Source organism: Leptospira interrogans, assembly GCF_900156205.1.
Lineage (GTDB): Bacteria > Spirochaetota > Leptospiria > Leptospirales > Leptospiraceae > Leptospira > Leptospira interrogans.
This window is the reverse complement of record NZ_FTNA01000007.1, coordinates 1-47,708: the sequence shown is the minus strand read 5'-3', so window position 1 is coordinate 47,708 and position 47,708 is coordinate 1. Positions and strand designations below refer to the sequence as shown.

39 protein-coding genes are annotated in these 47,708 nt (G+C 35.2%); 25 read left to right on the top strand and 14 right to left on the bottom strand.

Annotated features, from left to right (window positions below; all coding sequences use genetic code 11):
• Nucleotides 1-567 precede the first annotated feature (567 nt).
• Genes BW942_RS07875 through BW942_RS07865 form a run of 3 tightly spaced genes read left to right on the top strand, consistent with a single transcriptional unit; the run spans nucleotide 568 to nucleotide 4,143 of the window.
• Nucleotides 568-1,695, top strand: a complete 1,128-nt coding sequence (locus BW942_RS07875) for a tetratricopeptide repeat protein (RefSeq protein ID WP_000816419.1) — start codon at nucleotides 568-570, stop codon at nucleotides 1,693-1,695.
• A complete protein-coding gene (dprA, locus tag BW942_RS07870; RefSeq protein WP_001081159.1) occupies nucleotides 1,692-2,675 on the top strand; it encodes a DNA-processing protein DprA in 984 nt (327 codons plus the stop codon). The genes BW942_RS07875 and dprA overlap by 4 nt, the downstream gene beginning before the upstream one ends.
• A complete protein-coding gene (locus BW942_RS07865) occupies nucleotides 2,632-4,143 on the top strand; it encodes an HTTM domain-containing protein (protein ID WP_001208364.1) in 1,512 nt (503 codons plus the stop codon). Before dprA ends, BW942_RS07865 begins: the two co-directional genes overlap by 44 nt.
• A gap of 318 nt (nucleotides 4,144-4,461) precedes the next feature.
• On the opposite strand, the gene ygiD is transcribed toward BW942_RS07865, so the two are convergent.
• A complete protein-coding gene (ygiD, locus tag BW942_RS07855; RefSeq protein ID WP_000184345.1) occupies nucleotides 4,462-5,235 on the bottom strand; it encodes a 4,5-DOPA-extradiol-dioxygenase in 774 nt (257 codons plus the stop codon).
• Nucleotides 5,236-5,875: 640 nt separating this feature from the next.
• Between ygiD and BW942_RS07850 the strand changes: the two genes are divergently transcribed.
• The 7 genes from BW942_RS07850 (at nucleotide 5,876) to kdsB (ending at nucleotide 10,827) form a co-directional block, all read left to right on the top strand.
• Entirely contained in the window at nucleotides 5,876-6,394 is a 519-nt protein-coding gene (locus BW942_RS07850) for a hypothetical protein (protein WP_000832757.1), read from the top strand.
• A 164-nt stretch (nucleotides 6,395-6,558) separates the two neighbouring features.
• On the top strand, nucleotides 6,559-7,659 hold the full coding sequence (locus BW942_RS07845; protein ID WP_000861276.1) for a glycosyltransferase: 1,101 nt from the start codon (nucleotides 6,559-6,561) through the stop codon (nucleotides 7,657-7,659).
• A gap of 4 nt (nucleotides 7,660-7,663) precedes the next feature.
• A complete protein-coding gene (locus BW942_RS07840; protein ID WP_000601827.1) occupies nucleotides 7,664-7,888 on the top strand; it encodes a flagellar FlbD family protein in 225 nt (74 codons plus the stop codon).
• A gap of 5 nt (nucleotides 7,889-7,893) precedes the next feature.
• Nucleotides 7,894-8,676 (top strand): motility protein A, encoded by a 783-nt coding sequence (locus tag BW942_RS07835; RefSeq protein WP_002970641.1) that lies wholly within the window; start codon nucleotides 7,894-7,896, stop codon nucleotides 8,674-8,676.
• A gap of 15 nt (nucleotides 8,677-8,691) precedes the next feature.
• Nucleotides 8,692-9,519 carry a flagellar motor protein MotB gene (gene motB, locus BW942_RS07830; RefSeq protein WP_001129912.1) on the top strand — a complete coding sequence of 276 codons (828 nt, stop codon included), beginning with the start codon at nucleotides 8,692-8,694 and terminating at the stop codon, nucleotides 9,517-9,519.
• 40 nt (nucleotides 9,520-9,559) lie between these two features.
• Nucleotides 9,560-10,084 (top strand): flagellar basal body-associated FliL family protein, encoded by a 525-nt coding sequence (locus BW942_RS07825; RefSeq protein ID WP_000501992.1) that lies wholly within the window; start codon nucleotides 9,560-9,562, stop codon nucleotides 10,082-10,084.
• Nucleotides 10,084-10,827 carry a 3-deoxy-manno-octulosonate cytidylyltransferase gene (kdsB, locus tag BW942_RS07820; RefSeq protein WP_000721859.1) on the top strand — a complete coding sequence of 248 codons (744 nt, stop codon included), beginning with the start codon at nucleotides 10,084-10,086 and terminating at the stop codon, nucleotides 10,825-10,827. Before BW942_RS07825 ends, kdsB begins: the two co-directional genes overlap by 1 nt.
• 942 nt (nucleotides 10,828-11,769) lie before the next feature.
• Here the strand turns inward: kdsB and BW942_RS07815 are convergent.
• From BW942_RS07815 to BW942_RS07790, 5 genes are all read right to left on the bottom strand, one after another.
• Nucleotides 11,770-12,108 carry an STAS domain-containing protein gene (locus BW942_RS07815; RefSeq protein ID WP_001287684.1) on the bottom strand — a complete coding sequence of 113 codons (339 nt, stop codon included), beginning with the start codon at nucleotides 12,106-12,108 and terminating at the stop codon, nucleotides 11,770-11,772.
• Nucleotides 12,109-12,156: 48 nt separating this feature from the next.
• A complete protein-coding gene (locus BW942_RS07810; protein ID WP_001087666.1) occupies nucleotides 12,157-12,372 on the bottom strand; it encodes a hypothetical protein in 216 nt (71 codons plus the stop codon).
• A gap of 90 nt (nucleotides 12,373-12,462) precedes the next feature.
• Nucleotides 12,463-12,882 (bottom strand): c-type cytochrome, encoded by a 420-nt coding sequence (locus BW942_RS07805; protein WP_001086272.1) that lies wholly within the window; start codon nucleotides 12,880-12,882, stop codon nucleotides 12,463-12,465.
• 1,537 nt (nucleotides 12,883-14,419) lie between these two features.
• Nucleotides 14,420-15,967, bottom strand: coding sequence for a glycerol kinase 5 (locus tag BW942_RS07795; protein ID WP_000013893.1), 1,548 nt, complete (start codon nucleotides 15,965-15,967; stop codon nucleotides 14,420-14,422).
• Nucleotides 15,968-16,931: 964 nt separating this feature from the next.
• Nucleotides 16,932-17,372 (bottom strand): host attachment protein, encoded by a 441-nt coding sequence (locus BW942_RS07790; protein WP_000792515.1) that lies wholly within the window; start codon nucleotides 17,370-17,372, stop codon nucleotides 16,932-16,934.
• 684 nt (nucleotides 17,373-18,056) lie between these two features.
• Here BW942_RS07790 and sufC point away from each other — a divergent pair.
• The 7 genes from sufC to BW942_RS07750 all read left to right on the top strand — a co-directional run bounded on the left by sufC (nucleotide 18,057) and on the right by BW942_RS07750 (nucleotide 23,921).
• Nucleotides 18,057-18,824 carry a Fe-S cluster assembly ATPase SufC gene (sufC, locus tag BW942_RS07780; protein WP_000136057.1) on the top strand — a complete coding sequence of 256 codons (768 nt, stop codon included), beginning with the start codon at nucleotides 18,057-18,059 and terminating at the stop codon, nucleotides 18,822-18,824.
• A complete protein-coding gene (sufD, locus tag BW942_RS07775; protein ID WP_000147970.1) occupies nucleotides 18,793-20,028 on the top strand; it encodes a Fe-S cluster assembly protein SufD in 1,236 nt (411 codons plus the stop codon). The genes sufC and sufD overlap by 32 nt, the downstream gene beginning before the upstream one ends.
• Nucleotides 20,025-20,336 carry a non-heme iron oxygenase ferredoxin subunit gene (locus BW942_RS07770; protein ID WP_000010051.1) on the top strand — a complete coding sequence of 104 codons (312 nt, stop codon included), beginning with the start codon at nucleotides 20,025-20,027 and terminating at the stop codon, nucleotides 20,334-20,336. The genes sufD and BW942_RS07770 overlap by 4 nt, the downstream gene beginning before the upstream one ends.
• Nucleotides 20,337-20,341: 5 nt before the next feature.
• Nucleotides 20,342-21,583: a cysteine desulfurase gene (locus BW942_RS07765; RefSeq protein WP_000010076.1), complete on the top strand. Its 1,242-nt coding sequence runs from the start codon at nucleotides 20,342-20,344 to the stop codon at nucleotides 21,581-21,583.
• Nucleotides 21,567-22,001 carry a Fe-S cluster assembly sulfur transfer protein SufU gene (gene sufU / locus BW942_RS07760; RefSeq protein ID WP_000058820.1) on the top strand — a complete coding sequence of 145 codons (435 nt, stop codon included), beginning with the start codon at nucleotides 21,567-21,569 and terminating at the stop codon, nucleotides 21,999-22,001. Before BW942_RS07765 ends, sufU begins: the two co-directional genes overlap by 17 nt.
• A gap of 327 nt (nucleotides 22,002-22,328) precedes the next feature.
• Nucleotides 22,329-22,652, top strand: a complete 324-nt coding sequence (locus BW942_RS07755; protein WP_000888483.1) for a metal-sulfur cluster assembly factor — start codon at nucleotides 22,329-22,331, stop codon at nucleotides 22,650-22,652.
• Between the two features lie 477 nt (nucleotides 22,653-23,129).
• Nucleotides 23,130-23,921 carry a GNAT family N-acetyltransferase gene (locus tag BW942_RS07750; protein WP_000908611.1) on the top strand — a complete coding sequence of 264 codons (792 nt, stop codon included), beginning with the start codon at nucleotides 23,130-23,132 and terminating at the stop codon, nucleotides 23,919-23,921.
• Nucleotides 23,922-24,477: 556 nt separating this feature from the next.
• Here BW942_RS07750 and BW942_RS07745 read toward each other — a convergent pair.
• From BW942_RS07745 to BW942_RS07735, 3 genes are all read right to left on the bottom strand, one after another.
• A complete protein-coding gene (locus BW942_RS07745) occupies nucleotides 24,478-25,005 on the bottom strand; it encodes a DUF1697 domain-containing protein (RefSeq protein WP_000860667.1) in 528 nt (175 codons plus the stop codon).
• A 1,233-nt stretch (nucleotides 25,006-26,238) separates the two neighbouring features.
• Nucleotides 26,239-28,086 (bottom strand): DUF1561 domain-containing protein, encoded by a 1,848-nt coding sequence (locus BW942_RS07740; RefSeq protein WP_002097344.1) that lies wholly within the window; start codon nucleotides 28,084-28,086, stop codon nucleotides 26,239-26,241.
• Between the two features lie 1,000 nt (nucleotides 28,087-29,086).
• Nucleotides 29,087-30,049: a hypothetical protein gene (locus BW942_RS07735; protein WP_000656510.1), complete on the bottom strand. Its 963-nt coding sequence runs from the start codon at nucleotides 30,047-30,049 to the stop codon at nucleotides 29,087-29,089.
• Between the two features lie 156 nt (nucleotides 30,050-30,205).
• On the opposite strand from BW942_RS07735, the gene BW942_RS07730 reads away from it, so the two are divergent.
• The gene (locus tag BW942_RS07730; protein WP_000967288.1) at nucleotides 30,206-31,483 is read left to right on the top strand and encodes an EAL domain-containing protein; all 1,278 of its coding nucleotides are present in this window, start codon (nucleotides 30,206-30,208) and stop codon (nucleotides 31,481-31,483) included.
• A gap of 687 nt (nucleotides 31,484-32,170) precedes the next feature.
• On the opposite strand, the gene BW942_RS07725 is transcribed toward BW942_RS07730, so the two are convergent.
• The 5 genes from BW942_RS07725 to dusA form a co-directional block, all read right to left on the bottom strand.
• Nucleotides 32,171-33,130, bottom strand: a complete 960-nt coding sequence (locus BW942_RS07725; protein WP_001146925.1) for an LA_0442/LA_0875 N-terminal domain-containing protein — start codon at nucleotides 33,128-33,130, stop codon at nucleotides 32,171-32,173.
• A 17-nt stretch (nucleotides 33,131-33,147) separates the two neighbouring features.
• Nucleotides 33,148-34,449 carry a hypothetical protein gene (locus BW942_RS07720; RefSeq protein WP_000412073.1) on the bottom strand — a complete coding sequence of 434 codons (1,302 nt, stop codon included), beginning with the start codon at nucleotides 34,447-34,449 and terminating at the stop codon, nucleotides 33,148-33,150.
• 2 nt (nucleotides 34,450-34,451) lie between these two features.
• A complete protein-coding gene (locus BW942_RS07715; protein WP_000777857.1) occupies nucleotides 34,452-34,976 on the bottom strand; it encodes an RNA polymerase sigma factor in 525 nt (174 codons plus the stop codon).
• 288 nt (nucleotides 34,977-35,264) lie between these two features.
• Complete coding sequence (gene srpA, locus BW942_RS07710) at nucleotides 35,265-36,539, bottom strand: sigma factor sigX-regulated lipoprotein SrpA (protein ID WP_000812418.1); 1,275 nt, start codon at nucleotides 36,537-36,539, stop codon at nucleotides 35,265-35,267.
• A gap of 1,092 nt (nucleotides 36,540-37,631) precedes the next feature.
• Nucleotides 37,632-38,675 carry a tRNA dihydrouridine(20/20a) synthase DusA gene (gene dusA, locus BW942_RS07700; RefSeq protein WP_000891135.1) on the bottom strand — a complete coding sequence of 348 codons (1,044 nt, stop codon included), beginning with the start codon at nucleotides 38,673-38,675 and terminating at the stop codon, nucleotides 37,632-37,634.
• A gap of 161 nt (nucleotides 38,676-38,836) precedes the next feature.
• Here dusA and BW942_RS07690 point away from each other — a divergent pair, with 161 nt between their 5' ends.
• From BW942_RS07690 to BW942_RS07650, 7 genes are all read left to right on the top strand, one after another.
• Nucleotides 38,837-39,853, top strand: coding sequence for an LIC10647 family lipoprotein (locus tag BW942_RS07690; protein WP_001047901.1), 1,017 nt, complete (start codon nucleotides 38,837-38,839; stop codon nucleotides 39,851-39,853).
• A complete protein-coding gene (mnmC, locus tag BW942_RS07685) occupies nucleotides 39,853-41,796 on the top strand; it encodes a bifunctional tRNA (5-methylaminomethyl-2-thiouridine)(34)-methyltransferase MnmC2/FAD-dependent 5-carboxymethylaminomethyl-2-thiouridine(34) oxidoreductase MnmC1 (RefSeq protein WP_000958883.1) in 1,944 nt (647 codons plus the stop codon). Before BW942_RS07690 ends, mnmC begins: the two co-directional genes overlap by 1 nt.
• A 954-nt stretch (nucleotides 41,797-42,750) precedes the next feature.
• Nucleotides 42,751-43,728, top strand: a complete 978-nt coding sequence (locus BW942_RS07675; protein WP_000433106.1) for a hypothetical protein — start codon at nucleotides 42,751-42,753, stop codon at nucleotides 43,726-43,728.
• Between the two features lie 183 nt (nucleotides 43,729-43,911).
• Nucleotides 43,912-44,604, top strand: coding sequence for a class I SAM-dependent methyltransferase (locus BW942_RS07670; RefSeq protein ID WP_000602007.1), 693 nt, complete (start codon nucleotides 43,912-43,914; stop codon nucleotides 44,602-44,604).
• A gap of 484 nt (nucleotides 44,605-45,088) precedes the next feature.
• Nucleotides 45,089-45,277 carry a hypothetical protein gene (locus tag BW942_RS07660; RefSeq protein WP_000121146.1) on the top strand — a complete coding sequence of 63 codons (189 nt, stop codon included), beginning with the start codon at nucleotides 45,089-45,091 and terminating at the stop codon, nucleotides 45,275-45,277.
• A gap of 6 nt (nucleotides 45,278-45,283) precedes the next feature.
• Nucleotides 45,284-45,670 (top strand): phage holin family protein, encoded by a 387-nt coding sequence (locus tag BW942_RS07655; protein WP_000581113.1) that lies wholly within the window; start codon nucleotides 45,284-45,286, stop codon nucleotides 45,668-45,670.
• A gap of 348 nt (nucleotides 45,671-46,018) precedes the next feature.
• Nucleotides 46,019-46,468 (top strand): hypothetical protein, encoded by a 450-nt coding sequence (locus tag BW942_RS07650; RefSeq protein WP_001075122.1) that lies wholly within the window; start codon nucleotides 46,019-46,021, stop codon nucleotides 46,466-46,468.
• Nucleotides 46,469-47,708 lie beyond the last annotated feature (1,240 nt).

The window sequence follows — 47,708 nt, the reverse complement described above, 5'->3', positions numbered from 1 at the left end:
ACATACTTTTTGCAAGTAAAAAGACTCATTCTTGTCGGAACACTTGAAAAATGTGCCTTTTTGAGCCCAGAACGGCGATCCATAGAAAGCCCGTTTTGTTGAATTCATTTTGATTCTAAAATCCTATTCAACTTGTGGGGTTGGTGATGGCTTTTTATGGGTCGTTCTGTAGAACTCAGCGTCTCGCTTCTATAGACGCTCGGAAAACTCAGCAAACACCTTCCTAAGAGTCGGTGTTTAGGATTTTGGACAAATTCTTACTATTCGGACGCATGAAAATAGTACCAAGTTATTAACGGCCTAATTTACGAAAAAACTAGTGGTACTTAAAAAATACCGCAAATTCGGGATTTACGGCATTTTAAAGCAAGACCAAAATATTCAAATTTTTGAAACGATCTAACACAGGTATTCTATTCATGCACCCGAGTAGTAATTACTTACACACCGAATCATTTTAAAAAACGGAAGAAATGTTCTATTTTTTTCGAAAAATTCAATCTGTGGCGGACGGACCAAAAACCGTATCCATTAGGGTAGAAGGGATTTTTTTTATAAGCCGATATTATGAAAAGGGCAGATTCTTCCCGAGGAAATATTATGATTCAAAAAAGTGTGATTCTAATTTTAGAACCTTTGTCAAAACTTCTAAAAAACAAAACGATCCATTCAGCAGTAAAAATATTCGATAAATCTTTGGGCAGAATCTTACTGAAAACTCAAAGGTTCCGGTATGAAAATTTTAAAGAGTCAAATTCTAACTTTGTTTTTCGTAAAACGGCTCGCCGTCAAAAATTGAAAAAGTCGTGCACCCATTGTTGGAAACGAATCCTAATTTTATCTTTTTGTTTATTTGTTTTTATCTCTTGCGAAAGATCTAAAAATTTTGGATTTCAAAATCGAGTAGATAGGCCACCTACTGTGGAAGATTTAGAAGATTGGAAAGAAAGACTTGCGATGGAAGAAGCAGAGATCATCGAATTAGAAAAGAAAATTTCTTCAATGGCGCAAAAGACAAGATCTGCGGGGGTACTCAGTTGGAAAATCGCACAGGGTTATATGAAAATAGGAGACTACGATATGGGTGTCAAATTCTATAACCGTGCTTTGAAAGAAAACAACGAAGGAAAAAAAATAGAAATCGTGGGAGCAGAACTTCATTTTTTTGAACCAGCAATTCCTTATTTTGAAAAGGCACTTCTACTAAAACCGGTTGATCAACAACTTCTATTTGAAACCGCTCTTGCCTATGCAAACGCTTCCAAAGATAGGGGTTGGGAAACTACAAGAAGACAAATAGCAATCGATCTTTTTACTCATCTATCTATTCAAGATCCTAGGGATTCTAGATTTCCGTTTCAACTTGCTCTTATCTATTTCGATTCTTCTATGGCGGATTCTTCTTGGGAAGGTGTGTCCGCAGGTTTTCATGATCAAGATAAAGCATTTAAAATTCTGGATGATATTATAAAAAAAGAATCTAGAAACGTTCCCGCTCGTTTTGCAAAAGCGAATTTTTTATATAGGCTCGGTAAAGTTGACGATTCCAAAGAAGAATATTTGAAAGTAAAGAAAACAATCGAAGACTTAAACGATGCGGGTCTGGTTCGAGGTGGACTTGAAAAAAACGATTCGTATCAAAATGTACTTCAAAATTTGAAAAAAATAGAAGAAACTTACTCAAGATCGGAATGAATCGACTTGTTCTAGTCGATTCCCAGGTTTCTAAATTCTGTTTTAAAAATCAAATATTCAGAAAATTGAATTCTTGGGAAAGTTTAAACGAATATTTAAAAAACCATCTTCCCGCCTCTGTTCTGGGAAAATCCTTGTTTCACTCGGATAAAATTTCTAAAGATTTGGACTTAACCGGATTTAAAGTCTTGTCTTTTTATGATCCGCAATATCCGTCTCTTTTAAAGGAAATTTATGATCCACCTTTGGTTTTATTTTATAAAGGAAATTTGAATATTCTAAATTTATTATATGGGGCGGTAGTAGGCACCAGGGATCCTTCCCCAATTTCGGTTTTTGCCGCGGAGTTATTTCCTTCTTACTTAAAAAATAAAGGTTTTTCTGGAATTGTTTCGGGTTTTGCCAAAGGAATAGACGCTGTGAGTATGAACTCTGCTCTTGACGAAGATTTGGCGGTCATAGGAGTGATGGGAACCGGTCCGGAAAAAGAATATCCTTTCGAAAATAAAATGTTATACCAAAGGATAAATTCTTCCCAACGGACTTTAATTTTAACCGAATATCCTCCCGGTCAAAAAATTTTAAAATACACGTTTCCAAAACGAAATCGAATTATCACTGGGCTTTGTAGTTCCGTTTTTATCGTAGAAGCTCCTGAAAAATCGGGGGCAATTTCATCCGCTTATAATGCTATAGAACAAAATAGAAATGTTTTTATCTTTTCGGATCCTCGTCAGACCAAAAATTTTGGCGGGGAAATTTTAATTCGAGAAGGGGCGGAAATCCTAAATCTAAAAGACATCTCTTTGGGAATGAAAGAAGTGTTTCACATGAATGATCTTTTGCCGGATTCGCAATCGAAAATTCCGGGAATGCTTGCAGAACTTTCCAAGAAACGCTTTTCTGGCGAATGGAAACCGATCGGCGCTGGTTACTATGCGAGAAAAACTTATTTCCAACCTATTCTTCCGGGTTTCTAATCCTCTTCCCGCTTGGTCTTTGGGATTTTATCGGATTGTATTCGGTATTCTTCTTTTTATATTAGCATTTCGTTATTTTTCAAATGGATGGATTTCCAAATACTTTTTAGATCCGAGTTTTCATTTTAAATTTTACGGTCTTTCTTGGATTGCAGTTTTTCCCGCTTGGATTTTATATTCTCTTTTTGTTTCTCTTCTTTTTTTAGCGGTGTTTATTTCTTTGGGAATTTTTTACAGGATTTCCGTTCTTTGTTTTTTTCTGATTTTTAGTTATATCAATCTTCTAGAAGTTGCGGTTTATCTAAATCATTATTATCTAGTTTGTTTGCTTCTTTTTCTTTTGATTTGGATTCCTGCTGATAGGGCTTTAAACATATTTCATGTTTTTAGAATATTCAAAAATAAATCAATTTTAGAGACGGATCCAGTTCCTGCTTGGAATCTTTATATTCTTAGATTTCAGATTGGTGTTGTTTATTTTTTTGGTGGAATTGGTAAATTGGTTCCAGACTGGCTTTTTGACGCGCAGCCGGTTCGAATCTGGCTTCTTCGTAATTCGGATATTCCTATTTTTGGTCCGATACTTTCCATGCCAGTTACTGGGTATTTTTTCAGTTATGCGGGTTTGATTTTTGACCTTACGATTCCTTTCTTATTATTAAATCGAAAGATGAGAGTATTTGGATATTCTTTAATTATAATATTTCATTTTTTGACTTGGAAGTTATTTCCGATCGGTATGTTTCCTTGGATTATGATTTTGAATTCTACTTTATTTTTTTCTCCTACTTGGCCGGTGGATTTATTTCGATTTCTAAAATCTAAAAGGATGTTTCCGGATCAGGAGAATATTTTTCATTTTCTATGGACTCGATTTCCGATTCATTTTAAGAGATCAGTTTTTTCCTTTATTGAATCCTTTTTGAAACTTTTAGAATTGAAATCTCAAACATCCGAGAACTTTCTTTTCTCCAAAGTAAAAATATTTAGAAATAAATTCGGTTTACTTTTTTCTGATCGTGCTCTTCGTTACTTCTGTTTTTTTTACGTTCTTTTTCAGTCTTTGTTCCCTCTCAGACATTTTTTATATCCTGGAAATCATCTTTGGACGGAACAAGGTTTTAGATTTTCCTGGCAGATTATGTTAGTTCAAAAAAATGGGATCGCTTCTTTTAGAGTAGTAAATCAGCAAACCGGAGAAACGAACGTAGTGCTTCCAGAATCTCATCTCAATGAAATCCAAAGAATTATGATGAGTTATCAGCCGGATTTAATCCTTCAATTTGCACATTGGATCGGTAAAAACGAAAAGGAAAAAACTGGTCAAGAAGTTTCGGTTTATGCAGACGTTATGGTTTCTTTAAACGGTAGGAAAAGTCAGATTTTGATCGATCCGGAAAGAGACCTTATGAAGGTTTCCAATTCTCTTACCAATAAGGAATGGGTTCTTTCCGGGGATGAAGAATGATTTTGAACGTGAGTTCGATGTAACTCATGCGAAAGGGATCGACGTATTATGTTACACCGTAGGAGTAACATTGAGTTCAATACCGCCATACAACATGCAATCAATGGAATGTTTATATTTACGATATTATTCCTGTTGTTTTACAGATTAAAGCATTGTATTTCGACTTAGAACGGCGATCTATAGAGAGTCTTTCTGCCGAGTTCGGGAAATGATCAATTGAAATACGTGCCTTATTCTCTATAGATCATTCGACAGGGAGAAATACTGAGTTAGAGTCCGTGGCAGCCGGGTTGTCTTACGTCGAACCGCGTTTTTTTAAACCGAAGTGAAAGATCGCATCGATACGGTCCGATTTTGAAAACTATGATGAATGAATTTCACTTTTTCTTCCGGTTTCATCGCTCCTAAAACGTAAAAGATAGGTTCTAAATGTTCCGTGCTGGGTGCTGCAAGTTTTGCGATTTCTCCTTTGTTTTGAAAGTCTAAAATTATTTTGTCGTTTCTGGACTCCAACGCTTGTCTCATATATTCGTCAAATTCGATTGCCCAATCCGTGGGAGTTGCGTTTAGGTTGTAAAAGTCGGCTTTATGAAGATTGTGTACAATATTACCACTTCCTAATATTAAAGTTCCTTCTTCGCGAAGAGGTCGTAATTCTTTTCCGATTTCGTATTGTTTTTCTGGATTACAGTTTGCGTCTATACTCAATTGGATGACTGGAAAGTTCGCTTTCCGAAATAAAAAATACAATACTCCCCAGCTTCCGTGGTCCAATCCCCAATCTTTTGTTGCCCAAACGTCTACGGTTTTTACTAGTTTTTGAATTTGTTGTGCAAGTTCTGTAGATCCAGATGGTCTATATTTTACTTCGTATAATTCTTGTGGAAATCCGTAAAAATCATAGATCTGTTCTGGTGGATCAGCGACCGTTACATAAGTTCCTCTCGTTTTCCAATGTGCAGAAATTACGAGTATATTTTTAATTTCTGAAAGTGTAGAGCCGAATGTTTCTAAATTTTGAGTGAAGTCGGAAGTAGTAATGAGGTTCATTGGAGAACCGTGTCCTAAAAATAAAACAGGATTTGTCATAAGGGAAAATTTCCTCGTTGTATTTCATATTTCTATTTTAGACCTTTCTTATCTATAGAAAATATCTTTACAAGTTGGAATTATGATTGTAAGACTGATCTCTGTCAAATTGAGTACTACAAATTTTTATTATAAGAACCTGTCCCAAAAGAAACTCAATGGCACTGCTCACTATGGATCGCAGCGGAAACTCAACATCCCGCTCTTTATCATAACCTTACCCACAAGTTGAATAGGATTTTAGAATCAGAAGGCTCAAAAACGCACATTTTTCAAGTGTTCCGACAAGAATGAGTCTTTTTACTTGCAAAAAGTATGTTTTTCTGATAAAGAAAACCTTTCCACCTCCTCCCCCTCCCAAAAATAAGGGCGGGAACTAAGTTTTACAGAAGATTTTGTCGTAATTCCGACGATAGATCTTGAGATCCAATTATTTGTGGGTAAGGTTATGGCTCTTTATGAATCGCTCGATGGGAACAGAACCCAGAACGCGTTCTGTTGAGTTACTGCAGCGTAGTCTTTCCGATAAAGTATAATAAGGTTTTGGGATACGCTGTAAAGTTTTGTTTTAGCGCAAAATACTGGGGACTCTATTTTGTAGTTCTGCATGATTAAGGGATTTCTAGGTTTTTAATTTATAATGAAACGAGTTGTCTGGAAAGAAGGAGATCTTGTTAGTCTCAAATTAAAAGACGATCTTTATACTTTTGCACAAATGCTTTGTAGTCCTTACATGCGTTTTTTTGATTTAAGTTGTGTAGATGGTGATTGGAAAGAAATAGATTTTGCTCAATCTAAAGAAATTTTTTGTGTCCTCGTTGGACAAATCGTTTTGCAAAAACTAGTCGTTGAAAAGATTCGAGGTAAATCAACCCAACCCTATTTCCAAAAGTATTGGATTCGTCCTAGATTGAATTTTGAAGGTGGATTTCCATTGAAAGGAGGGGATTTAGTGGAAGTCGATCCCAATGTAGGATATGTTCATGCTCCGATTGTTCAGGAAGATTTATCTGTCATTCGAGATTTAGAGATCATTCAAAAATATGAACTTGTGAATATGTGGGGCGCTAAGGATCTTTCAGAAAGATTAGTGAACTATTTTGAAACGGGTCGAAATTCCGATCCTTTCAAAGAAAAAGTTTTTGGGATTGTTGTTTGATGTTAGGGCGATTTGAAGAATCTTCTATAAAATTCAAAGTGAATGTTTTAAGTTTCAAATTTCTTTATAAAACCTCTGTTATTGTATAAACGCTGGCTCAAGAAACTTGTCACGCTCCTACAATCATTCGGAGGAAAATTCTCAAATCTGCCGATGATAACGGTATGAAAGTCGCCATCATTCACGACTGGTTAAATGGAATGAGAGGTGGAGAATTGGTTTTAGATTCTCTACTCAAAGTCTATCCTTCCGCTGATCTTTTTACGCTATTCTATAGTCCTGGTAAATTGAACCCTCGGATCGAACAAAGAAAGATTACTACTGCGTTTACTGATCATCTTCCGTTTAAGGAATCCAAATATAGATGGTATCTTCCATTGTTTCCAACTGCAATCGAATCTCTGGATCTAAAAGGATACGATCTTGTCATCTCTTCTTCTCATTGTGTGGCCAAAGGTGTCATAACGGATCCGGACTCGATTCATTTTAGTTATATACATTCTCCTATGCGTTATGTTTGGGATTTGTATTACGATTATTTTCCTTCTCGAAAAGGTTTTAAGTTTTTTGCCTTTGAAGCGATTTCAAATTATCTCAGAACCTGGGACGTAGCTTCCTCTTCAAGAGTGGATTGGTTTTGGTCTAATTCAGAATTTGTAGCTCGTAGAATCCGAAAATTCTATCGTAGAGAGGCCAAAGTAATTTTTCCTCCTTGTTTACCCGAAAAATGGAAAGTGATCTCTACAACAAAGGACGATTTCTATCTTATCGTCTCTGCATTTGCTCCTTATAAAAGAATCGATCTTGCGATTGAAACGTTTCGTAAAAATGGTAAACGGCTTGTACTCATTGGGGGAGGACAAGAATTTAAAAAACTCACTTCTAAACTTCCGCAAAATATTGAAGTACTTCCTCAGCTCAAACGGGAAGAAGTTTTGGAATATTATAAGAAAGCAAAAGCTTTTCTCTTTCCAGGGATGGAAGATTTTGGAATCGCTCCCGTAGAAGCACAGGCTCATTGTACTCCTGTAATCGCTTTTGGTAAAGGTGGAGCTTTAGAAACGGTGGTTTCAGATAAAACTGGAGTTTTTTTTCCAGAACAAACCGTGGAATCCTTACAAGCTGCGATTGATCGATCTGACCGGATTTCCTGGAAAACTTCCGAGTTTCAGAAGAATGTAAATCGGTTTACCGAGGAAAAATTCATTATCGAAATCAAAAAGCAGGTCGAGAATAGAATCGGAACTCCAAGGAAAAAGGGATAGTCGTTTGATTCTACTTCACAGGTTGAAAGGGAATGAGTTTGTTCTCAACGCATCTCATATAGAATGTCTTGAGGCGAATCCAGATACGACGATTACACTTTCCAATGACAGAAAGTACGTGGTAAAAGAGTCGGTCTCTGAAGTAATTGAAAAAATTTTAGAATATAAAAAACGTATTCTCGTGTTTCCTCTAGGATCTTCTCCGGATCAGTTCAAAAGGTTGGAATAAATATCATGGATTTTGGAACAGTAGTCGGTTTTGGTGGAGCGTGTGTCCTGATGATTTTCGGGATTATTTCAGCGGGTTTAAGTCCATTAGATATTTTTGATATTCCTTCGGTTATCATTACCTTTGGAGGTGCAACTGCTGGTACAATTATGGCCGTTCCTTGGGAATCCACTCTTGCAGTTGGTAAGATAACTCAAAAGGTTTTTAAAACGGAAAAACACGATCTCATCGAATTGATTAAAACGTTAGTCTCCTTTTCGGAGAAGGCGAGGCGAGAAGGACTTCTCGCGCTTGAAGACGACGTAAACGAATTACCAGACGAATTTTTACGTAAAGGAATTACTCTCGTAGTAGACGGAACGGATCCTGAGCTCGTTAGAAATATTATGGAAACCGAAATGGGTAATATCGCCTCACGTCACAATAACGGAAAGGCTTGGTGGGAAAACTGGGGCGCCTTGGCTCCCGCATTCGGAATGATTGGAACCCTAATCGGACTTGTACAGATGTTAAAGAACTTAGGTTCTGGTGACCCTTCAGCGATTGGAACGGGGGTGGCAGCGGCTTTGATTACAACTTTGTACGGATCTATGGGTGCGAACATGTTTGCGATTCCTGTCATGAAAAAACTTATACGTAAGTCTGAAGATGAACTTACAATTAAACAGATCATGATTGAAGGAACTTTATCTATACAATCCGGAGACAATCCTAGAATCGTAAAAGATAAATTGTCTTCGTTTCTTCCTCCTTCGGAAAGAGATGTACTCAAGGACGAAGGCGAATAGAGTTCAGGTTTTACAATGGCAAAATCGAAATGTCCGGAATGTATTCAGAATATTCCAGAGTATATGCTTACTTATGGAGACATGGTAACTTTGTTACTCTGTTTTTTCATTATGCTTTATACTACTGGAAAAACAAACGCGATCGAAATGCAGATCATCCTTTCCGCGTTTAAAACAACAACTGGATTTTTTGACGGAGGTCAGACTCTTTCCAAAGGAAGATTGGAAGAGATGGGAATGAATATAGAAAGTCTTCCTTCACAAACGACTGGGAAAGCGCTTTCTAAATCAAAACAACTTGCAACTGAACTTTTTAAGCCAGAAGTGGAAGCAGGAAAAGTAAAGATTACAGAAGATGAAAGAGGTCTTATCATTTCACTTGTAAGTGCGGATTATTTTAATCCTGGTTCTGCAATTTTAACGGATTCAATTAAAATTGCTCTTAGAAAAGCGAGCTCGTTGATCAAAGATTTAAATCGTTTTGTAAGAGTGGAAGGACATTGTGATGCGAACGCCGTCAATCCTGGAGTTGCGCCTGGAAAAGAGGAAAGGGCCTATATCAACAATTGGGATTTAGCGGGAGCAAGAGCAATCAATTCCACGGACTATATCATTAACGTGGAAAAACTGGACCCATCTTGGTTTCAAGCGGTGAGTTTCGGAGCCTTTCGACCTTTAGTGGTAGAGTATGCTGGAACACCCGAAGCTAAAGCCTATAATCGAAGAATTGATATAGTAATTATGACGGAGAAATCCACAAAAAGAAGTCCATACGAAACTAATTACGGACTTCCAAATACTAAAATTCCCGGCTCGGAATCGAGTGTACCCGGCAAAGAGTGATCGGAAGAACGACTAACGTTAAAATTCAGGAGGCAAACCTATGGGTGACGCGGAAATAGATGAGGAAGAAGGCGGGCTCCCCGCCGCCGAGGGTGGTGGTGGAACGTCTCCCATTATCAAATGGCTTTTATATGTGGCGGGAGCCATTTTTGGAATTATCATTGTAGCAGTTATTGCGATGATCGTAGCAAAAGAAACTGCCACAAAGACATTTACACAAATGAAGAATGTGGCTTTGGTAAAACCCCCTCCACCTTTAGCGAACTATAACTTTACGGAAGAATTTCGTATCAACACTTCCGACAAAGGAGAGGCTCATTTCGTAAAGATGAAACTGGCGTTTGGGATTGCCAAGGAAGATCAAACCTTATCGGCGGAGCTTGCGGAGAGAAACGCACAAATGAGGGATTTGATCAACTTGATTGTGGGAAGAAAGTCCAAAGACGAACTTATCAATATTGAAGATCAATTGGATCTCAGAGAAGAAATTAAAGCGCAAGTAAATCATATTCTTACTGAAGGAAAGATCCAGGAAGTTTATTTTACTGAATTTATAGTCAATTGATGAAAAAAATTTTAGGAGTCATTCCTGCGCGTTATGCAAGTTCTCGTTTTCCGGGAAAACCTCTCGCAAAAATAGGGGATAAGACCATGATAGAATGGACTTATCGGAATGCTTCTAGGTCCTCTGTCTTATCTGAGTTAGTTGTTGCGACTGATGATGTTAGGATTCATGAAGTTGTTCAAAAATTTGGTGGTAGAAGTGTGATGACTAGTTCGGATCATCCTTCCGGAACTGATCGAATTATTGAAGTTGCTAATCAATTTTCTGAATATTCGATAATTGTAAATATACAAGGAGACGAACCAGGAATTGAACCGGAATTAATTGACGGAGTTGCAAGTTTAAAAGCCTCTCATCCGGAATGGGCGATGAGTACAGCTGCAGTTCCTTTATTAGATTTTTCTCATGCAATCGATTTCAACCGGGTCAAGGTAATTATAGATCGAAACGGAAAGGCAATCTATTTTTCCAGATCTTTGATTCCGAGTCAATTTAAGACTACGGTTCCTTTGTATCGTCATTTGGGAATTTATGGATACGATCGGGATTTCCTTTTGCAATACAATTCTCTTCCCAAAAGTAATTTAGAAGAATCGGAATCTTTGGAACAACTCAGAGCGATCGAAGCGGGTTATGGAATTGGAATTTATTTGTCCAAGGAAGCTGGATTGTCCGTAGATACACCCGCCGATTTGGAGATCGTGATTGAAGATTTTAAAAAACGAAAATGGATTTCTGAATAAAAAGAGAATCAAGAGAACTCATTAACTCATCTAATCGAAACTATAACGGAGTTTCTCATTTTATTTTTACAAAAAAATCAGGCTTTATAAAATGAATCTCTTAATCGAATTTATGTTTCAGTATTCTAGAATATAACCGTAATTAGCTGTGAATTCGGTGTAAGAAAAAACTTTCTAAAAATAAGAGTTACTACAATTTTAGAATTTGTTCTTAAAATTGTGATAGTAGTTCCCGCACTTGAATACGATAGATTCAATTATTATAAACTTCTATTTTATAAATTGTGGTAGTTCCTACATTTTAGGAATCAATCTGTAAAGTTCAGATTCGAACTTTTTTTAGAATCATAGGTTATTTACGCCGAATTCACGTTAACTAACTATGATAAGTAATTTGTGGAAACTATTACAAATAGGTTTTGAACTACTACTTTAACGTGAGTTTGATGTAAGGTAACCCAATCTGGGTGAATCCGGCTTGTCGCAGGCAGCCGGATGGCTCTCAAGCTTCAATCTGCAAAACAATATGTAAATATAAATATTCTATTTATTGCATGTTGCATGGCAGTATTGAACTTAATGTTGTTTCTACGGTCGCAACATAATGCATTGATCTCTTTCGCGTTACTTTAAGTTCTTTTTAATTTGAGTCATGTGTATTCGTTTTAAATGAAGATTTCATATAAATGTGAGAGTTCCTACAAATTTAGTCACATTACGGATTTTTAAACATTTATTTTTCGTGATTAAAGTTTCTACATTTTCTGAATTTGTTCGTAAACATAAATCTGTGGTAGTTCTCACATTTTAGATTTTGAGATAGATTTTTTATATCTTATATTGAATTTTTTCGAATCTAAATGTAAAAAATGCGTGTTTGATTTAACGGTGTGAAAGGTAGAGCCGGACTCTATAAGAAATGCCTTAAGTAAAGTTTTTGTTTTATTTAAGTGCTTCTTGGAGAGAGTTGTGAATCAGAACGAAGTCAGCCAATCCTACTATATCCATCACTTTTCTGAAATGTTCGTTCAGACCTGCAAATTCGATTTTTCTTTTTGCTTCGGAAGCTTTTGTAATTAAACTGATAAGAGTTGCAATACCCGCTGAATTGATGTAGGAGGTACCTTGGAAATTTAGAATGACACGATCCCGTTTTCCTTCAGGAATGGATTCGTATTTTTCTAGGATTGTTTCGTCTGCTTCCGAAGTAATTTCTCCTTCGATATGGATGATCGGAACAGAAACGGCTAAATCTACGAAAATTCTAAAGTCTTCGGACATAAAAATCTTAAAACAAAAAACCTTTCAATTCTATGAAAGTCAATCGAATTACGCGTAATTTCCAAGCTCAGTAGGAGACAATTGATCAAATTGTCTTCCGCATTTTTTGCAATAGAATTTAACCGCTTTAGGTTTAGATGAGATTCCAAATAGAATTAAAAAGATACCTAGCTTTGTATACGTTTTCTCTTCTCGGGTATTCGGAGAAGTTCTACTGATTCCGCAATTTTCACCACAAGGAGGAAGTGAATTATTTGAATTCATCAAGAATAAGATACGCTTCGGGGTTCAAAAAGGCCAGTCGAAAAAATAAAAATGGATCGGAAAACACAAGTTCTCCGATCCAAAAAAATCTTAGTTTTGAGAAAGATGAACTACGTATTTTGCAAGTAGTTTCAGATTTTCATCACCTAAGAATTTGTAAGCAACCATCGGGCTGTTTGGAATTCCGTTGTTGAGGGTTTTCAAAATTCCCACCTCTGTGTTTCCGTTTTTCCACTGTGAGGCAGGTGCCTTATAGTTACGAGGTTTCGGATTGAGGCTTGCAGCGGCGGCTCCGTCTCCCGCTCCTTTTTCACCATGGCAGGAAGAACAGTTTTGCAAAAAGATTTCCTGTCCTTTTTGAAGTTCGGGGCTGAGAGTCGAAGCAGTTTCCGTTGCAATAGGAGCGGAAGTCGTTTCAACCGGTTTTTCGGACTTATCTCCGCAGTTCATAAAAAGAACCAAAGAGACCAGAGCGATCAAGATGGAAAGGATCGTATTTTTGGAGTTCATCGAAAATCACCTCTATTTGTGCAAGTCAGATTATCTTAGTAGGAAATTTCACGATAGAATTTTTTGTCAGATATTTGTCATGGGTTCAGTTTTTCTTGGGAGTTAGAATTGTATAGTTTACTGATTAAACTTTGGATTTGTCTGATACTTTAGAATTTCTAGAAATCATTCTTACTCAAAAGCTATATGATAAAATACCTAAATCAATAGTTTACATTTCAATCAGAGTCGTTGAAAAATGAATTCTCCATCCGTTTCTTTTTATGAAAACGGTCGATTGAAGCAGTTTTGTTAATACCCATTTTCAATAATTCTAATGTAAATTGCGTGCAAGAAGATCTGGGCGAATCCGGTATTGCCGAACTGCGTTTTCCGTTAGAGTCAATAAATTGCATGAAAGAAACGTTATACGATATTTAGTTTCAATTTATTACAGAGCACGATCTGTTGAGCGACTTAAAACGCGACCTATCTCGCGCCCGGAAAATTCAACGTCTCGCTTCTATTGGTGCTCGACGGGAGTGAGATTTGAGTTTAGGAAAGCGTTTTGCTGAGTTCAAACGCGACCCGAAAAACTCAAGCGAATGCCTCTCTAAGGATTGGCATTCAAGAAGTGATGCATTGAGTTTAGCGAGTGATACGCTGAATTTGAGAGAGCATTCTGCTGAATTTCCCTATCTTCTTCAATCGCTTTTGCGTCGGATTCTATCAAATTTACGTGAAACGGTACTTTGGGATAACATTTAGGTATTTGATAGGGATTAGTAGTTTAAAGTGAATTTGGTGTAAAAAATCAGTTTTATCTTAGGTTAATTTTTTCGTAAAAAAATAAATGTGGGAACTCTTACAAATCAGAGATTTACAGTTAAACTTTAAAAATTGTGGGAACTACTATAAAATACAAAAAGAATCATTGTACAATCAGATTTTTGCACAAAACCGCTGTTTTGCGGCCATTATCGAAATTTAAATCCTATTTTACTATTCGGACGTATGAAAATAGGATCCGAAATTAACCGTCGATTTACAAAAATATGGAAGTTCTCAAAAGATTGTAGCCCGGAATTGTTTGTAAAATCATAGTTTTGCAGTAGTTCCCACAAATTTTACGGATAAACTTAAGTTTGATGGTAGTTCTTCCCACTTTGAATACGGCAGGTTCAATTGTTATAAACTTATTCTTTTTAAATTGTGATAGTTCCTACAATTTTAGGAATTGTTTGTAAAATCGTGATTTGTAAGAGTTCCCACATTTAAAAAATCGATCTGTAAAGTTCGGATTTCAACTTTTTCGGAATCATGGATTCCTTTACGCCAAACTCGCGTTAGTTTATTATTCCGATGCATAAAAATGACACCAGAAATCAATGATCAATTTTGCAAAACTGTAGAAGTTCTCAAAAAATTGCATCCAATCCCGGATGTTGGTTTTTTTGAAGTATTCTAAGTTTTGAAAAGCACATGGTAGTATACCCGAGTAAGTTCATAAAAGCAGACAAAGTTTTTGAGATAACTTCTATAAATATTAAAACCGTAATCATTCGATGGAAAGAGTTGCGGTAACTGCTTTTTTCCAACGTTGAATTTTTTGAACCCTTTTTGTTGGGTTCATCTTCGGTTCGAAAGATTTATAACCTTTTTGTAAATTCTTCAATTCATCTAAATTTTTCCAAAAGCCAACTGCCAAACCAGCAAGATACGCCGTTCCTGTTGCAGTCATATCTGGTTCGGGAGAACGATTTACTCTTACATTCGAAAAATCTGAAAGACATTGAAGAAGAATATCAGACTGAGATACACCGCCGTCCACTTTAATGTCTTTGATTTCAACTTTTGTATCTCGTTGAATTCCTTCTAAAATTTCATAGAGACTGAGAGAAATTCCTTCTAGGACGGCTCTTGCAACGTGTCTTCTATGAGATGCTAGAGAAAGCCCGATCACGGATGCCTTGGCACGAGGATTGAAATAAGGAAAACGGGCTCCCGTAGGAGTTGGAATAAAAACGACTCCTTCTGTATCTTCCGATTGGGCCGCAAGTTCGTTCAAAACTTTAGGAGTGTCGGAAAGTCCGATTCCTTGTCCTAACCAATCTATGAGGGTTCCAGCGGTTGCAACATAACCTTCTAACATATATGTGGTATTGCCGTCTATTCTCCAAGCGATCATTGGAAAAAGACCGCGTTTGGAAAGTTTTGCTTTGGGCCCTATGTTAATATCCACAAATGCCCCGGAACCTTGAGAAATTTTTACTTCGCCCCTTTCAAAACAACAATGCCCAAATAGAGCCGCCATTTGATCTCCAATCGAAGCTCTGATTGGAATCGAATGTCCTCCTAAATATTCTGGCAAAGTATGACCGAAGTCTCCGTTGCTATCTTTTACTTCCGGAAATAAATTAGAAGGAATTCCGAATATTGAAAGAATCGGTTGGTTCCAGATCAATTGAAAAGGATTAAACATTCCCGTAGCAACTGCATTTGACGAATCGGTGAGATGTTGTTTTTGACCGGTAAGTTTATAAATGAACCAAGTATCTAACGTACCAAAAAGAACTTCACCTTTTTTGCATCTCTGTTTTAGATCTGGATTTTTGTCTAAAATCCATTTTAATCTACAAGTTGCGTGATCTGTCGTAAATCGGAGCATGGAAGTGGCGATCATCATTGGATGGTTTGTCAATCTTCCTACAAACGTAGATACAACACGGATGATTGTCCAGATTAGATTTCGATTCATCGCTTCTGCAATTTTATGAGAACGAACGTCCGCCCAACTGATCAAAGGAGTTAATGGCTTTCCTGTGGATTTTTCCCAGAGAAGAAAGGAGCCGCGTTGATTACAAATTCCTAATGCGATAATTTCTTTTACAATTTGCTGATTTTTTTGGATCTTTTTTAAAAGAGAAAGAAGGGCCTTCCATAGGATTTCTGGATCGTGTTCTAAAGCACCTGCTTCGGGAATATTAGGAGGAGTTTTTTCATATTGCCTTTCGACTATATTACCTTTTCGATCTAATAAAAACGCACGAATTCCGCTTCCCCCACTGTCGATGGAAAGGACGTATTTGCCCTGTGAATTAGCCATTGAATCTCCGAAGTTTTTTCAATAATGGAATGAGAAATTAAAAGGTTAAGTAATAGAAGTGGTGGGTTTCTGTCTATTTCTTTCCGAATGAGGTTTTAAACTTAATTGTAGGATACATTTTTTTTCTAATTTAACGCGAGTTCTGCTTAGGGGAAACTAGGAAAATTTTTTTTTTAAAAGTAAGAGTTCCTAGATCCATTGATAGAAATGATCGATCTTATTTTTTAGTTTCTAAAGACTTAAAACATTGGAGTTCCCACATTTTAAAGTTTTACCGTAAAATATAGATTTGTGATAGTTCCCACGGATTAAGTCCCATTATAAATTTTCAAACATTTATTTTTACAGAAAAATCAGATTTTTATAAAACGAGTCTTTTACATTGAACCACGTTAATTTTATGTTTTGAGTTGATTATTGGGTTTCGCAAAAATGTAGGAACTCATGCAGATTGAGTCAGTAAAAAACAGTTAAAAACTATAAATTTGAAATGAGACTGAATCTGTGAGAACTGTTACAATTGTCGAACGACTCAGAACCTCTTCTTAGATTTTGAAAAGTTTCAGAATGTAGAATTCTCAATCGCAAAGAAAAATAGTTTTCGTAATTGATAAAAAATGTAGGAACTCCGCTTCAACGAAAATTCTTATAACAAACAAATTATCAATTGGTAATGAGATTTAGAACCTGCCCCAAATTTTAAACACCAACCTGCAGAGCAACCATAGAAGAGATGCATTGAGTTCAAGAAGTGAGAAGTTGAGTTTTTCGAACGGCCCCGTGAGATCTAAGTTTTACATGTAGGACCTACTACGAAAATTGAACTGCTCTAAAGTTCACGAATTATCAAATGTGACCTAATTTGTGGGAACTACTGCATGTTATTAAAAATTTCTAAAGAATTATCACGTAAAATTTTTTGAGTTTTTGGAACAAACTCTTAACTTGTGGGAACTACCATAAGTTAAAAAAGAATTTCTCGAAGATGAGAAAGAATCTCTTGATTGTTTGTCGTTATAATATCTTTTCCCATTTTATGAAAGATCATAGATTGAGATCTTCGATCCATCTTATCTAAGAGCATTCCGAGAAATCTAGGTTCTGAAACTAGAACGAGGCTTAAAAAACGATTTGATTTTCTTCCTTGGGAAATTACGTCCGAAATTTGGCTGGCAAATGATTCTGCAACTTTGCGTTTTGGTTCTTGAACGGAATCGAAATCAAAGGCGATTCTTTGCGCTTTTGCTCGTTTCCCGCCCGAAGAATTTGGGATCAATTCAGAATTTTTCATTCTTCCTTTTGGGTTTTCAATACTTTCTAAAAGTTCTAAACCTTTTCTAGATCCTTTGTATTCAAAAATTTTCGCCTCGGACCTATTTGCTACTACTACCCATTTATTTTTCATATTTCTTTTCCTCGCTAGTAATCTACCGAAAAATTTTATCTGAGTTGATGTTTGAAGTCTTCGTTTTCTAACAATGGCTTAAAAACATCATTCAGAACGAAAATGAACGCACTCACGATAAGAATAGTGAAGATAGATTTACGTGGGGAACTATCAATTCATGTAAATTATCGATTTATTCAATTAGGCTTCCTTCTCAAATTTGAATCAGCATATTTTGGCCTATTCACACAAAATAGTGTTTTAGGTTTTGAGAACGTTCTTTTCGTTCGATCAATATTGTAGGAGAAAAGGAAAAGCGAGTCAAGATTCAAACAAAGAATATTAACTAAAATCTGAATCTAAATGTAGGAACTGCATTTGTTAGAAAATTTTGGATCTACGTAATAATTCCTAAATTTTGGGTTTTTTAGAATTCAGTTTTATGAATGATTGAATTGAAGATTGTAATAGTTCCTACATTTTTAGGATGATTTTGGATAACGGCCTTATGAACGGATGTAGTATCTAAATTCTTTCCTATTGATCTATCCTAACGAGAAAAAACATTGGTAGAATCGGGATTAAGAAAGAATCTGGGATGGTTTTCTTGTCGAAAACTTTAAAAACTACAAATAGAAAACAAAACTTGTGTAGTTTGGAAAAGGATCGCAGTCTCGAATATTCGCAAAGAAAGGTGTTTCTGTGACCGAGATTTTAAAAATCCAGAACCTCAAAGCGGGAATTCAAACCGGAGATTCCGGGGAAATCAAAGAAATCGTAAAAGGAGTCGATCTGACAATCCGACCCGGAGAAGTCCATGCTATTATGGGACCGAATGGTTCCGGAAAAAGTACACTTTCCAACGTAATCATGGGACATCCTAAATACCAAGTTTTGTCGGGGGATATTCTATTTGAAGGGAAATCCATTTTAAATCTTCCGACAGACGAAAGGGCCAGACTTGGAATTTTTCTTTGTTTTCAGTATCCGACTAGTATTCCGGGAGTTACGATTGGTAATTTTTTAAAAACCATTGTAAAATCGGTAAGAGGAAAGGAACTACCCGTTAAAGAATTTAGAAAAGAGCTCAAAGAATCTATGGCGGCCCTTGATATGCCAGAGTCGTTTATTGCGCGTTATGTGAACGATGGGTTTTCCGGAGGAGAAAAAAAAAGAAACGAAATATTGCAGATGAGTCTACTCAAACCGAAACTTTCGGTATTGGACGAAACTGATTCCGGACTTGATATAGACGCGCTTCGAATTGTAAGTGAAGGAATCAATCGAAATAAAACTCCGGAACGCTCTATACTACTAATCACACACTATCAAAGAATGTTAAACTATATCACGCCCGATTTTGTTCACGTATTTGCAAAAGGAAAAATCTTAAAAACAGGAACAAGAGAACTCGCGCTCGAATTGGAAGAAAAAGGATATGACTGGATCCTTGCAGAATCGAAAGACTGAAACAAAACTGTCTTTGGAAAATCAGTTTGAGAGATTTGTTTCTCAAAGTAAGGAACCTCAGGCACTGAAAGATTTTCGTAAGAAGGTTTTTGCCAAATTTCAAACTCTGAAAATTCCCGGCTCAGAAAACGAATCCTGGAGAAAAATACCTCTTTCTAATTTTCATCCGGAAGATTTTACCGAAGTTCCAGATTTTGCTGCCGTAGTTTGGAAAATTCCGGATTTGGTTAAACTACAAAGATCGGAAACGCTTTCCGGAAAAGAATTGGAAAACTTTTTAAATATTCTGGAAGGTATATTCCAAAAACAGAATGAAGAATGGTTTACCCTCTATAGTCTTTCTAATTTTACTCATGGACTTTATCTCGAAATAGGAAACGACTTTGTAGTTCAGGAAGAAATTGAAATCAAATTTCGTCTTGAAAAAGAGAACAAGATTTTACCTTTGATTGTAGCTAAAATTGGAAGTCATAACAAAATATTGATTGTCGAACGTTACGAATGCATCGAAGAACAAGAATTAAAATTTTTCCAGGGACTTTCCGTTTTACAGACTGGAGCCGGTTCTAAAGTATCTTATGTAGGGATCGAGTCTTTTGGATCTTCTATATTCCATTTTCAGAATTTATTTTCTGATCAAAGAGAGGATTCGGACTTAAAAATAGCAAAAGTTACTCCAGGCGGTTACAAGGGAAAAAATTTACTCAACGTAGATCTTTCTGGAAAAGGCGCAAGAGCCAGAGTGATCGGACTCGCTCCAATGGCCGCGAGGGAATTTCAAGATTCAGAAGTAAAAATCGTTCACAATGAAAGTCATACGGAAAGTTCAATTCTTTATCGAAGCGCTTTGAAAAATAAGGCACATCACATCTTTACAGGAAATTTACGAATTCCTAATTCTTGCAAGGACGTAAACGCAATTCAAATCAACAATAATCTACTTCTCAACAGAACTTCAAGAGCGGAATCGATTCCTAAACTGGAAGTATATGCAGAAAATGTCAAATGCGAGCACGGGGCCACCGTGGGAGAGATTGACGAAGAACAACTTTTCTATCTCGCTTCTAGAGGAATCGATGAGGATGAGGCTAGAAGAATGATTGTGGACGGATTTTTGGGCCAAGTGATTGGTGAAATCGAATCGAATTCCATACAAGAAGAGCTATTTCGGTTAATTGCTAGAAAAGTGGAGGGGGCTATATGAGCTTTCGTAAACTCGCAAAACTGTCCGAAATAGAAAACGGGAAAGTCAAAGTAATTGAAACCAGATATAATAGAATTGGGATTACAAGTTTAGACGGAAATGTTTACGCGTTTGAAGATGTATGCACACATGACGGAGAAGCCATTTCGGAAGGAGAATTGTGTGGGGACGTAATTACTTGTCCGAGACACGAGGCGCAGTTTTCCATCAAAACCGGAAAAGCGCTTTGTATGCCCGCTGTGGAAAATCTTCCGGTTTATCCGGTGAGAATCGTAGATGACTCCGTCGAGGTAGATTTGGAGGATTGACAGATATGAGTTTCTCTGCCGAAAGAATTAGAACCGACTTCCCGATTTTGGGAACTAAGATGAACGGGAAACCACTCGTTTTTTTAGATAGCGCCGCTAGTTCTCAGAAACCGTTTACGGTTATTGATACGATCGAGAAGTATTATCGAGAAGAGAACGCCAACATTCATCGTGGAATTTATTATCTTTCTCAAAAAGCTACTGAAAAATATGAACTGAGTAGGATTCGTCTTTCTAAATTTATCGGAGCGCAATGCGCAAAGGTTTGTATTTTTACGAGAAACGCCACAGAGTCGATCAATTTAGTCGCCCAAACTTGGGGGAGAACTCAGATTAAAGAAGGGGATGAGATCGTACTCAACGAATTAGAGCATCATTCTAACATCGTACCTTGGCAGATGTTGGCCCAGGAAAAAAAAGCGGTCTTAAAATTCATTCCTTTAAACGAAGATAGTACTTTAGATTTTTCTAATTTACAAGAGATTATCACAACCAAAACAAAGTTAGTTGCTATTTCTCAGATGTCTAACGTGACCGGGACGATTCATGATATTCTTCCCGTGCAAAAACGTGCAAAAGAAGTAGGCGCCAAACTATTAGTAGACGGTGCTCAGGGAGTTTGTCATCTTCCTGTAAATATGAAGGAAATGGAATATGATTTTTATGTTTTTTCTGCGCATAAGATGTTGGGTCCGACCGGAGTAGGGGTTTTGTATGCAAAGGAAGAAATCTTAGAAGAGATGCCTCCTTGGATGGGTGGAGGAGATATGATTGCTCAAGTATATAAGGAAAAATCTACTTATGCGGAACTTCCATCCAAACTGGAAGCGGGAACTCCGAATATTGCGGGCGTAATTGGATTTGGATCTGCGATCGAATATCTCGAAAATATAGGGATGCAAGAAATTAGAAATCATGAAATAGAATTGCTCTCGTATGCTTTGAATCGATTGGATGATTTTGGTGGTTTGGAACTTTATGGAACTAGGGATTTATCCAAAAGAGGAGGAGTGATTTCTTTTAACTTTCCAGGTGTACATCCTCATGACGTAGGAACAATTTTAGACGAAGAGGGAATTGCAATCCGAGTCGGGCATCATTGTGCGCAACCTTTTATGGCGTTTCAAAATATTCCTGGGACTTGTCGGGCGAGTCTTTATCTTTATAATACAAAAGATGACATTGATCGATTGATTCAAGGTCTAATTAAGGTAAAGGAGATTTTCTCCCGTGTCCTTAAGCGATAGTTTATATAAAGAAGTAATTCTAGATCATTATCAAAACCCTAGATTTCGGGGAAAACTGGAATCTGCCGATTTATACGAACATGGGATCAATCCACTTTGTGGAGATGAGCTCGAGCTAACGATCAATTTGGACGGAAATCGAATTACAGAAATTCGTGTGACTGGAAAGGGTTGTTCCATTTCACAAGCGTCCGGTTCTATGATGGCAGAATCGATTTATGGGAAAACCATAGCCGAAGCCAAGGACATAATATTACGTTTTAAGAATATGATTTTAGAGGACCAAGATCCTAAATTTGACGAGGGGCTGGAAGATCTGGAATCGATGGAGTCAGTTAAAAAAATTCCTGCGAGAATTAAATGCGCCGTTCTTCCTTGGAACACGTTAGAACGAGCTTTTTTACAATTGTCTAGATGAACGTGGTAGTTCCCACAAGTGTTTTACGGTAAAATCCTGGTTTGTAATAGTTCTCGCATTTTGGAAACTAAAGTGTCTCAATTCATGAACTCAATGTATTGTTTTTATGATCCTCGACAGTTTTTGGAACAGAATCTTAGCTTTATAAAAGTCTATATAAGTTCGTGGTAACAAAACGTATCAATTTACAAAGAGACTTAATTTGTGGAAACTACCACAATTTTTTTTCAGGTTTGAATGGTATATTTAAGAAGATCTTTTCTAATTTTCTTAAATTGAACTCGCGTTACAATGGAATTTAATCAAAAAGGAAAAGGGAGAAATCAAATGTTGGAAGCTCCTACAAATACGTTAGAAGAACAAATTTACGAGGAAGTAAAAAAAGTGGAAGATCCTGAGATTGGAATTTCCATCGCTGAACTTGGGCTTATTTACAGAATCAAGGTCGAAAACGGAAAGGCAAAGATTGATATGACTTATACTTCTATGGCTTGTCCCGCAGGACCTCAAATGAAACAACAGGTTAAAGATTACGCACTTCGAGTGGAGGGAATTTCTGAGGCGGAGGTGGAAGTCGTTTGGGTGCCTAAATGGGATCCCAGGGAGATGGCGACCGAAGAAGCCAAAATGGACTTAGGGATTTTTGACTAAAATTAGAATATTATAAATATCTTTAGAATGAATTTTAATTTTTTCTGATTGTCGTAAAAAAGAAGTTTTATACAGGATTTTATTTTTACTCAGAACTATATCATTGATATATTAAACTCTGATTCTAAACGCGAATTTATCTAAAAGTTCATGATATTTTATCATATAAAGATAGTAGTAGGACGGCTATACTTGAATTTTATAGGAATTCTAATTAGAGTTATTGAAAAATTAATTCTCCATCTTGTTTCTGTTTTATGAAATGATTGATTGAAGTAGTTTGGTTAATCGTTGCTATGGGATTTTTCAACAACTCTATTCTAAATTTAGAATGAGTATTACTCAAAATTGTATGATAATGTCTAAAATTCTGCTTTTTAAACTAAGATGTGACTCAAAACTTATGGTGTCTTGTATAAGTATAAGATAGATAAAAATGATTTTAGAAAGAATATCAAAATATAATTAATTATTGAAATGCTCATTTCCGACTGGGAATTTGGGAAAATGGACAATCTGCAACAATCTGAAAAAATCAAAACGCAAAATACAAATCGATTTGGCCAACCGATTGGTAAAGCGCTTCCTGATTGGAAAACCGCCCAGTATCCAAAAAAAGAAACGATTGAAGGACGATATTGTAAATTGGAACCTTTAGAATTAACGTTACATGCAGAAGCGTTATATTCCGCAAATTTGCAGGATAGAGAAGGAAGAATGTGGACTTATCTTCCTTACGGTCCTTTTGAAACTTTTTCAGAATATCAAGAATGGATAAAAAGTACGTGTCAAAAGGAAGATCCATTCTTTTTCACGATCATTGATCTTGCAATAAACCAACCGGTAGGTATTGCTAGTTATGCAGAAATTCAACCAAGTGCTGGTTCTATCGAAGTTGGTCATTTGGCGTATTCTCCCTTGATGCAGAAAACCAAAATTTCTACAGAAGCTATGTATCTTATGATGGAGAATGCATTCAAACTCGGTTATAGAAGATATCAATGGAGATGTAACGCATTGAACGCACCTTCCTGCGCTGCCGCACAGAGGTTAGGTTTATCCTTTGAAGGAATTTTTAGACAAGCAAATGTTTTAAAAGGTTGTAATCGAGATACTGCCTGGTTTGCAATCATAGACTCGGAATGGCCTGAGGCTCAAAGCGCTTTTTTGAGTTGGTTAAACGATGGTAACTTCGATGAAAATGGAAATCAAAAAATTCGACTTTCCGAGTTGACTAGTCCCATTCTCAAACATAGATACAATCCTTAGTGATCTGTTACACAGTTTCGTTTTTTCTATTTAGAGCTTGTTTCAAAACCTCAAAAAATTTTACGAGATAATTCATTCTTTAGAAATTTTTAATAAAATGCAGTAGTTCCCACAAATCTAAATATTTATTTTTCGTGATTAAAATTCATATGAGTTCTTACATTTTTAATATCTAACTGTAAAATCTGGATTTGTAATAGTTCCCATCAATTATTTTTACCAAAAAATCAGGTTTTATAAAATGAATTTCCTACATTGACTTGAGTTGATATTTGTAGTAAATTTCACGGATTGATTTCTAAATAACGTAAATTTGGCGTAAGAAAAACTTGGCGAATAAAAACACTCAATGCTGCTTCTTTATGGGTACAACATTTTTTTGGATTTCCGTTATAATTGCTTGCACATCGGTTATATCGAATTCACGTTAAATAACAGGTGATTGAATTTTTTGTGCAAATATTTGTTTAATATCATAATATTTTAATTTTCTTATATGTTGTTTGGTAAGAAGATTCTCAAGGGATTGGCAGAATTTTTATCCACAATTTAAATTCTATGTCAATTCGGATAATGTAACTACAGTTTTCCAATTCCTAGTAGTGGCCGATACGTGCAGTTTCTTCTCTAAAAAATTATTGGATAATTTTGAAACTCCATAACCTTTCGGTGAAAAGAAATAAATTTCTTTGCCTTGAACGATCAATTCTTCGCCTTTTATCTTCACTTTTTCGATTTCGGTAAGATCAGGATTTTTTTTGGATTCGTTTAAAAAAGAAATGTAAATTCTATTTAGGTCTTTTTTAAAAAAGGGGTTGGATTGGATGATTGTTTTTAATTCTTCTTTGGATCTGATAAATACTATCACTTCGAATCCAAAAACTTCTACGATTTTTTTCTCAATTAAGATGATGAGTTCTTTTACATTTTTATTTTTATCTTGGAATAGAACATTTCCACTTTGAATGTATGTTTGAACGTTCATAAACCCCAAAGATTCAAAAAGAGAAGAAAGATCTTTCATAAGGATTTTTTTCTGACCGCTTACGTTAATTCCTCTTAATAGTGCGATATAAGTTTTCATTGTTATAAACTGTATTTAGGTTTATAAATTGGTCGATTCAAAAATGATTTTTAAGAAATTGTTCCGTTTAGATATTTGTAACTTCTCAAAAGTAATTTTTAAATTTTGGAATAAATTCTTACATTACTACTCGTATACGTAAAAATAATATTTATTCTGAACTCGTTTTAAAACTTAAAATGTAGGATATTCTTTAAAAGCCAACAAATCCGGGTTCAATGCTTTTTTTGAAAACTTTTACATCTTTGATAAAATCAATTGTTAACTTTGGTATTATTTTTATGCGTCCGAGTAGTAAAAATCATTTGTTGTTTTTCTAATTTAATGGGAAGGAACGTAAGAAATTCGTTTTATTTTAGGTTAATTTTTTCGTAAAAAAATAGATGTGGGAACTCACAAAACTTAGATTTACCCAGTTGAACTTTGAAAATTGTGGGAACTACTATAAAATACAAAAAGAATTATCGTTCAATCAGATTTTTGCACAAAACCGCTGTTTTGCGGCCATCATCAAAATTTCAATCCCATTGTAACGTGAGTTCAGTTGAGCAAGACTTTTCTAAAAGTATAAGTTTCTACAATTTTAGGATTTGTGATTTGTAGTTAGTTCCCACATCATTTTACAGATCAATCTAAGTTTTGTGAGAGTTCCACACTTGAATGCGACATTCAATGTTTATAAACTTCTATTTTATAAATTGTAGTAGTTTCCGCATTTTAGGAATCGATCTATAAAATTCAAATCCAACTTTTTCAGAATTATAGATTTCTTACCTCGAATTTACGTTAATTTACGTAAGTTCTATCGCGAGAGCGATTGAAGCGTAGGAAACTCAGCAGAACGCTCTCTTAAACTAAAACCGTCTCGCTTTCATGGGCGCTCGAAGTAACTCAGCGTCTCGCTTCTATGGGCGCTCGACAGATCGCGTTCTATAATTAAATTGAAACGTAAAACGAAATATCGTATTATGTTTCTCTCATGTAATTTATTGATCGGAGCTGAAATTGCGGTCTAGTAACGCCAGATTCACCTAAACTTTCTTATGCTAAATTTACGTTATTGAAGTGTAATATTGGATTAGATCTTTATTATGTAGTTCTAGGTAATTAAAATAGAAAAAGATAACGTTCATGTTATGAGTGCAGCCGTTGATGTAGAAATGTATTTATAGAATAACTCTATCTCATCAACGACTTTTTCTGTTATAATAATGTGGCTTTTAAATCAGTGTTTTATTGCGATAGTGAGCATCTGCCGCTTACACACTGATTTATAGATGCACTAGTTGGAAATTCTCCTGAACCTCTTCTGTCTTCTCCTTCTCCAGTGCAATTCCTGTTAGAGACTGCCGAGTCGAAAGGATTGTGATAGAACGATCCTAACTGTATAGTTGAAAATCTTGCTAGATCTCTATCTGGTCTTGCTTCCAGATTTCTAATTACCTGTTGTGGATCCATGGTGGGTGTTAAAGCTTGTCTGAAGTTGTCAAGCGTCAAATTCGTTGTGGCCGTTGGAATTACCACTAATCCTTGAGAGGTCCTAAGAATTGGAACAGAATGTTTCCCCGCAGTCCCATCTGGACGCCACCGTCTCATGATCACCAACCAAATGCTTCCGGGAGGAGAATCTATAAGTGATTGAATGTGGGATAACATATCAGAAAGAGTAGAGGATTCAGAAGAGAGACTCCATTCGTACTGGGGCAACATAGTTCTAGCAGATATAAGTATTAATCTTCTACTAGAGCGAACTGTGGGACCATACGTGCTAACTATATCCCTCAGAGACGTATTCAAGTTCGGATAACGTTGACCAAACGAGATAAATGGATCTGTATTAGGATTTGTATCAAAAAAATAACCTCCGCTTTGAAGAGGTTCTCGAGAATGATACTCTTGTAGCTCTGCTATCATTTGAAAACCATGAAGTAAACAAACACCACATACTCCACTTGAAATGTCTGAGCCTGAAGTTGAACGTGTTATCTCATAAAGTCTTTGAACCCAAGCCTCAGTTAATTGAAAGCTGGGTGGTAAGGTTCTTGAAATTCTTTTATGTGTGGTACTTGCTTGATTACCAGGAGCTGGACAATATTGTTCCGTCTTGCCAAGATTAGAAGTTGTATAACGTGTCCAATCTAATAAATCTTTATTAACAATAAACAGAGAAGTGGGACTATTGGTAGTGTCCTTTTCTAAATAAGAAAGTTTAGCTGCATAGGCAGCGCCCCAATTGGATCCATATCGAGTAACTCTTAGTGCATTTCCCTTATAATCTGTGATCATTCCTCCTTCTTCTGTTTCAAAAGAGACGTTCCAATAAGTGGGATTATCTTTACTGATCGCTGCGTCACTACACGATTCCCAGGAAACCCAATTCCATTGATAGCTGTCTACCTGAGAATACATACAATAGAGAGAGCCACTGATTGGATCATACTGAGCAAGATGTCCATTTTCAGGATTGTAGTAGAGAGGAGTTGTATTTTTATCCGAACCTCCCAAACGAATAAAATAACGTTCATTTCCCCAGCTATGATTCAAATCCCAGGCTATGGAAGTTAAAATACTGATGTTTCCGGGGGTGGCTATTGTATTCATCCAATCTTTCATGGAAGAATCTAAAGTATGATTGTATTTATCACCAGAATTTCTAGAAATATAACCATACCAATTTGTATCTTTTAATCGGTAAAACCCATTTGCAGTCCAAAAAGAATTGTCCTTTATAATCCATCTTTGTAAAGGGTCGTTGATTGTACAAGGTCTGAGATGAACATAGTCCCAGATTTCTTCCCCTTGGACTACTGTTTCCGGAGCAGTAATACATAACCACGTATTATTGATGTTATACGAAATTCTTTGAAACACGTCGTATCTTGCATTCATAACGTGCATTTGCCAACACTGTTCAATTATAATGTAACTTTCACCGCCGCTAAAATTAGGACCGTAACAAAATGTTCCACCACCACTTACATTGACTTTGATCGGTTTATCTTTTGGTGGATCGGTGGGTTTTTGAACGATTGAGTTGGTGGTCTTTGATGAAGACGCAGCATGTACAAGTGTATGATCCATTTCATACTCCAAGTAAACCATGATGGAAGCTAACAAAACCACTATGAGAATTTTCTTCCAATTATACATTTTCAATTTACCTCTTTTTCATAAAATTTGAACTGTAGAACGATACTTTTTTGAAATAAAGTATATCGTAATACTCTAAATTAATATAAGTTCGACGGTTGAAAATTTGGGTGAGCCCGATTTGCCACAGGCAGATGGACCCGGGTTCTCTGTTCTGGTCAATGAATTTCATACAGGAAACATGATACACCATACCATTTTTAGTTTTAGTATAGAACATGATTCATAGAGAGCGTTCTGCTGAGTTCAAACGCGATCCGTCAAACGACCCATGGAGAGTGAAAAGTTGAGTTATTTCGAGCGCCTAACACTGCGACCTATCTCGCGGCCCGTTGGGAGCGAGATTTGAGTTTAGGGAGTAGTGTTCTGAGTTCAAGAAGCGAAACACTGGGTTTAAGAAAGCGTTCTGCTTTAGTTCTCCGCATCGATCCTTTTCGCACTCTGCTGAATTCACGTTAAATTCTTTTTAGAAGATGGTTGAGTGATTTCTGAAAAATTAATTTTTATATTTTAGAATTTTATTTTATTATAAAAATATATTTTTCTATTTTTTCTCCTGAGATGAATAGAATTTTTGAAAAATTGATTCTCCATCTTGTTTCTGTTTTATGAAACGGTCGATTGAAACAGTTTTGTTAATTGTTGCTATGGAATTTTTCAACAACTCTAATTATTGATAACTCGGCGTATGTCTTCAATCCTTTGATAAGATATTCTAATAAAAGGAAATGATAATCTGTTTATTCTAAACTTAAATTTGAATTATATATGAATTCTAATCCATATTTTTTTCAAATTTCGAAGGTTTGACTGTTGAATGTGATCTAAGAGAATTTGGGTAAATTAAAACGCAATTCTGTTCTCAATGGATTAAAGTAGAATGTTACAACTCTTTTAAGAGACGTAATTTGTGGGAACTACCATGAAGAGTTTAGATTTCTAAAATCGCAAAACCTTTTTTAATTGTTTCTTTTTTACTTCCGATACGAACTTTACCGGAAACCCTTCCTTCTATTCTTTCCATTGGAATTTTTTTTCCAAAAAAACCAGAAACGATATGTTGGGTTTTTCGAATCGGAGTAACTGTAAGCTCAATCTGGTCCGAGGGATCATGAAGCACATAGGATAAAGATTCTTTTTTCAGACTTGCAGTTTCCAAAAATGTAGGAACTCCATTTTTCCAGAGAAGAAATCCAGTGTTTGGATTGTAGTTCAAACGAAACGAATTTTTTCCAGATCCAAAACCATAAATCCTAGATTCCGACAAAAAAGATCGGTTTTCAAAACCACTTGTAATACTGTAAGATAATTTTTCCGAAGATTCTAAATTCCAAGTTTTGTCGTCGATTGAGAGCTGACCTCTGACTGAAAGATCTGGAGAAATCAGTCTAAACAGCCAATCTTTTCCGGAAGTTTCCAAGGAAGAAACCGGTTTGTTTATTTTTTCCACAGTACTGACAAGTGCGTCCAGCTGTAGATTAAGATTAGGGCTTAAGATGGAAGAATGGGTATAACCTTGTTGAATCGTGTCGTCTAAACGAAAATTGAATCTTTGGTCCCCTTTTGTAAAACTCCAATAACCGTTTCGAAACGTACCTCTGGATAAAAATTCTTTACCTGCACTTCCTGCCCATTCGAAGTCTCTAAAATTTTCAGATTCGAAAAACCAGAGATTGAGAAGCGCTTTGCAGGCTCCGGGGCCCCTAAAAATTCGAAGTCCAAGGAGAAAATCTTCTGTAATCAAATCGACTAAAACGGAGTCTATCTTTTTCAAGGAAGACAAAAAAGAGGTTTTATACTCTCTGGAATTATCGATTCCAAGAGTTCCGGAATAAAGACCTAGATTTGGTTCTAGTGTAGAGGGGTTGAGAAGATGGCCGATCGCCTCTTTCATGAAAATACCTTTAAGATTGTCAGTTTTTTTAAGAGGTTTCAAAAAAAAAGAAGAATGTAGTCTTTCCTAATCCTGAATTAGGCGCTTTTTTATCTGGAATTTTGCTTGCGGAGCCCGGTTTCGCGGATTTCAGTAAAAGGATTTTTAAATAAGTACATGTTGTATAGCCAGGACACAAGCAATTTACTCTCTTATGGAGAAAACAATTATCAACCTCATTACCAGCCGATTCTGGAGGTAACTAATTGTAACATTATAGGATATGAAGTTCTAGGAAGATTTTATTTTCCCGAAAAGAATGAATACCGTTCTTTGGGCTATCAGTTTCACAATCCTGAACTAGATGCAATTCGACTGATTCAAATCGATCGATTGATTCGAGAAAAAGCGATCCGACATCTCAAAGACTCCGGTTTACGAACAAAACTTTTCCTCAACATGATGCCTAATTTTCTATCTATGATTCATACAGGAGATGTATTGGATCTCAAAAGAATTCACGTTCTCAATCTGATCGAAAAGTATGATATTCCGCCTTCTGAAGTGGTTTTAGAAATCACGGAAGATAAGTTTGACGGTAATATAGAAAAACTTCTTTCGATTGTTAATGTGTTCAAAGACTACGGATTTAAAATTGCGGTGGATGATTTAGGAGTTGGGTTTTCCAATTTGGAAAGAATCGGTTATATTCATCCTGATATAATGAAGGTGGACATCAAGATCATGCGGGAAAGTTTAAACCGAAGATCTTTTAAGAACGTATTGAGTGCGATTGCAGACATGTCTCAAAAACTAGGTTCTGATCTTCTATTTGAAGGAATTGAAACGGAGGAAGAATTACATCTTGCTCTTTCTATGGGGGCGAATCTTCTCCAGGGATTTTATTTTTCAAGACCTCAAGTAGAGTTTCAGGATAAAAAACAATTCAATAGAACTCTCAGAGATACTTTGGAAAAATTCTCTGGACTTCGGTTTATGGAACTTTTAGAGGAATTTCAAAAAGGTCAGTCGGTTATAGATTCCTTGGGGGAAAAATTAGAAGCTCTTCGACATAATGGAAAAGAAGATCTTCCTTTGGTTCTTCATCTGATGCTCTCGGAACTTCCCACGGAAATTCTTTCCGTATTTGCCTGTGATATTTTTGGTTATCAGATTACTCCCACTTATTTTCGAGTTCATCCTGGCGAAGAGTGGGATTCCGATCTTACGGAAATTGGAAACAATTATGCCTGGAGACCTTTTTTCATCCGTCATAAAGCGAAGGTGGTTCAGAATGCTGCAAAATGGACTGTAACCGAACCAATGTATGATATGGATCTTCACAAACAAGTTGTGATCTTTACTTATACTCTCAGAGATAATTATATTTTAGTAATTAAGATGGATTGGGAAAAGGAAGGCGGAGGATTGAAGACTGAGGATAGAAGACAATAAGCGGTAGAGTCGCTGGGTTTTCTTCGGAAAACGTAGTAGGGGAAATATTTCTCAGTATGTTTCATAGAATCTACTATTGAATTATAGATTCTAACTCTGATTCCTAAAACTAACATTAGTTTTGTATAACCAATGTGAAAGTGATTGATACGGAGGAGCTCAGCAGAAAGCTCAGTGCCTCGCTTTTATAATAAGGCTTGTCCTAAAACCATCCAATGTGGGAACTACCACGAAAATTTAATGAGATTAGAACTACTTGAAAGTTCGCGAACTGTCAAATGAGACCTAATTTGTAGGAACTACTATATTTTATTAAAAATTTCTAAAGAATGATCGCCTAAAATTCTTTGAGATAAGTTCTAAATTAAAATTTAAGATGATCTATTATATTAAGTTTATTGAATTCAATTTATTGGCTAAAGCATTCTATTTTGACCCAGAACGGTGATCCATAGAGAACCGTTCTGCTGAGTTCAGGAAATGATCAATTCAAATATGTACCTTATTCTCTAAGGATCATTCGGCAGAGAGAAATATTGAGTGAGCGATCGATTCACCAGATTTTCAACCATTGAATTCACGTTAGGCTATATTCTAAATTGCGAATGTAGATAAAATGGTTTGGATTTCTGTGGAGCAAGTCTTCTGTCTATGAAGAGTGAAATAAAGTTCGTTCACTTTTGGACGTTATAACTTAAATCCGGTTCCAATCATAAAGATCGGTTCTTGAAAATGATAAGAATTTACGGACCCAACTAAATCCGTTTTTCGAAATTGTAGAGCTGCGTTAAAAAAATAAAGATCCGATTCCCATTGAATTCCGGTTCCGACTAAAAGAACCGTTTGAGTCAATGGTTTAGAGTAAATTCCGTTTTCGTAACTTTTTCCAAAGCCAAACCCACCTTGAACAAACCAAAAAAAAGATTCTGAAATTGGAATATAATATTTTACTCCCGGAGAAAGCGAAAGTGTTTCTATGGAAAATTTGCCACTACTCTGGGTAAATTTTCCGTCCAATTGATTGGTCAGAAACGAACTTAAGGAAATAGAAGAAAGAGTTTGATATTCCTGAGTTGTATTTAGAGCAATGTATGTATTCATTCCGATCAAAGGAGAGATACGTTGATCGGGAAAAGAATAAGAGTTTTGTTCCAGTCCAAGTGAAAAACCAAAGTTCGATTTGGTGGGACGATATTCTCCGTTTAAAGAAAGAGTTCGAACGTTTACGGTATATCTCCTTTCGAAATACGGATCGATATTGACCACGTTCGTCCTGACATCCGTTAAACTATATCCACGATTAAAATTAATCCCTTCCGAAACTTTGGTATTCCACGAGGAACCGTTCAAAGAAAAGTAGAATTTTTTAATATTTATATATTCTTTTTTCTCCTCTTGGACGACTTCGGATTTTTTGATTTCGGAAACTAGGATTTTTTCAACTAAGGTTAGATCGATTTTTTCGATTTTGCCTTTTTCGTCTTGGACCAATACGTGATCCTGTCGCAGTGAGGTTTTGACGTTTTCAAACGTTTGGCCGTCTTTTAAGATGATTGTATCTGCGGAGATTGTTCCCGAGTTTGGTAAAATATGAAAACAAAGAATTATTATAAAAGCCCCAATTCTTTGTATATTTCTATAAGGCATAACTTATATAAAACAATTTAAAATGAAATCGATTCAACGTCTTTGGACAAAATTACTCTTTTTTTACCTTCGATTTCGATGATATATCTATCTTCGTATTGGATCAGATTTCCCTTCAATTCGGAACCGTCCTTTAGTTTGATCGTTTTATCTCCTAAGCGAATGGGCTCTTCCTTTTTCGATTCTATCTTTTTTTCTACTTTAGGAATTGGTGATATGATTGGTTCCATTTTTTCTTTTGGAAGTTCTATCGGTTTAGGATTTTCAACGTGGCTAACAAACGTTTCCAGTTCTTGGATGTCTTTTTTTTCTAATACGGTTGTTTTTTTGTGCGAAGCCGTTTCTACGATCGTTTTCTGCATTTTTTCCAAAAGAAGGAACATTTCATTTGGATTTGTTTGTTTTTCATTTAGAATAAGAAGTGGGTTTTGAACGGAATCTTTTTGAAAGAATAAGGATTTTGTTTCCAAAGAAGAATTGGAAAGTTTTTCCGAAGAAATGTCGTTCCAGATGCTTTCATATTTTGTTTTTTGTTCTGGATATTTATCTAACGTATGTTTTACGGATTTTTCCATTTGTTTGTCCAATAAGAACGGAAGTAAATAACGAACACCCGATCGGACTTCTGCCGATCCGTCCCAAACGTTGATTTTATAACGTTCTTCGGAATTTTCGATCCATACCTTGGTTCCAGTGAGTTGGATTTCGGTTCCATTCAAATAAATTCTAGTTTGTTTTTTATTATCTGTTAGAGTTTCGTTTAATAATAGATTTCCTTTTTGTACAAATATAGATAAACCGTTTATTTTTGATTCTTGAACGGTTTTAGGCAATTGTAAAATTCGAACTTCCGAATTTGGAAAAATTCTGAAATGAATCTGGCTTTCTATCTTTACGTCGCAAAAAGAATTTTGATCCGGTCGAATCCAATCTTTCTGTAGTGTCTCTATATTACACGTTCCACTGGCTACTACGAGAAGTTGTTCATCTTTTTTGAATATTCCTAATTGAAAAACTACGGATAAAGAAACGATTAAAGAAATAATCGCAGCGATCGCTAGAAATTGATTTTTAAATTTTCCGGGAAATAAACTGATTTTAGAAGAAGATTTCGAAGACTCAATTAGAATTTTCTCAAGTCCAATCTTATGTTGTTTTAGACCAGCTTGTATTTTTACATAGTTATCGTATCTTTTTTTAAATTCTGGATGAATCGATATGATTTCGTTTAATCTTTTTTCTTCTTCCGATTCTGTTCCGCCGAAAAGAAACAGAGACATTAGTTCTTCAAACTCTTCTTGTAGATCTTTTTTTTCCATAATTATAAAACCACTTTTCTTCTTTCTAATTCTTCTCTAAGTAGATCCAGCGCTTTTAATAGTTTTCTGCTGACGGTTCTTGTTGATATGTTTAACGCTTGTGAAGTTTTTTCTAATGTATAATTATTGATTTCTTTTAACAAAATAATACTCTTTTCAGGTTCGGGTAAAGAGGAGATAATCTCCCTTAATTCTTCCTCTACAATTTTTGATTCTATGTTTTGAATAAAATCATCCTCTACTTGGAGAGATTCTATAAAAACTGCGTCTCCTTCTACGATCATATCTTTCTTTTGTTTTTTTCTATATGTGTAAAAAGTATTCTTTGCAATCGTCGCCGCCCAGGTATAAAAACTACCTTTTTCCGGTGAGAAGTTCGAAAAGGATTTATATAGATTTAAAAAAACTTCCTGAGCCACATCCTCCACTTCTTCCGGATCGCTGGAAAGAAATCGAATCACCTTGTAGATAGAATCTTTATAGTTTTTATAAAATACTGAGAAATCGTGATCCTGACTTAATTTCATTACCTATGCTCTGTATAAGAATTCAAACATATTCAGGAAGTTATTCCTTAAAAAGTTCGATTCGGTTTTGCCTATTGAAATAAAAGGAGTTGCCCCGAATAGAAAATTTTCAAAATACAAACGATCAAACTATAAACTTTATAAAAATCTTTTTTCAAATTGAATTGTATATACAAAGTCATTTGCATATAAACCCCTTATAAAATCGATACGAGAAAAAATCGTTTTTTGAATTCTTTCTCGTATTTTTTAATTACCTATATTAGGTTTTGCAGATCCTTTTTCATTTTAACGAACTAGTACAGTCGGTAAATGAAAGATCAGGTTTCTTCTTGCGGTGTTTGTCAAATTGTCTTCTCCGCTGGTTGCGTTCGGTCTGTCCGCCGCGTCCAATTGCGGAGAGAATACGTTATCCGCTGCGGTTGAATCCCAGAAGAGCGTTTTGTCCACGGAAATATCGAACGAAAGATTCATTCCCACTGGTGACATTTCTGAATTCTTTTCACCTTTTGCTGTGTTTATGTTTGTAATCAAGATGTATGGGGTTGTGGCGCTCAAGTTACTGACCGAAGCAGGCACTTTAAACTTGAGTTTTTGGGCCGCATTGTAAAATACCCCGGGAGCCGATGGAGGATTTAAAAAAGAGCCGGGATCTGTTGTAAACTGAGCTTTGTAATTGATATTGGGAGTAAAGAAAGCTCCAGAACCGGCATAAATGAGTGCTTCCCCAATGGAACATGTGGTTCCCATCGGAAGAGATTCTCCCTTTTCCAAAACCATTTGAGGGAAGAACGCACTTGCCGAGTTTGCGAAAGAAGCAGGGCAACCGTTTTTCCATATTTTCGTAATTACATCTCCTCTTACGATGTCCGTATCCAGATGATCTCCAGCCAAAGGATTGAGAGCTAAGTCTACATAACGGTATGCGTTTTCAGGAACATCATTCGGATTAAAGTAATAAGAGAAAGATTCTATTACAAACCCAATTCGATCGTAATCCTGAATCTCAGCTGCCGGTATCGGATTGATAGGGATCATGCCTTTTTCCTTACCTTTCAAGGCAATGATCGCTGCTCCGCCGGAACAAGGTCCAAAATCAACTCCCGGAGGTAGATTGCTTGGAAATTTATATGCGATAAAACTTGCATTATCCAAAGTTTCACTTCCAACCGCTGGTCCACCTTTTGCAACGGATTTGTAAGCAAGTAGTTGGCAAAGTTCCATAGAAACAGCTTCCGGAGTTATGAAGTGATCATTGAAACCGTCTGCTGCTCCGTCTCCATAATTTTCAGGATTGTCTCCTGCAAGGTCTGTAAGTAAAGCTGAGTGTGGTAACATACTAAATTGTCGTGAGTTCGCGTTTGCGGAATATGCATTAGCTAAAGCGCTCGTCGTGGAGAGTTGAAATTCTGCAGTGCTTCCCCCCATCAGACTCAAAGCCAACAATAATTCTAAGGTATCGTCCTTATCTTTTTTACAATTCGTAATTAGAAACAATGCCGTAGTTGCGAAAATCGCGATCTTCAACATTCCCCTTTGAAATTTATTTTTATTTTGTTTCATCGTATTGAACCTCCAATGAAATCACGAAAGAAACATAGAAAGGGATGAATGTGAGTGAGACAGACTCACCGAAAAAAATTGAATTTTTTTAAGTGAGATGTCTCGAATTTAGTCATTGTAAAGTGTTAAAAATCGGAAAATGTGGGAACTCATACAAAGTCCAAAGGTTTTAAAATCACCTTAAAGATTTACTACTCGGGCGTATGAATTTTATTCTGAGATTGTTTCAAAACTAAAAATATGGGATCTCATACAAAAACTAACGATTTCAAATTACATATAATTTTTTGAGAATTTCTGCGTCTTTGTAAAATCGCCCATTCGTTTTCTGGTACTATTTTCATGTTTCCGAGTACAATTGTGGGAACTCACATGTTTTTTCGAAGATTCAAAGATGGTTATTCTAAAGTTTTGGGTGAATTTTTAAAAATATGAGTTCCTACATTTTAGAATTTGTTCGTAAAATCGTGATTTGCTGGAGTTCCCACAGATTAAGTCTCATTGTAAATCTTTAAACATTCATTTTTTGTAATTAGAGCCGGAGTTCCTACATTTAAAGTTTTACCGTAGATCTGGATTTGTAATAGTTCCCACAGATTAAGTTGTATTTTAAATATTAGATTTGTTGAAAAAATAATTTTCTTTTATTTCTTATTCATTCAAGTGAACGAATTTTGCCGTTTTACTAATGTTAGATATGAAATCTCCAACAAACTCTATTCATTTTTTATAATTCGATTTGTTGGAGTTCCTACATTTAAAGAATTGAACTGTAAAATTCAGATCCCAATTTTTTTCAGAATTATGAGTTCCTTACGCTGCATTCACGTTGTTTATCTTTTCTGAAGGAATCTGAAAAGTCATTCATACCTCCTTTTTTAGAAAACGATCCTTTATTTAATGAAGCACTCGATTGGTATGAGGAAGAATTCAAAAAAGTTGAGCAAATTTTATATTAGAGTTGTTGAAAAATTCCATAGAGGCGATTTACAAAACTGCTTCAATTGACTATTTCATAAAACAGAAACAAGATGGAGAATTATTTTTTCAATAACTCTATTATTCTGAAGATAACTTTGGAGAGTAGCCGTTTTACGAACCAGATTTATACAGATACGCGTTAGACGAAACTATATCTAAAGAATCATTAGAAATTTCTTGAATGGCTTTGGATAAAAGATCCTTCGAATAACCGGAATACATTCCTTCCGTAAGAATTTTTCTAAAACTGCGAGCTCCTTTTTCTCCGTGAAACAACCCTAACATATGTCTAAGTGCGTGGTGTGGTTTTCCGTTTTTCTCTTTTAAGATTACTTCTTCTATATAATCCTTCATTCTAAGCAAAATTTCTCTCCTACTTAAAGGAGGTAAATTTTCCCCAAAAAACAAAGAATCTACTTCCGAAAAGAGATAAGGAGTTTCGTATGCGGCTCTTCCGATCATCACTCCATCGTTTTTTTCTAGTCTTTCCCGAATTGAAGTAATAGTCCGTATTCCTCCATTGATTTCTATCAAAAGATCCGGAAATTCCTTCTTTAAAGATTCAACGTACGTATAATGTAAAGGAGGAACCTGACGATTCTGTGCGGGGGTAAGTCCTCCTAAAATCGCGATTCTTGCATGAACGATAAATCGTTGAACACCCGTTTGGCGAACACATTCTATAAATTTACATAGGTCTTCAAAAGTTTCCTTACCTGGAATTCCAATTCTACATTTTACGGTTATAGGAATTGAAACGGAAGTGTCCATTGCAAACGTCAATTCAGCAACCTTTTCCGGAGTTTCCATCAAACAGGCGCCGAAGTTTCCTTCTCTTACACGATCACTTGGACAACCTACGTTCAAATTGATTTCGGTATATCCATAGTCTTCTCCGATCTTACAAGATTCTGCAAGTGCTTTCGGATCGCTTCCTCCTAGTTGAATTGCAAGAGGTAATTCTTCAGGGCTGTAGGATAGAAGTTTGCGACGATCACCGTGAAGTACGGCTCCGGTATGGACCATTTCCGTGTATAAAAACGTATGTTTAGAAATCAGTCTTAAAAAATATCTAAAATGTCGATCGGTCCAATCCATCATGGGAGCCAACGAAACCGGGTATCGTTTTGGAATTTTACCGTATTTCTCTAACATAAAGGAATTGGATTACCAGAATATTGTTCCGAACCCTTCAGTCAAGAACCCTCTCAATGATAAAAAACTTTAAAGAAATAAAAAATAAATTTAAGAACAATAAAAGCAGACAGGTTTGGGTAAGAATTCTAAAATGAATTGTAAAAGAATATCAATAAAATATGAACCTTTTTGAAGATCAAAAACAGAAAACATTTGTATCAAAAAAGATTGTAGTTCTATCGATATGGATTTGTTGTATGAGCTCTTGTAAAACGATCGAGTCTTTTTTTGAAAGTGTAATTCTTACCGGAGGAGTGGATAACACTCAGTTGAATTTTTTTACAAAATACAATTCTCTTGAAAATTTCGTAAGAACGAATGGAGGTACTAAAGTTTCGGACAAAAATGATCGTATGGTCAATGATGACTCTGTAAAATCGGTAGCGTTTTATACAATCGGATCCATACCTCGAAGATTACCCGGTTTCCCGTTTAAGGGTTATTTTAAATTTTTAAATTATTTTGCTTATAGTTTTACGTTAACTTCTCCTAGAACTTTTCGAGGAAACCTTCTTAATTTTCCGGATGATGGAAGAGTTTATTCTAATCTAACAGAACAAACCTTGTATGGTGTATATCCCCTTCCAGAACCATTTGCAAGAAAAATGGAATACTTATATATAGACTATCAAGCTTACACAACTCTTTATTTAGGGTTTTGGGAACTTCAAAATTGGAATTTAGGAGTTGGAATTAATCTAGGTTACAGTATTTACGACTTCGATGTTTTGGAAAATGGCTTTAGAATTTCATCTACAAGGAACCAGAAAAGGGCAATTGCAGGATTTAAAATATTATATGAATATAATATAGGTCGTTTTTTACAAGATACCATTTTTTATAATTTATATCTATACTTAGAAGTATCAAGTATTGGAAATAACGACAGTAATGATAGTAGGGACTTGTTCAGTTTTGGTAACTTTTCCAAAACACCGATTACTCAAACAATACCGAGCACTAATGGGGAAGGTCATCACGATCTTTATCTAACCATGAATACTTTGCGAATTGGAGTTCGAAAAGAAATTCAACTATCCAGTTCCAACTCCGAAGATTTGTTTCGCAAAGAAAGTGGTCCAGGAAAAGAATCTTCTCCGCCAAAATCTACGGAACCCCTGCCTCCGAAAATCTAATGCTCACTTGGAAAAATAATCTTACTCCTGTATCAGAACAATTTGATGATATTTATTTTTCTCCGGAAAATGGATTGGAGGAAACCAAACACGTTTTTATTAAAGGGAATGATCTTTATAATAGATGGAGAAATTGGAATATTCAGAATGCGTTTTGTATCTTAGAATTGGGTTTTGGCACAGGGCTTAATTTTTTAACCACCTGGAAAGAATACTTAGAATACAAAGATCGGTTTAGACTACATTTTATATCCATAGAAAAATTCCCACTCAATCGAGAGGAGATTTCTAAAGCGCTTTCCATATTTTCGGAACTTGTGGAAATTAAAAAAGAATTTCTATCCTCATACCAAGATTTAATTCCAGGAATGAATTATTTTCAATTTTTAGGAGGGAAAATTCATTTTTCTCTTTTTTTGGGTGATGTTTCAAGTGCGTTATGCGAAATATCTGGAAAAGTGGATGCTATTTTTTTGGACGGTTTTGCTCCTTCTAAAAATCCTGAGATGTGGGATAAGTCCGTTTTAGAAAACTTAAAATACGTTTCCAAAAAAGGAACCACGTTGTCCACATTTACAGTAGCAAGAATGGTTAGGGATTCGTTATCTTTCTCCGGGTTTAAGTTGGAAAAACGCCCTGGTTTTGGAAGGAAAAGAGAGATGTTGATCGGAAGTTATTCCGATTCTTTTTTAGAATCCAATCCAAAAGAAAAACCTTGGTGTAAACGTGCTTATCCGGAATTACAAATCAAAACCGTTGCGATTGTAGGAGCGGGAATTGCGGGAACCACTCTCGCTTATTCCTTATCAAGGCGAGGAATACAAGTTTTTCTAATCGATCCTTCCGGGATTGCAAAGGAAACTTCTGGAATTCCGATGGCTATTTCTCATCCTCATCTCACTAAAATTCCCGGACCTATTAGTCTATTCACGTTACGCGCCTTTAGATACGCCCTTTCCTTTCTTTCTTCATTTGCAGATCAGAACTTTTTTGAAAAAACTGGATTATTTCACAGTGTTACACAAGAGATGGATTCGGAAAGACTTCAAAAGGGTATAGAAAATCATAAACTTTCCGAAGAGATTGTATTTTGGAAACCGATCGCTTCTAAATTTCAGAACGGAGATTTTTTAGAAAACGAACCAGGAGTTTTTTTCCGAAATGGATTTTGGACTCGTCCTGAATCTATCGCAAAAAAATGCGCAGAACAACCGGGGGTCGAATTTATAAAGGGAACCGCAAGTCGTATAGAACAAGACGGGACTTCTTGGAAGTTACTAATTCAAGAATCTGGACACGAAATAGTTGCAAATTCTATTATATTCTGTAATTCTCATTCGATTGGAAAGTTAATCGCTTCTTTATTTGAAGGAGAAGAACCGTTTCCAATTCGAAAAGTTAGGGGACAACTTATATCTTTAAAAGAAACGGAGAAATCGTCTCGTATCTCGAACATTTTATGCGCGGAACATTATTTGACTCCTTCTATTTTAGGAGAACATATTTTAGGTTCGACTTTCGACGAATTTGATTTAAATCCGCTTCCTCAAAAAAAAGATACGGACCGGCTTTTAGAATTTGTTCAAAACAAATATCCAAGTTTAAATTTTGATTCGAGTTGTGTGCTTATCGAAAAAGTAGGATTGAGGGCTCAAACTCCAGATCGTCTTCCAATTTTAGGCCCAGTTTTTGATCCGAGAGAATTTAGAAAAATTTATAAAGAAATTGATTTACCTAAAAATAGAAACAAAAAATTTCCAAATCTAAAAACGATTCAAGGGTTATATGTGTTTGGAGGTTTAGGTTCAAGAGGAATTTTAAGTTCTTTTTTAGGCTCTGAAATTATGGCCTCTTTGATACTAGGAGAACCGGTTCCTGTTGAATCTTCCGTTTTAGAGTATCTACATCCAGCGAGATTTCTCTACCGAAAAGTTCGTAAGTAAATTCGGTTTGTGAAGAAAGAATATTAGATTTTTCTTTAGAATTGATCTCAAAAACCTATAAATGCGGGAACTCTCATAATAGCAAAAAAACGATTCGAGGATCTATATTTTATTTTACTCAAAACTATATAATAAAATACTCAATCGTTTATATTTCAGTCCTAAAGTAGTTAAAAAATAAACTCTTTATCTATTTCATGAAATGGTTGATAGAAGCAGTTTTGTTGATCGCTGTTATGGAATTTTTCAACAACTCTATTAACAAAAAAACTATCCCAAGGTCTATATTTCGTCTTAAGAGACAAAATTTGCGGGAACTACCACGTTTTATTATGAACAATTCTGTTTTGCCGCTTGCACATGAAAAGAATACCAAAAATTAACAGTCGATTTTACTCAAGGATCCAGAAGTTCTCAAAATTGCATCTAACTCGGTTTTTTAAAATAGATTCTAGATTTTAATCTTTGTGAAGGTCCAAAAACTGAGATTTATTTCCAAATTTATACTGTTCTAAACTGGATTTGTAATAAGATTGCCGGTTTTTAAGATTTTATATTAACGTAAGTGAGTTTGGTCATGATTCATTTTACTGAGAGAAATTGGGATCTGAACTTTACAGATCGATTCAGAAAATGTGGGAACTCTCACAAATTAGGATTTTACAAACAAATTTTAAAATAGGAATTCTTCATACTTTTAGAAAATTCTTTTTTTCTCATCTTCTTACGCTGAACTCTTTATGCAGAGCAATCAGATTGAAATTATTTTTGAACACGTTCAAAAATAATGTAGACAAAATATAAATAAAATTTCAAATTCAAAATCGTTAAGAGAGAAATCGATTTATTCTTTCTAAAAAAAGTGTAATTTAGAAATGAATTACATCCTAGTTTTTTCAGAAACGATCGATAAAGAAACGTATTTTTCTAAAAATTTGAATTGAGGGGAATTTTATGGAGCCAGAACCACGGTATAAAATTTTTAAAGCAAAACCCATCGTCACTTTTTATATATTTGGAGTTATGTCTGTGTTGCTTCTGCTTACTGCTCCTTTCTGGGCTTTGAACGGAGAATATGGAACGGTTCTTTTTATTGCATTTCCGTTTTCGATAGGATTATTGATGGAATTTCATTTCCTTTTTATTTTCGCAAAAACTCTAACAATTAAAAGGAAGTTATTATATGTAGGGATTGTTACGATCTTATCTGCTGGTTTTTCCATTTTTATATTTTTAATTTTCGGAAAAGAAGGTTTGATCTGTATTTTAATGGCGTTTCCTATTGCTTTCCTTTTAATCTTTATGGGAGTTTGGATCGGTTCTTATATCTACTTGAAAAATTTGTCCAAGTATTTAGTAGTTTTAATCGTATTATGTTTTAACGTGTCCGCGTATATTTATGATCGAAACGATCGAAATTTAGAGAAACAAAAAGTTCAAACTTCACTTGAAATCAACGCTTCTAAAAAAGAAGTCTGGAATCGGATTATTTCTCCTTTTGAATTTGGAGAGGCGGGAAATTTTTTTCTCCGTAACGGAGTTTCCTATCCAGTTTCTATGAGAATTGTAAAACAAAATGAAAAACTTTTTTTATTTTGCAATTACACAAATGGGACAACATCGGCTAACGTAGATTCTTTCGAGAATCTGGAAAGGTTTTCATTCTCATTTTCTGAGCCGCAAGTAACTATGAAAGAAACGTCTTTGTACGGAGAAGTAGAACCAAAACATATTCGAGGTAAAGTTTGGGCAGTACTCGGAGAATTTCGTTTGATAGAAGTTTCCGAAAATAAAACTAAAGTAATTGCTACGACTGAATACGTAAATGGTCTCGGTCCGAAATTTTATTGGAAATTATGGGGAGACTATTTGATAGACGAAATTCATCGGCACGTTTTAACCAAGATTAAAAATAATATTGAACAAAAATGATCTGTTTTTATTAATTTTTATATATTAGAATAACATAAATTTTAAAAGTAATCCTCGTTTTAGATAGAATTTTAGACAATTTTATTATATAGTTTTGAATAAACGCTTAAATCCTCTAAAATTAAGAGCCAAATTAAAATTGAAAAAAATGATCACATTAAAAATTAAATATATAAATAAAATATGATATTATTAAATAATATTAGAAATCAAAGGAGATTTTTTGACCTTTTTTCAGAAAGTTACGGTTTTATAGAATTTCTCACGTTTGGCTTTGCCAATCGAATTAGAAAACGTTCTCTTACTATTTTGAATCCTTTAAGGAATGATATTATTTGTGATTTGATGTGCGGGAGCGGTCAAAACATTGGAATTTTAAGAAAATATTTCCGTTATGAAAAAATCATAGGTTTGGACGTTTCTAGTCGTATGATTGGACGTGCGCGAGATCGTTTTGGAAATGAGAATATTCTTTATATTACAGAAAACGTTTTGGCTTCTTCTGTTCCTTCTAATTATTGTGATGCGGTTTGTTGTACTTTTGGATTAAAAAGCCTTTTACCTGAACAAAGGAATCTTTTAATTTCGGAAGTATATAGAATTTTAAAACCTTCTGGTACTTTCGTCTTTACAGAATTGTCCAAACCTGCGGGTTTTGTTTATATTTTCTGGAAGTTTTATTTCGTATATTTCCTTCCTCTGATTGGAAAATTATTTTCTTATCCGTTTGTGAAAAATAAATATCTGGCAAATTCAATTTCTACTTTTAATAATATTCTTTCGGATGAACCATATTTTCGTTCTTTGTTTTCTAGAGTAAATTTGTTTAGCTGGTATGGTGGAATTGTGACCGGTGTTTTCGGACAAAAATTTTAATGGTACTTCTCACGGATTCTAAAATATTTTTTTATACTTTCTTGATTAACTGAATATATAAAATATTCTAATTTCTTAAAGTTATAAGAATTATAAATTTGAAATCAAATTCACATTATGAGTACTATAAATTTTTATCACAAAAACCTATTCCAGGACAAAATATTAGGCATTCTTTTATCTAGTTTTGAGTAAAATGAGATAGAAGATTAGAGTTGTTGAAAAATTCTATAGTGGAGTTTAACAAAACTGCTTCAATCGACAGTTTCCATACAACGGAAATCGATGGCGAATTAATTTTTCAACAACTCTATTATACTTGTTTGTTCTGTTTAAATTTTTGCGGTTTGCGATTTTCTGTTTTTGTGGGTATAAACATACTTATGAATACAATTGAACGAGTAAATTTTTTGCGAGAATTTTCTAATTTTCCTTTAAAGACTTTTAGAACTTTTCTATAATATCCTTATAAGGAGTAAATACGATGTCATATATGGCAGTGGGATCTAGACAGATTCTTTTTTCGGATTCGATTGCACCGGCGACAACTGGCTCTTCTCCGAGGGAGATTGTAGCTACTCAAGATAATCAAACAAAAAGTCCGGACGTTTCGGTGGTCTCTCCAGGGTCTCCACCTTCTTCGATCGGTAACAATATAGATTTATATATTTAAATTTTTATGATTCATTTTTTATTTTCTCTAATTTTAATGTCACTCGTAGTGGAGTTTGTTTTTCCACTCATTCATCCTGATTTTCACGTAGTTGGTGGTTGGCTCAATTCTCTTATTGTAGTAGTCGCCTTTGTAATTCTCAATGCAATTCTTAGGTTCATACTAATTGTTATGACTCTTGGAATCGGAATCGTTTTCTATTATCTAAGTTTGGGTCTAATCGGATTGATTATCAATGCTTGGGTGATCTTAATCATCGGCGATTGGTTTCCGGAAACTTTATCTGTGCCTGGGTTTTGGTCAGCGTTTTTAGGGGGAATCCTTTTGGTCTTAGCGAATTACGTAGGAAAAACGGAATCCAAAGAAAGAAAAAAAGAAAAGTTGAATTTTTAAAATCTATTCCAAAGTCAGTTTGTTATTTTTATTTCTTTGAGAATTTGAAAATATTAAAATTTTCAATTAAAAGCAAGTCATTATATCTTTCAAACAATATGTCAGAATGTTTTGTTTCACCAATTACTCGAACATATAAAAAATAGTATCGAAAATTAACGATCAAATGTAGAAGTTTTAGTAAGTGTATTTATTTTTAAAATTTATGACTTTTTTTGAAGTAGATTTTACGTTTTAATTTTTTAGACAAATTGATAGTATTGCTTGAATAGTAATGATAAAATTGAAAAACAAAGCTCTTGACGTCAGTGATGAAAATGATTTATCTATGTAATCGTAGGAAGGTATATGAATCAAAATAAAAAAACAAAAAATAAATGGTTTTTCATTTTTATCTTGTTAGGCGTTTTTTTTATAAATACTAAAATCATAAAATCTCAAAGTGACACTTCTATTTCTACTTTCTGGAAGGAATTTAAAGATGCAGTTCTTAAAAATGATTCAGAAAAATTGGCGAGTTTGTCTCGATTTCCAATTAAAATGCCGTATGGATATACTCAAATTAAGAATAAGAAAGAGTTCTTAAAACGTTATGATGAAATTTTTTCTCGGCAAGCTGATGCAAAAGAATGTTTTCAAAAAGAAAAACAACCGGTTGCAGATTCGGAAAGAACCAAAGAATATATTGTTAGTTGTAAAATGAGAAACGGAGCACCGGACGAAGAGCCTGTTGTTTACGGATTTACATATACTAAAACTGGCTGGAAATTAATTTACCTTGATAATATCAATGAGTGAATGGTTTAGTGAAATTTAAAAGTTTTTGTATGAAATCGTTGTTTTACGATATTACAAAATTTAAAAATCTTTTTATAAAAGTTTTTTAAACTCAAGCTTATTCATTTTATTATATTCTAAAGTACTAAAGTGTTTATTTTATGGCTTTATCTGTGGTCTAAGACAAAAGTTTTGCTGTGGCTATTCAATCGAGTCGTTTGGTAAAAACATTGCTTTGGTTTTTCGAATCAAGAATGAATTAAATTTTGTTCCTTAAATTTAATGAAATTATTTTTATAATTTTTTTGTTAATTTCACTTAGAGCTTGTTTCAAAACCTCAAAGAATTTTACGAGATAATTCTTTAGAAATTTTTAATAAAATGCAGTAGTTCCTGCATTTTTGTGAAACTCAATGCATCGCTTCTATGGGCGGTGGAAACTCAGCGTCTCGCTTCTATAGGCGCTCGACAGGTCGCATGTGGGGATTTACGAATTTTTGGGCACGTCTTAATATCTTTCAATTTTTGTAATAGTTCCCACATTTTAGAAAATCAGAATGTTTTGTTTATCAAATGAATGTAGGAGCTATTACCAATTTTAACGGTTGAAAAACGGTTTAGAAACTTATAATCCACTTAAGAAGACGTAATTTGTGGGAACTACCATGATTTTATTACTAATCTTTATAAAATTACTCGGAACTATATAATAAAATGTCAATCATTTACGCTTCAATAGTTTAAAATTTTGTGTAAGAAAGATTAGGGGAATTCGGACTGCACTTTCAGTTCTGGTCAATGAATTGCATATAGGAAACATTATACAACAATCGTCTTTAGTTTCAATATAGAACGCGACCCATAGAGAACCGTTCTGCTGAGTTTTTCGAACGGTGATTCATAGATTAGTATGTTTCTTGAACGTAAGACAAGTCGAAGTGTGATACTCTTGAATCGACGGAGTCAAGAAGGCCGGTGGCAGATTGATCGCTCTCTTGGGGCTTTGTAAGACCCCGTTTCATAGATGAATCCAAATCGGCCACCGCAAACCAAAGTGTGGCGACTCAACAAAGTCGACCGCGTAGGAAACTCAACATCTCGCTCTTTACGAATCGCTCGATGGGAGTGCTGGTGTTATCACCCGACTTTGTTAAGTCCTTCCGCCTCTTTCATTTTAGGAGAAAAGAAATGGAAAGTCAAGAAGTCAAGTATGTAGGAGTCGATTGTGGAAAGAAAAGTATAGAGGTTGTTCGAATCAATT

What these genes read in the sequence shown, in the direction of transcription:
- BW942_RS07875 (WP_000816419.1), top strand. Translation starts at nt 568, where the DNA reads ATGAAAAGGGCAGATTCTTCCCGAGGAAATATTATGATTCAAAAAAGT.
- dprA (WP_001081159.1), top strand. Translation starts at nt 1,692, where the DNA reads ATGAATCGACTTGTTCTAGTCGATTCCCAGGTTTCTAAATTCTGTTTT.
- BW942_RS07865 (WP_001208364.1), top strand. Translation starts at nt 2,632, where the DNA reads ATGCGAGAAAAACTTATTTCCAACCTATTCTTCCGGGTTTCTAATCCT.
- ygiD (WP_000184345.1), bottom strand. Translation starts at nt 5,235, where the DNA reads ATGACAAATCCTGTTTTATTTTTAGGACACGGTTCTCCAATGAACCTC.
- BW942_RS07850 (WP_000832757.1), top strand. Translation starts at nt 5,876, where the DNA reads ATGAAACGAGTTGTCTGGAAAGAAGGAGATCTTGTTAGTCTCAAATTA.
- BW942_RS07845 (WP_000861276.1), top strand. Translation starts at nt 6,559, where the DNA reads ATGAAAGTCGCCATCATTCACGACTGGTTAAATGGAATGAGAGGTGGA.
- BW942_RS07835 (WP_002970641.1), top strand. Translation starts at nt 7,894, where the DNA reads ATGGATTTTGGAACAGTAGTCGGTTTTGGTGGAGCGTGTGTCCTGATG.
- motB (WP_001129912.1), top strand. Translation starts at nt 8,692, where the DNA reads ATGGCAAAATCGAAATGTCCGGAATGTATTCAGAATATTCCAGAGTAT.
- BW942_RS07825 (WP_000501992.1), top strand. Translation starts at nt 9,560, where the DNA reads ATGGGTGACGCGGAAATAGATGAGGAAGAAGGCGGGCTCCCCGCCGCC.
- kdsB (WP_000721859.1), top strand. Translation starts at nt 10,084, where the DNA reads ATGAAAAAAATTTTAGGAGTCATTCCTGCGCGTTATGCAAGTTCTCGT.
- BW942_RS07815 (WP_001287684.1), bottom strand. Translation starts at nt 12,108, where the DNA reads ATGTCCGAAGACTTTAGAATTTTCGTAGATTTAGCCGTTTCTGTTCCG.
- BW942_RS07810 (WP_001087666.1), bottom strand. Translation starts at nt 12,372, where the DNA reads ATGAATTCAAATAATTCACTTCCTCCTTGTGGTGAAAATTGCGGAATC.
- BW942_RS07805 (WP_001086272.1), bottom strand. Translation starts at nt 12,882, where the DNA reads ATGAACTCCAAAAATACGATCCTTTCCATCTTGATCGCTCTGGTCTCT.
- BW942_RS07795 (WP_000013893.1), bottom strand. Translation starts at nt 15,967, where the DNA reads ATGGCTAATTCACAGGGCAAATACGTCCTTTCCATCGACAGTGGGGGA.
- BW942_RS07790 (WP_000792515.1), bottom strand. Translation starts at nt 17,372, where the DNA reads ATGAAAAATAAATGGGTAGTAGTAGCAAATAGGTCCGAGGCGAAAATT.
- sufD (WP_000147970.1), top strand. Translation starts at nt 18,793, where the DNA reads ATGACTGGATCCTTGCAGAATCGAAAGACTGAAACAAAACTGTCTTTG.
- BW942_RS07770 (WP_000010051.1), top strand. Translation starts at nt 20,025, where the DNA reads ATGAGCTTTCGTAAACTCGCAAAACTGTCCGAAATAGAAAACGGGAAA.
- BW942_RS07765 (WP_000010076.1), top strand. Translation starts at nt 20,342, where the DNA reads ATGAGTTTCTCTGCCGAAAGAATTAGAACCGACTTCCCGATTTTGGGA.
- BW942_RS07755 (WP_000888483.1), top strand. Translation starts at nt 22,329, where the DNA reads ATGTTGGAAGCTCCTACAAATACGTTAGAAGAACAAATTTACGAGGAA.
- BW942_RS07750 (WP_000908611.1), top strand. Translation starts at nt 23,130, where the DNA reads ATGCTCATTTCCGACTGGGAATTTGGGAAAATGGACAATCTGCAACAA.
- BW942_RS07745 (WP_000860667.1), bottom strand. Translation starts at nt 25,005, where the DNA reads ATGAAAACTTATATCGCACTATTAAGAGGAATTAACGTAAGCGGTCAG.
- BW942_RS07740 (WP_002097344.1), bottom strand. Translation starts at nt 28,086, where the DNA reads ATGGATCATACACTTGTACATGCTGCGTCTTCATCAAAGACCACCAAC.
- BW942_RS07735 (WP_000656510.1), bottom strand. Translation starts at nt 30,049, where the DNA reads ATGAAAGAGGCGATCGGCCATCTTCTCAACCCCTCTACACTAGAACCA.
- BW942_RS07730 (WP_000967288.1), top strand. Translation starts at nt 30,206, where the DNA reads ATGTTGTATAGCCAGGACACAAGCAATTTACTCTCTTATGGAGAAAAC.
- BW942_RS07725 (WP_001146925.1), bottom strand. Translation starts at nt 33,130, where the DNA reads ATGCCTTATAGAAATATACAAAGAATTGGGGCTTTTATAATAATTCTT.
- BW942_RS07720 (WP_000412073.1), bottom strand. Translation starts at nt 34,449, where the DNA reads ATGGAAAAAAAAGATCTACAAGAAGAGTTTGAAGAACTAATGTCTCTG.
- BW942_RS07715 (WP_000777857.1), bottom strand. Translation starts at nt 34,976, where the DNA reads ATGAAATTAAGTCAGGATCACGATTTCTCAGTATTTTATAAAAACTAT.
- srpA (WP_000812418.1), bottom strand. Translation starts at nt 36,539, where the DNA reads ATGAAACAAAATAAAAATAAATTTCAAAGGGGAATGTTGAAGATCGCG.
- dusA (WP_000891135.1), bottom strand. Translation starts at nt 38,675, where the DNA reads ATGTTAGAGAAATACGGTAAAATTCCAAAACGATACCCGGTTTCGTTG.
- BW942_RS07690 (WP_001047901.1), top strand. Translation starts at nt 38,837, where the DNA reads ATGAACCTTTTTGAAGATCAAAAACAGAAAACATTTGTATCAAAAAAG.
- mnmC (WP_000958883.1), top strand. Translation starts at nt 39,853, where the DNA reads ATGCTCACTTGGAAAAATAATCTTACTCCTGTATCAGAACAATTTGAT.
- BW942_RS07675 (WP_000433106.1), top strand. Translation starts at nt 42,751, where the DNA reads ATGGAGCCAGAACCACGGTATAAAATTTTTAAAGCAAAACCCATCGTC.
- BW942_RS07670 (WP_000602007.1), top strand. Translation starts at nt 43,912, where the DNA reads ATGATATTATTAAATAATATTAGAAATCAAAGGAGATTTTTTGACCTT.
- BW942_RS07660 (WP_000121146.1), top strand. Translation starts at nt 45,089, where the DNA reads ATGTCATATATGGCAGTGGGATCTAGACAGATTCTTTTTTCGGATTCG.
- BW942_RS07655 (WP_000581113.1), top strand. Translation starts at nt 45,284, where the DNA reads ATGATTCATTTTTTATTTTCTCTAATTTTAATGTCACTCGTAGTGGAG.
- BW942_RS07650 (WP_001075122.1), top strand. Translation starts at nt 46,019, where the DNA reads ATGAATCAAAATAAAAAAACAAAAAATAAATGGTTTTTCATTTTTATC.